Source organism: Haloferula sargassicola, assembly GCF_040362925.1.
GTDB lineage: Bacteria > Verrucomicrobiota > Verrucomicrobiia > Verrucomicrobiales > Akkermansiaceae > Haloferula > Haloferula sargassicola.
This window is the reverse complement of sequence record NZ_BAABRI010000017.1, coordinates 57672-111814: the sequence shown is the minus strand read 5'-3', so window position 1 is coordinate 111814 and position 54143 is coordinate 57672. Positions and strand designations below refer to the sequence as shown.

The following is a 54143-nucleotide window of genomic DNA, read 5'->3' as shown; positions in this document are numbered from 1 at the left end:
CACGCTGTAGCCTTCGCCATGGTCACGGAAAGCGTGGTGCGAACCGCCCGCGAGGCAGACCGCCACGCCCTCCTCCAGCGCGGCGTGGCAGGCCTGGCGGGTGGCCTCGACCTCCGTCACGCTGCGCTGGTAGAGCATCGGCGTGGCCGGCAGACCCAGCCGGATCTGCTCCTTCATATCGAGCTGCCCGCGGTAGATGCGGCCCAAATAGGCCTCATCGTGGACGCGCTTGAGCACGTGCGCCTCGGCCGCGCCGACTTCGACGATTTCCTCCGGCTTCAGGATTCCGCCCTCGAGCAACATGTCCTTGGACACGCGGAATTTCTCCATCGGAAACGGGTGTCCTGAAGGAAGCTGGAGTTCGAGGTTCTGGGAATAAAAGCAGCGCATCGCGGCAGCGCCAAGCAACCACAGCCCCGCGGCCTTGCCCAACGATTTTCCAGCCCTCTCGACTTTGCCTCAAAAGTCGGGCCATCCCGCACCCCGCTCGCCGCGCAGCCACTCACCGATCGCCCCGCAGACCCGGAGGTAGCGATCGCCCGGCACCTCCTTTTCATGGAGAAACGGCGGCCCGGCCGGCGGATCGGGGTCGAACTTGAAGATCGCGGTTCCTTCGTCCATTTCGTCAAACATCGCGACGTACACCGACCGGCAGCCGGCGTTTTTCGCCGCCACCGCCTGCGACCACAGAAAGCGACCGCCGAGCCGCGGGATCTGATCGAACTTCGCATCCGTACCCCGGCTCTTCATGAGGTTGTGCCAGCTGAAACCCGGAAACACGACCGGCAGGTATCCCTGCTTTCTTTCCTGACACCAGGCCAGGTCCTTTTTCACCACCTCCCGCCCCAGCCGGGCCGCATCGTCCGGCGTGCCGAAGCGTCCGACCGCCCACGGGCTGACGACATCGGCCTTGGCGATGACCTCGTGGAGCCGCGGATCCCGGATGCAGTCGCGGTCGAGAGTCCGCCAGTAGTAGGGCACGCCGAGCATCACCGCGAATCCCTGCTCGTGGAGATGATCGATCCATGCCGACCACTCGTCGAGGTCGGTCTCCCGGTCGCCGAAGCCGATTCCCCACGTCGTGAGGAGTGGCTTGCCACGATACTTGCCGTAGTTCGCTGCGGAAACATCGAGCCGCTTGGTTTCCAGCAAGTGCTCAAGATCGTCGCGCAGGGCACCGAGTTCCCCAGGCTTGAGTCCGCTGGCATCGTACATGAGCGACCACTCGCGGCCTTCGGCAGCCGCGGCGGTGCTGACATTTTGCAGCACGGTGTCGAGGGTTTCCCGGAAACGCGGGTCCCGGGTCTCGGTGCCGAAGCGCTGGAGGAAGGCGCCGTCGATGCCGTACTCCCGCATCCAGCGGAAATGGGTGCGAACGGTCTGCTGATCGAGCGAGCTGAACACCTGAGCGGTCGATCCGTCGGCTTTCCTCAACCGGGTGTCGTAGCGTCGGTCGATCTCCGCAACCTCCGGCCAAATGTCGATGCCGGTGTTTTCGTCCGTGGGTCCCTCGGCTCCACCATAATGGCGCCAGCCGACCTCGCCGCCATCGCCCCCGCAGCGGAACCAGCCCTGATAGCCGCAGAAGATTTTGCCATCGAAGTCGTCGGAAAATCCCGCCAGCGAAAGGCCGATCAGCAGAACCAGGGCACGAATCATTCCGTCACTACGGCGGATCCGGCGCGCATGTTGCTCATCACGAAAAAGCCCGACCGCTTCCGGTCGGGCTTTGGAAAAACGGAGGCGGCGGGCCTTCAGACTTCCGCCACCGGAAGGCTGGTCACTTCCTCGCGGACCTTCTCGGCGAGCAGCGTCGAGAGGTAACGCTCGGTCGATGAGCAACCGACGGTGACGATGCGCTTGCCGGCGAACTCGGGACGCTTGGCCACCTGAATGGCGGCCCAGACATTGCCGCCGGTGGAAATGCCAGCCGGCAGGCCTTCTTCCTGGGCCAGGGCTTGAGCCGTGGCGAAGGCGTCCTCGTTGCTGACCTGGATGGTCTCGTCGATGATGTCGACGTTGAGATTGCCCGGGATGAAGCCGGCGCCGATGCCCTGGATCATGTGCGGGCCCGGCGCGCCGCCGGAAATGACCGGGCTGGCGGAGGGCTCGACGGCGAACACCTTCAGGTCGCAGCGCGATTTCAGCACCTCGCCGACACCGGTGATGGTGCCGCCGGTGCCGACGCCGGCGACGAAAGCATCGATCCTGCCATCGGTGTCGCGCCAGATCTCCTCGGCGGTCGTTTCGCGGTGGACCTGCGGGTTGGCCGGGTTGTCGAACTGGCCCGGACCGAAGGAGCCCGGGTTGTCCTCGACGAGTTGCTTGGCCTTGGCGATGGCACCGCCCATGCCCTTGGCACGCGGGGTGAGAACGATCTCGGCGCCGAGCATGCGCAACAGCACGCGGCGTTCGACCGACATGCTTTCGGGCATCGTCAGGATGCAGCGGTAGCCCTTGGCGCGGGCGACGAAAGCGAGCGCGATGCCGGTGTTTCCGGAAGTCGGCTCGATGATGAGGCCGCCCGGCTTGAGCGTGCCGTCCTTTTCCGCGGCCTCGATCATGGCCTTGCCGATCCGGTCCTTCACGCTGAAGAGCGGGTTGAAAAACTCGGCCTTCACGCAAACCTCGGCATCGAGACCGGCGGTCAGTTTGTTCAGGCGGATGAGCGGAGTGTTGCCGACGGTGGCAACCATGTTTTCTGCGATGGGCATGGTAACTTGGGGTTGAGTGGATTTTGAATGAACAACGAAGTGATCGAAAGGGGCGAAAATGGGTCTCGGTCGGACTCTTCAGATTTCGACCATTTCGTCGATTTCGTTGTTAGGTCATCAGTTCAGATCTGGAAGTCGGTTTCGCCGGACTCGAGGTGGAGTCCGCATTCGTATTTCTGTCCATTGAAGCGGGTCGATTCGGCATCGAGGCCGTCGGCGGCGGGCGCGGTGCTGTGCCAGTCGCCCATCGTCACGTAACCTTGAGCCTCCAAGGGATGCCGCGGCAAGCGACGATCGTGCATGTAGGCGGAAACCTGCGCGTCGGCCCAGTCGAGGATCGGATAGACCTTCATCATCCGGTTCTGCTTTTCCGCGAAGGGCCGCTCGGCGCGGGTGCTGGAATGGCTGCGGCGCAGGCCGCTGATCCAGGCGGTGGCACCGAGGTCCCGCAGCGCCCGGTCCATCGGCTCGATCTTGGTCAGCACGCCGTAGCGATCGAGTCCCTCTTTCCCCTGCTCCCAGAGTTTTCCATGAACGGCCTCCATGCGCGCCGAGCTGAGCTTCGGCAGGTAAACGCGGAGGTCGGTGCCGAAGCGCTGCACCAGCTCCTCGGCATACTGGTAGGTCTCGGGAAACAGGTAGCCGGTGTCGATGAAGACGACCGGCAGGGTCGGCGCGTGCTCGGCGATGAGGTCGAGCATGACGGCCGACTGCAGGCCGAAGCTGGTGGACGCGACCAGGCCATCGCCGAACACGTCGACCAGCAGGCGCAAGCGATCCCCCGCGCCGAGCGGGGCCAGCCCGGCGTTGAGTTCCTCGGCGCTGATGGTGTCGGTCTTCATGCGTTGGCGAGCGCCTCGGGCTTGATGTTGGCGTGGAAATCCGAGCCCTGCCGGGTGGCCACAACGTAGCCGGTGCGGATCACGAAATCGCCGAACTTCTCCCCTTCCCCCCGCTCCTTGGCGTAACGCTCGAGGATGGGCGAAAGGGTGTCGATGATCTCGTCGGCCGGCAGGTCCTGGCGGTAGAGCTTGTTGAGCCGGTCGCCGGCGTGGCCGCCGCCGAGGTAGAGGTTGTAGCGGTTCGGACCGCGACCGATGAAGGCGATCTCGCCAACGTACGGGCGGCCGCAGCCGTTCGGGCAGCCGGTCATGCGGATGGTGATCGCGTCGTGCCGCAGGCCGAAGCTTTCGAGCTTTTCCTCGAGCAGCGTGATCACGTCCGGCAGGTAGCGCTCGGCTTCCGCCAGGGCCAGGCCGCAGGTCGGCAGGGCGACGCAGGCGATCGAGGCCAGGCGCAGCGCGCTGCGCTCGTGGCTACGGTGCATGCCGTACTTTTCGAGCATCGCCTCGATCTCCGGACGCCGCTCGTCGGTGACGTTGGCGATCATCAGGTTCTGGTTGGCGGTGAGGCGGAAGTCGCCCTGGTGGACCTTGGCGATTTCCCGCAGGCCGGTGCGCATCGGGTAGCCGTGGTCATCGACCACGCGGCCGCCCTGCACGAAGAGCGTGAAGTGGTGCACGCCGCGCTCGTCGGTGGTCCAGCCGTAGCGGTCGCCGTTGTCGGTGAACTCGTAGGGGCGCACTTCCCCGAGGTCATAGCCGAGATACTTGTTGAGCTCGGCCTTGAACCAGTCCACGCCGCGGTCCTCGATGGTGTACTTCAGCCGCGCGTGCTTGCGGTCGGTGCGGTCGCCGAAGTCGCGCTGGACCAGCACGACCTTTTCCGCGACGTCCACGACCTGGTCCGGCGTGCAGAAACCGATCACGTCGGCCAGCCGCGGGAAGGTCGCCTCATTGCCGTGGGTCATGCCGAAACCGCCGCCAACGGCCACGTTGTAGCCGACGAGCCCGCCGTTTTCGACGATGGCGATGAAGGACAGGTCGTTGGCGAAGATGTCGACGTCGTTCGACGGCGGCACCGCGATGGTGATCTTGAACTTCCGCGGCAGGTAGGTCTTGCCGTAGATCGGCTCGACCTCTTCCTCGGAGCTGGCGAGCTTTTCGCCATCCAGCCAGATCTCGTGGTAGGCGCGGGTCTGCGGCGTGAGGTGGTCGGAAATCGCCTGCGCCGCCCGCTGGACCTCCTCGTGGACCGAGCTGAGGTGCGGGTTCGGGTTGCACATCACGTTGCGGTTCACGTCGCCGCAGGCCGCGATGGTGTCCATGGCCGCCTCGTTGATCTCGGCGATGGTGCGCTTGAGATTGGTCTTGATGATGCCGTGGAGCTGGAAGGCCTGGCGGGTGGTGAGCTTGATCGTGCCGTTGGCGAACTGGTCGGCCATGCGGTCGGTTTCGAGCCACTGCTTCGGCGTCGCGAGGCCGCCGGGCAGGCGGATGCGCAGCATGAAGGAGTAGGCCTTGTCGAGCTTGTGGCTGCGGCGGTCGGCGCGCAGGTCGCGGTCGTCCTGCAGATAGGTGCCGTGGAACTTGAGAAGCTGGTTGCTCTCCTCGCTCACCGCGCCGGTGGAAAGGTCGGCCAGTTCCTCGACGATGGTGCCGCGGAGGTAGTTCGAGGCGGTTTTGAGGCCTTCGTTGACGGAAAGTTTCTTCTCGCTCATCGGATTGAAGATTGTCGATTGAAGATTGGAGATGGGGTTCAGTAGACGTCGCGTTGGTAGCGCTTGGATTTCTTGAGGTCCTCGATGTAGGCCTCGGCTTCGTCGCGCTTGCGGCCGCCGGCCGAAACGACGGCTTCGATCAGGGCTTCATGGACGTCGTGGGCCATGCGCGAGGCATCGCCGCAGACGTAGAAATGGGCGCCCTGCTCGAGCCAGGCGAAGAGTTCGCTGGCGCGCTCGCGGATGCGGTCCTGGACGTAGACCTTTTCCGGCTGGTCGCGGGAGAAGGCGACGTCGAGCTTGTGCAGGGTGCCGTTCTTGAGATGGTCCTGCCACTCGAGCTGATAGAGGAAGTCGTAGGTGAAACGCTGGTCGCCGAAGAACAGCCAGTTTTTCCCGGTCGCTCCGGTCGCCGCGCGATGCTCGATGAAGGACCGGAATGGCGCGATGCCGGTGCCGGGGCCGACCATGATGATCGGCGTATCGGCCGACTCGGGCAGGCGGAAGTTCTTGTTCGTCTGGGTGAAGACCGGAACGGTATCGCCCTTCTTGATGAGGTCCGCGAGGTAGGTGGAGGCCACCCCTTTCCGCGAACTACCATGAGCATCGTAGCGGACCGAGGCGATGGTGAGGTGGACCTCGTCCGGGTGCTCCAGCGGGCTGGAGGCGATCGAGTAAAGGCGCGGCGGCAGCTTGCGCATGATGCCGGCAAGCGCTTCGACCGACAGGCCGTCGGGCGCGAACTCGGCGATGGCGTCGGCGATCCAGCGGCCCCAGAGGTATTCGCGCAGGTCTTCCTTGCCTTCATCCGAGATCAGCGCCCCGAGCTTTTTCGACGGGGAAACCTCGTGCAGCTTTTTGAGCACCGCCTTCGAGAGCGTGGTGATCTCGAAATCCTCGCGCAGCGCGTCGGCGAGGACCTTCTTTTCGCCGCCTTTCAGCTCGACCGTTTCCGAGCCGTTGAGGCGCGCGGCCTTGAGCAGTCCCTCGACCATGTCCGGCGCGTTGACCGGCAGCACGGCGAGCGCGTCGCCAGGCTCGTAGACGAGGCCGGAGCCTTCAAGCGAGAGTTCGTAGTGCCAGGTTTCCTTGGCCGTGCCCTTGCCATTGAGGAGGACCTTGTCGAGCAGCTCGGCGGGGAACGGGTTTTTCTTTCCGAACTGCGAGCCGATCGCGGTCGGCACCGGAGCCACGGAAACGGTGGCCGCTTGGGCGGGCGCGAGCGTCGAGAGCGCGGCGTCGGCCCACTCGGTGTAGAGATCCTCGTAGTCGACATCGCAATCGCGGCGGTCGGCGATCCGCTTGGCGCCGAGTTCGGCGAGGCGGGCATCGACATCCCTGCCGGTCTTGCAGAACTGTTCGTAGGAGGTGTCGCCGAGCGCGCAGACCGAGTAGGAAACCTTTGACAGGTCGACCGCTTCGCTCATCAGGCTCTTGTAGAAAGAAACCGCGGTTTCCGGCGGTTCGCCATCGCCCCAAGTGCTCACGATCACCAGCAGACGCTCGGATTTTGCCAGGTCGGCGGGGGCGAGGTCGGCCATGTTCTTCACGGTTGGCTTGAAGCCCTTGCCTTTGGCGGCCTTGGCCGTGCGGGCGGCGAGTTCCTCGGAATTCCCGGACTCCGTGCCGTAGAGAATCGTCAGCGGCACCGATGCCGTCGGCGCGGCAGCCACGGCAGGCGCGCCGACGGTGCGGGCGGTCAGCCATCCACCCAGCCACGACTGCTGGTCCGGAGAAAGTTCGATCAACAGCGCGTCAAAGCGACCGCGCTGGTCGGGGGTCAAAGGAGCGTTGGGCGGAAGCATACCTTAGTGTTTTGCTTTGTTTTGTAATCTTTTGTGTGACGGGACTGTGCATTCCCTGCGGAACCGTGCAAGCGAAAAGCCGTGAAGAGGTTTTTGAACCACGGATTTATGGATTTCGGGATTTGGGCTGAGATGCGCCGAATGCGTCTGCACCCGTTTTTCAAAATCCCCAAATCCTTTAATCCGTGGTCCAAAACCATGGATCTCAAACCACGGATTTACGGATTTTGGGAGTGGGTATGAAGAGCGCTGGAAAGCGGCTCCTCGGGTGCTGCATCCCCAAATCCCCTCGATCCATGGTTCACCCCACCCATTTCCAATCGAGCGCCACCTCGATGTCCGGATGAATGCTGTGGAAAACCGGGCAACCCTTGGCGGCGGCTTCGAGCATTGCGCGCTCCGGGTGATCGGCGGCAAGCGGAATTTCCATATCGACCTCCAGCCGGCTGATCCGGCGCGGGGTGTCGGCGGACATGTGTTTGCGCACCTCGACCTTCGCGCCCTCCATCGGCAGCTCCTTGCGCTGGGCGACGATGCCCATGATCGTGAGCATGCACGAGCCGAGGGCGGTGGCGACGAGGTCGGTCGGCGAGAAGGACTCGCCGCGGCCGTTGTTGTCGACGGGCGCGTCGGTTTCGAGGGTGGACTTCGAGGGTCCGTGGACCGCGGCGCAGTGCAGGCCGCCCTGGTATTCGAGTTGAATGCTAACCATCTTGGAGCGGACCTTCCTGCGTTCGGGCGGGCGGCACAACGCGTTTCGCGAGTACGACGCGGAAACCGTAGGTCGAGTCCTTGGCCGTGGGCGGCTGGGGATTCCGCGCGCCGATGTAGAGGTCCTTTTCCAGATAGCTGCGCCAGCCGCCGCCCCGCAGCAGGCCGATCTCCATGGCCAGGGTGGTGGAGCTGTAGGAATCGGACACCCATTCCTGCACGTTGCCGACGAGGTCGAAGATACCGTGGTCCACCGTGGGCGCGAATGAACCCACCGGCGCGGTGTAGACGAAACCGTCGTCGTAGCCGGGGATCATGCGGTTGCTGGGCAGACCGGCACCCATGCCGGCGAGGTTCCCCACCACCCCGGGCGGCGGCCAGTTGGGTCCCCACAGGAAAATGCGGGCCTTCATCTGGTCGCGGCGGGCCGGCGAGGCGCCTGCGGGCTCGTCGACCCCGGCCAGCTGGCTCCATTCGAAGTCGGTCGGCAGTCGATACTCCAGATCCGGCCCGAGCCGGTCCTCACCCCACTCCTTCAGGGTCAGCCAGGCGCAGAAGCCCTGGCACTCGTCGCGCGAGACGAGGATCACCGGGTGGCGGTCCAGCGAATCGCCTTCGGGCAGCTCGTCGGCCCACTCCGGGCGCGGCGGCATCGGCGCGCGGGTCGCCTCGCAGTAGGCCCGGAAGTCGGACCAGCGGGTTTCCCAGACGGAGGCCATCCAGTCTTTCCCGGCCGGCACCAGCTGCATGCCCAGGGAGTTCTCCCAAGGCCGGGTCAGCACGGCGCTCATGTTCGGCTTGAGCGTCAGGGAAACCATTTCCGTTTCCTGCGCCTCCAGCTGGATCACCTGGGTTTCGGGCTTGTGGCCCTCCAGCGTGGCGCGGACTTCCACCTCGCCGGGCTTGACGCGATCGACCACCAACGGGTCCTCGGCCTCGCCCTCGCTGGCGCCGTTGACGTAAATGACGGCGCCGGGGGGGATGGTCCGGACGATCAGGCGGCCGTAGGGAATCGGCCGCACCAGCAGGCGAAAGGGCTTCCAGTCCTTGCCGCGGTTGTTTTCCGAAAGAATCGAATCGTCGAAATATCCGACCGGCCGTGGGACCGCCTCGTGCTCGGTGGTCAGGTAGCCGGCCTTGATTCCGGTGGCGACATACCACTGGCAGAAGGCGCGGGCCGCCTGCGGCGAAACGGCCACCGTTTCCGGCAATTCCCCCACCCCCGACAAGACCTCGCCCTGGTCGCGAAACTCGTCGTTGGCCCTTGCGAAGCGTCGCCACGCGGCCGGCTCCACCGGCAGCAGGCTTTCGTGGCCCTCACCCAGCGGGCGGAACTCCTCGTCGAGGTGATCCTTCCACGGCATGTCCTTCACCGGCGGCGAGAAGATGCTGAGCAAGGCCGTGATGGTGAGCGGCTCGTTTTCCGCCGAGCGCGGCACCTGGGCCTCCAGCGGATAGGCACGGTAGCCGTCCTTGAGCATGCGCAGCGAGAGCTGCTTGCCGACGCGGGTCTCGATCAGCTCGGTCGGGGTGCGACCGAGGAAAACCGCCTTGCCGGAGTCATCGATCTCGAACACGTCCGCGCCCTCCGGCGTGCTGCTGACCTTCACGAAGGCCGGTTTTGCCGGCTCCGGCGGCGGCGGGGGCGACACAAAACCGAGGCGCTCGCCGATGTCCGTACGGTGCCAGATTTCCCAGCCGCCCCACATCAGACCGGCGCCTGCCAGCAGGAAAAAAAGGAACGCGCCGACCGGGCGCCGCCTCCTTCGCCGCTTGCCCGCCCGCAGGTCGGACAGCGCCTTGGCCAGATCTCCGGCCGAAGTGATCGTACGGCGCGAAATGTGGGGGTCGCAGATGCCGCAGATGATGCGGTTCAGCTCCAGCCACTCCTTGCGCTCCGGACCGTGCGGCAGCTCATCGGGCAGCTCGGGAAACTCGAGCCGGTCCTTTCCCGTCGCCATCTCGTAGAGCACCTTGCCCAGCGAATAAACGTCCGCCTGGGCCGATCCCGGCCCCTCCGGCGGCACAAAGCCCTCGGTGCCCACAAAGGTCCGCTGGCCGCGGGCGGCGACCAGTCCGATGTCCGCCAGCTTGGCGCGATTGTTGACGAAAATGACATTCGCCGGCTTCACGTCGCGGTGGGCCAGCCCGCTCTCGTGAAGGTGCTGCAGCGCCTCGGCAAGACGCTGGCCGACATCAATGCAGAACGCCGTTTCCAAGCGCTTGCGGCCGGCGTTCTTGATGTCGCTGCGCAGCGTGCGGGCCTCGTATTCGATCGGATTGATGTCGGACCCGGCCACGATGTCGTCGCCCAGCTCCATGACGTAGTAGTAAAACGGCGGCTCGCCCGGCCCGCGCCCGACGTGCAGGACATTCACCAGCCCCGGGTGGTCGCGGGAGACGGGCTCGTATTTCAGGATGCCCTCGAACTCGCGCTCGAAGCCCCGATCGTCCTCGAAGTCCTCCCGCCACAGGACCTTGACGGCCCGCAACGCTCCGGTGACCCCGCGCGCCAGCCACACCTCACCGTAAGCACCCCCGCCGATCCGGCGGAGCACTTCGTGGTCGGGGATGACCGGATCAGGCCGGAGTCTCGTCGTCGGCATTCTCCTCCAAGCGGGCTAGCTCCTTTTTCAATACCGCCCCGACCCGGTGCTTGGCGAGGTAGACTTGGGCCATGCTCACGCCCAGGTGATCCTGGACCTTTTTGGCGTCCCACTGCCTGACCACGTAGTAGTCGAAGATCTGGTACTGTTTTGGAGAAACCTTCGCTTTCACTCGGGCGAGAGCGGCATCGGCGACGTTTTTTTTCCATTCCACATCCCACAGGCGCTCCAGCAAGTCGCCCTTCGGGTCCTCGAAACGGTCGATCACGGCCGTCTTCCGATCGTCATCCCAGTCGCCGCCGGCCATCGCCGTGTCCTTCTTGCGCTTGCGGAACTGGTCGTTGATCCGCCAGCGCGTCATGTTCATCAGCCAGGTTTTGAACGAGCCCTGCTCGGGGTCGTAGAGCTTCTTCTTGCTCTGCTTGGCGATGGATAAAATCGTTTCCTGTACGCAGTCGTGGGCCTCCTCCGGCCGCAGTCCGGCCTTGATTCCCACCGCGTAAATGAGACGCCAGTAGGTCTGGTAAAACTCGTCCCAGGTGCGCTGGTCCTCCCAGTTGTCGAGCCGGGCAATGAGGCTCTTGCGGGTCCGCTCATAAGCTTCCTGCAACACCTTCGCGCGTTCCTTGTCCTCCTGCTCGTCGTCCGCCATGCGCGCGACACTACCACGCCGAACCCCGGCTGTCTTTCACCGGCTCGTCATTCGCCGCGTTTCGAAAAAGTTTTTTTCGGCTTTCCTGACCATCCTGTGAAACGAAGCGCGAATCTTGAGCTTTCACGACTCTACGGGATCGCGTAATCCTTTGGTGTTCACCCCCCACCGTGCGCATCACCCATGCCACAATCACCCCCCGAATCTTCCCCCACTCGTCAGGTCGAGCGGATTCGTGAAATCCTCGTCGGCCGCCAGCTCAACCAGGTTGAGCAGCGCTTGGCGCGCCTTGAAGGCACGCTGCGGCCGATGCCCCTCGGCAGTGGCGCGCCCGCTCCCGGCGGCCTGGATTTCAACGACTCGCTGACCACGCTGCGCGACGAGATCGATGCTGAAAAGCTCCGCCAGATGGAGGAGACGCGTCGCCTCGCGCACCAGATCCAAACCATCTCCCGGCAGCGGCGCGAGGTGGCCGACGAAGCCCGCCAGGCCGTGGTCGCCGAGCTCAAGCCCGGCTTCGACCGCTGGCAGGAGGGCTTCATGAGCTACCTGGCGATCCGCGAAAACAAGCTCCGCTACGACGTCGAGCAGGCTATCGGTGAGCTGCGCGAGCGGGTGCCGGAACAACGGTTCCCGTTCGAAGAAAAGGTTCGCGGTGCCCTGGCGAAATTCGCCGGCGCGGCGCACGAGCTGTGCGAGGCCCTCAACCCCGACGAGGACGCATGACCACGGCCGACCTTTCGCCCCTGCCCCTCGGAACCTTCGCCGCGCCCGCCGCAGCGAGGCCACCCCTGCCCGCGATGCCGGATGCGCACGGCGGCAGCACCTTCGCCCCTCCGGCAGCGGCGATTCCGATGTCGGATCTCGACTCACCACGCGCCGCCGCCCCGCCCGCTGCGCCGCTTCCCGCAAACCCGCCGGCCCCCGGCCCCGCAGCAGACCCGCCGGCTCCGGACGAGGATTTCACCGATGCCGACCTGCTCGATGCGCTCGCGCCTCTGGTCCGCACCGTCGCCCCGCAGGTGCCCGCGGCGGAATTCGCTGGCGATTTCGAAGCCCTCCTCCGCACCTCCCTTCGGCGCACGCTGGCCGAGCACACCCGCGGCCCCTTCGAGGAGCCGGATCTCCTCCAGCGGCTGCGCTGGCGGTTCGATGCACTGGTTTCCAGCCGCAGCTACGAGGAGGTGGTCGAACATCGCAGCCATCGCTTCCACGTGGAAGAAGTCTACCTGCTCGATGACCTGAATTTCAGCCTCATCTCCTACGCCAGTGCCAACCTCTCGCGTCACCTCCAGCCCCGCCGGGTGATGTCCACCGTGGACAGCCTGTCGAGCCAGCTGCGCACGCTCGATCCCGCCGGCCCGAAGGAATTTCAGTTCGAGGACAACTACCGCTGTGTCCTGCTGCCGGCCGATGACGCCTGGCTGGTGGCCTTTTTCCGCGGCCGGCCGGACTCGGATGCGATCGTCGATCTCGACTGCATCCTGCGCCGGATCCAGTCGCGTTTCGGGGCCCAACTCGCCCGCACCGAGCCGCTGTTGGAGGAATTGCAACCCCTGCTCGAAGAGTGCCTTCTGATCCACTCCCCCCTGGCCCCTGTCGCAAGATAGGCCCAGAGCGCCCTTGACCGCCCCATCCCACGCCAGTACGCACGCCGCCTATGGGTTTTGACACTCTCGGACTTTCCGATGCCGTTCTCCAAGCCGTCCGTGAGTCCGGCTACGAAAAACCGACGCCGATCCAGGCGAAGGCGATCCCGCTGATCCTCGAAGGAAGGGACGTCATCGGCGCCTCCCAGACCGGTACCGGCAAGACCGCCGCCTTCGCGCTCCCCGCGCTTTCGAAGATCCAGCCGCTCGGCAAGCCGCAGATCCTGGTCCTCGAGCCGACCCGCGAGCTGGCCCACCAGGTCGCCGAGCAATTCGAGAAATACGGCGCGCAAACCGGCTGCAAGGTCGCCCTGCTCTACGGCGGCGTCGGCTACGGCGAGCAAAACAAGCAGCTCGAAGGGGCCGACATCGTCGTCGCCACCCCCGGCCGCCTCGTCGACCATTTCTACCGCGCCACCATGCGCTTCGGGGAGCTGAAGATCCTCATCCTCGACGAGGTCGACCGCATGCTCGACATGGGTTTCCTGCCGCAGGTGCGGAAAATCGTGAACCTTTGTCCGTGGGACGGCCGCCAGACGCTGTTCTTTTCCGCCACCATGCCGCCGGCCATCCAGACCTTCGCCCAGTGGTGCCTGGTTGATCCGGTGGAGGTGGAAATCGCCCGCCGCGCCGTGGCCTCCACCGTCAAGCACGCCTTTTACCCGGTTTCGATGGACCAGCGCGACGAGCTGCTCATCGCCCTGCTCGACCAGACCGACTATCACTCGGTGATGATTTTCACCCGCACCCGCAAGGAGGCCGACCAGGTCTGCCGGATGCTGGCGCAAAAGGGCCACCCGAAGGTCATCGCCATGCACTCGGACATCAACCAGACCGACCGCATGAAGGCGCTCGCCGGTTTCAAGTCCGGCGAATACGAGGTGCTCGTCGCCACCGACGTCGCCGCCCGCGGCATCGACATTTCCGGCGTGTCCCACGTCATCAACTATCGCGTTCCCGAGAACGCCGAAGACTACGTCCACCGCATCGGCCGCACCGGCCGCGCCGAGGCCGAGGGCGATGCCTTCACCCTGCTCACCGCCGACGAGCTCGACTTCGCCAAGTCCGTCGAGGTCTTCATCGACAAGTCCATCCCACGCCGCAAGCTCGACAACTTCGACTACATCTACACCGCGCTCCTCGACGAGGACCGCAAGCCGCTGCGCAAGAAAAAGCGCCCCGGCAAGAAGCGCAGGCGTTGACGCGATGTTCCACAGGTCGCCCACCCGAGCCACACCTCTCGGATGCACCGTCATCCTGCTCGGGCTCCTGATTCCCTTCGCCGCTACCTGCGTGCTCGCCTACGGGCTGTGGAAATGGTTGGGAATCGAGGCCTCGAAACGTCCGGACGGATTGCTGGGCATGCTGGTCGGAGGGCTCGGCATCAGCCTCCTCCTGACCGCCGGCAGCATCTGGGGTGGAGTGAAAATTCTTCGCAACACCGATTGGAAAAGCTTCGATCCCGATGATCCCAGCTCGCTGATGTAAGGCATGCGCGTTCTTTCCATCGACCCGGCCATTCGAAATACGGGATACGCCGTACTAGAGGGGGATCACCGGAACGCGCGCGTGCTCGCCTACGAGGTGGTCTCCATTCCCTCGAAGATCCCGCAGTCGGCCGCCCTCGCCGCGGTGCGCACGCACCTCTCGAACGTCATCAAGACGCACGAGCCGGACGAGGTCGCCGTCGAGGGCATCATCTACGTCCAGAGCCACCGCACCGCGATCACCATGGGTGCCGCGCGCGCCGCGACCCTGATCGCCGCGGCCGAGGCCGGACTGCCCATTTACGAATACGCGCCGAGCAAGGTGAAGCAGGCCGTCGTCGGCAACGGCCGCGCCGACAAGGCGCAGGTCGCCTTCATGATCCGCGCCCTCCTCGGCCTTTCGGAAACCCCGCCCCACGATGCCGCCGACGCCCTCGCCATCGGCCTGGCCCACCTCCAGGCCAATGACCCGCTCAAGGCGAAACTCCTCGACCGCAAACCGATCTAGCCGGCCCGCCGCCGGCTGCACGTTGTTTCCCCTTCAGGGGGCCGCACCATGAGAGTCTCCCGCCTCCCCGACCCCGTCCCCTACGCCGACGGCCTCGCCCTCCAGGAAAAGACCGCCGCCGCCATCCTCGACGGCTCCGGCCCCGAGACGCTGTTCCTTCTCGAGCACCAACCGGTGTACACCATCGGCCGTCGCCGCGACCAATCCTCGCTTCAGAACCGCGCCGCCCTGCCGGCCCCCGTTTTCGAAATCAACCGCGGTGGCCAGGCCACCTATCACGGCCCCGGCCAACTCGTCGGCTATCCGATCCTCGACCTTCGCGAGCGAGGAAAGGACCTCCATCACCACCTGCGCCTGCTCGAGGAGTCCCTCCTCCTCACCTGTCGCGACTTCGGCATCCCGGCCGGCCGCCGCGACGGCATGACCGGCGTCTGGATCGAAAACCGCAAGCTCGCTTCGATCGGCGTCGGCGTCACCAAGTGGATCTCGATGCACGGCTTCGCCATCAACATCACCCGCGACTGCCTGCTTCCCTTCTTTGCGATCACCCCCTGCGGCATCGACGGCGTTGTGATGACCTGCGTCGAAAACGAAGCCGGCCGCCCGGTGGGCGTGGCCGAATTCTCGGAAGCCTACCTTGCGCGTTTTCGGGAGTGTTTTCTCGGCGGGTGACGCGGGCCGGATTTTCTCTGAGACACAGAGAAAAGGCAGGAGGTCACAGGGTTGAATGGGGGGCCTGCCCCCAACCTCCGGCATCCCGTTCACCTGCGGTTGGCCCTTTGAAAACCGCTTGCCATATCGGGTATGGCACCATACCGTGTATGGCATGAAAATGACGATGCACATTGACGAGGCCTTGTTGGCGCGCGTCATGGAAACCTACGACTTGGAAACCAAAACGGACGCCGTCCATTTCGCCCTGAACGAGCTGGACCGGAAGGCCCGCTTGCGCGCCATGTTGAAGGAGGGCTTGGGCCTGACGCCGGAGGAGTTGAAGGAAGGTGTCGACCCGAACTACGATCCGATGCGCATGCGCGTCGCCGAAGACATCACGCCTTATGGAAGCGAACGTCCTCATTGACTCGAACGTCTACATCGACGCCCTGCGGGAAGGCCGCGACCCCTTCAAACGGATCTCGGAACGCTTCGATCTGGTCGATCTCGTCTGCTGCGGCGTGGTGAAGGCGGAGGTGCTCAGAGGCGTCGTGCAGCCGAAGCTGCGCGATGGCCTGCTGCGCTACATTGACGTCATGCAGATGGTCCCGACCACGGCCAGCCTCTGGGACGAAGCCTGGCACCTGGCCTGGCAGCTCGACCGAAGAGGCCGCGTCCTGCCGCTCCAGGACATCGTCATCGCTTGCTGCGCGCGTCGCGCCGGGGCCGCGGTGATGACGAACGACAAGCATTTCCGGGAAATCCCTGACTTGCAGGTGATCGAGCCGTGAGACCGGCCGTCGGCTTCACCCGATATTCGTGAACACCACCTGCACGTCGTCGTCGTCCTCGATCTTTTCCAGCAGCGACTCGACTTCCTCCATCTGCTCGTCGGTCAGCTCGACGGGCTGGGTGGGGATCCGCTCCAGGCCCGCTTTCTTCGGGGAAATGCCGAGCTTTTCCACGCCGGCCGTGAGGTTGGCGAACTCGGCGTAGTCAGCGATCGCCCGCGCGATCCCGTCCTCGACTTCCAGCTCCTCGAGGCCGTGATCGATCAGCTCCAGCTCCACCTCTTCGAGCTCCAGGCCGGCCGCATCGAACTCGACCACCGCCTTGCGCGTGAACATGAAGTCCAGCTGCCCGCTGTTGACCATCTGGCCGCCGTTCTTGTTGAAGATCGTCTTCAGGTTGCCGACCGTCCGGTTGGAGTTGTCGGTGGCGCATTCGATGTAGAACAGCGAACCGTGCGGGCCTTTGCCCTCGTAGTTCACCTCCACGATGTTCGCCGCGTCCGCGCCCGAAGCGCGCTTGATGGCCGCATCGATCTTGTCCTTCGGCAGGTTCTCCGACTTCGCGGTGGCGATCGCCAACCGCAGCGCCGGGTTCAGATCCGGGTCCGGCCCGCCATTTTTGGCGGCCAGTGTGATCGACTTCGACAGCTTCGGAAACACCTTCGACATCTTGTCCCAGCGCGCTTCCTTCGCCCGACGGCGGCATTCGAATGCTCTTCCCATAACTCGTTCGTGTTCGCCGCCGAATTCACCTCATCCGCCGCACTTCCGCAACCGCGGAAAATCGGGTCGGAGCGCTGGCTTCAGCGGGCGCGTGGCATTCCCCCGGCACCGACCGGCAAGCAACCCATGCCTGGCTTTTGTGGGAACGACCCGCGCGCCGGTTGAAGCCAGCGCGCCGAGGAACCATCCGTCCAGATGCATCACTCCGGGCTTCCCCTCGGCGAAGCGACGGTGCATCTCTCAGCACGATGAGCGAAAGTTTCGACCGCCCCGAAATCCCCGCCGCCGGCATCATGGCCGGACTCGACGCCGAAGACCGCCAACTTCTCGGCGACTACGGCGAATTCCTCCCCGTCCACCCCGATCAGCTCCTGATCACCGAAGGCAAGGGGCAGGACTCGCTTTATTTCGTCATTTCCGGCGTGCTCCACGTCCACACCGACACCAAGGAAAAGCGCACGCTGGTCGCCCGGATCGGCGCCGGCGAGACCATCGGCGAGGTCAACCTTTTCGACCCGGACACGGCCAGCGCCTCCGTCACCGCGCGCGAGTTCGCCCAGGTCTGGAAGGCCAACAAGGCCGATCTCGAAGCGTTCATGAGCTCCTACCCCACCGCCGCCGCGAAGCTGCTGTCCGGCATTCTCGCCGGGATGAGCGCCCGTCTCCGGCGGATGAATGAAAAGCTCGCCACCCGGGAGGCCGAGGCCGCTTTCCAAAGCTTCTGGTCGTGATTCCCCCGCCCCAATGCCTGGGCGAGGCCGCGGCGATGTTCTTCGCACTCATTGTCGGGCACGCCATCGCCGACTTCGCGCTGCAGGGCGAGTTCCTCTCGATCGCCAAGAACCGACATGCCAGCCTGGACCGCTTTTTCGGGAAATCCCCGGCTCCGAAGGGCGTGTGGGTGCATGCCCTGACGGCCCACGCCCTCATCCACGTGGCACCGGTCTGGCTGATCACGGGCTCGGTGGCGCTGGGCGTGGTCGAGCTGGTGCTCCACTGGCTGATCGACTTCGCCAAGTGCGAGGGCTGGACCAGCTTCACCGTCGATCAGCTGCTGCACCTCGTCTGCAAGGCGCTCTACGTCGGCCTGCTGCTGGGCGGGATGTCGTTGCCCTGAAGGATCACTTCGAGCGCATCGTGCGCATCCCGTCGGCCTCGACGGGCAGCTTCGCGAGCGCAGCCTGAATGTGGGCCGGATCGCCTTCGGCGAAAAGGCGGACTCCTTCCTGCCGACCCTTCACCCGGATGAGGCCGAGGTCGATCCACGGGACGTCCGATGCCGCCTCAGCCACCGGCTCGGAGACTACCAGGCCGCAGTCGAAGGTTTTGCACAGCCCTTCCAGCCGCGAGGCGAGGTTCACGGCATCGCCGAGCACGCCGAACTCCGTCCGCTGCTCGGAACCGATCTCGCCCGCCGTCACTTCGCCGACATGCAGGCCGATCCCGATCGTCATCGGCTCGAGACCCTCGTCCCGCCAGCGCGTGTTGAGTTTTTCCAGCTCCCCCTGCATGTCGCGCGCCATCGCGACCACGGCGCGGGCGAAGTCGGCGGGGTCCCCGTCCTCGAGCGCGCCGCAGTGGGCCATGACCGCATCCCCGATGAACTTGTCGAGCGTGCCGCCGTGGCGGAAAACGATGGTCACCATGGCGGTCAGATACTCGTTGAGCTGGCGCACCAACAAGGCCGGTTCGGTGCCCTCGCAGCGGGTGGTGAAACCGCGGACATCGGAGAACAGGACCGCCACCGTGCGTTGGCGGCCGGCCGCGATCAACCGCCAGCGCTCCGGGTCCGCGACCAGCTGGTCGGCCACGTCGCGCGAGACGAAACGCCGGAACTGCCCCATGAGCCGCCGTTTATCCAGCTGCTCGCGGGCAAAGCGCCAGCCCAGCCCGGTGGCCCCCGCCGCCGCCGAGGCGGCCAGCCCGCCGGTCACGGCGACCGCCACCGATTCCCTGGCAAAGACGAGCCACGCCACGCCCGACAAGGCCAGGGCCGCCGCCCCGAGGAGCGCCACCGCCGCCATCGGCCTGCGAACGAAGCCCGCGATCGCCGCGCCGAGGGCTCCCATGCCCAGCAGCACGGCCGTCGGCGAACCGACGGGAGTGATCCAGGCTGAGGCCAGCCCGCAGGCCACCGCCTGCAGGTGGAGTTGCGGGCCGGAAAGCGGCCCGACCGGGCTGGGCTTGATGTCCTGAAAGCGCGGCGCGACCGGTCCGATCATCACCACTTTTCCGGCCAAACTCCGACCTTCATCGTAGTTCGCCCGCCACAGGCGATCGACGAAGATCTCGTAAAGGCTGCGCGGAGCGTAAACCTCCATCGCCCCGCTGTGTTCCCGCACCGCGAAACGCAGGCCGTGCTCGCCGGCGGGAACCTCGCCTCCCATCGCGTCGATGATTTCCGCCGCCAGCGAGCGGAACTCCGGCTCGCCCGGCTGCGGATGGCCGTCCTCCGTGCCGAGCGTGGTCGTGTAGCGGGCCACCCGGCACAGGTTGTCGTCGGGATCGATCGGGAAATTCGCGTAGCCGACCCGCACGTCGTAGCTCTCGCCGAGGAAGAGGTCGTAGGGCTCGGTCAAGGTCACCCCACTCCCTTGTCCGACCATCGAGAAGGCCGAAGTCAGGATCACCCGGTCCTTGTGACGCTCGATCGCCGCCGCCAGGGCGTCGTCGGCCACCGGGTCGGAGCCCTCGCCGAACACGAAATCGAGCACGATGGCCTTCACTCCGGCGTCCGCCAGGCGATCGATCACCGCCGCCCACACGCGGCGGTCCCAGGGGAAGCGCTCGCGCATCATGCCCAGCACCGGCTGCGCCGTAATTTCTTCCTCGCTCAAGCCATCGAGCGACAGCGTGGCCTCATCCAGCCCGAGAAGCACAAGGTCCTGCCGCTCCGGCGGCCCCCCCGAAAAACGCATGAAGGCATCCCAGAGTGCGCGGTCGGACCGGCGGATCCACCGCTCGCCCGGCCCGGCCAGGGTGAGCAGCGCGACGAGGCCCACCGCGGCCAGCGCCGTCAGGGCACCGGAAAAAGCATGTCCTCGCCGTGGGAGAGTCCTTGTCATCCGTCGCCCACAAGTCCTACGCTAAGACCGGTTAGAAACAATCCCGCGCTCATGAAAACGACCGGCCTGGCCCTGCTCGCCCTCGCTGTCGTCGCCCACGGCGACGTCCTCTCGGATTTCTTCCCCTTCCTCGGCTCGCCGGATCCGGCCTACGAGGATCCCGCGAGGAAAAGCGCGGTCCGCGAAAGCGACTCCGGGCTGGCCCCGTTTTCACCCGCCGATTCCGACTTCGGCGTCCAGCAGGTGCTGGGCGATGCCACCATCGCGCCGACCTTCCACCTGCTCGGCAGCATCAGCGCCAACGTGACCGACAATGCTCCGGGCGCGACCCGGGCCCTCGATGACTCCTCCTGGTACGCCAACCTCCTGCTCGGCGCGATCTGGGAACCACGGCTGCCGGCGGGCTGGACGGGCGACGTGGGAGTCACGCAGGAGTTTTATGAATTCGAGCGCGACCAGGCGATCGACTTCCAGAACCTCACCGTCCGCGCCGGGGTGGTGAAGAACCTCGTCGATCTCGGCGACACCATCTTCTACGCCCGCTACGAGTATCAGCGACTGGTCACCGGGAGCTGGTCGGAGGGCGACTACTCGGCCCAGCGGATCCGCACCGGCCTGCGGAAGGTCCTTTTCCTCGGCTCCCACCACCAGCTGCTCGGCGGGGTGAGCGCGGCCCTCGATCTGGACGCCAATCCCGAGCTGCTGGAGCGCAACGAGTTCGCGCTCGACCTCGCCTACACCTGGTGGCTCACCCGCGATCTCGGGGCCACCCTTTCCTGGCGCGGCTCCTACTGGGACTTCGACAACGGAGGTCGCGAGGACTGGAACCACACCGTGGGCCTCCGCTTCGACTGGCAGACGTGCCCCGCCTCCACCCTTTTTGCCCACGTTTACTACTCCAACCACGACTCCAACACGCCGCTCGGCGTGAACGATTCGGAATCCTGGCATTCCGGCATCGGCCTCGGAGTCCAACTCGCATTCTGACCGCCATGAAACCACTCCTTGTCCTCGTCTCGCTGGCCGTGGCCGCCACCGCCGCGCCGCTTTCCTCGGCCAAGATCACCCAGGCCATCAACGACGTCCGCGTGCTGGGCGGCAGCGATGCCCGCGCCGCCTCGGTCGGTGAAACAGTGGGCGGATCCTCCTCCGTCCAGACCGGCCGCAAGTCGCGGGCCGAACTGATGTTTACCGACCAGACCCTCACCCGTCTCGGGCAGAACTCCGTCTTCAGCTTCCGCAACGGCAGCCGCGACGTGGAACTCAAGCAGGGTTCGATCCTGCTCCAGGTCCCGAAAAACGCCGGGGGTGCGACCATCCGCACGGCCACCGTCACGGCCGCCATCACCGGCACCACCTCGATGTTCGAGTACAGTCCGGGCCAGTCGGTGAAACTGCTGACGCTGGAGGGCACGCAGAAGCTCTACATCAATGGCTCGAAGACGCCCGTGCTGGTGCCAGCGGGGCAAATGATCGTGATGCGGCCGGATGGCCGCGTGGTGCCGCAGCCGGTAACCATCGACATCGCCCGGCTGCTCGCCACCTCGCCCTTGGCCGGCAAGGGGACTTTCGGCCCGCTGCCGGCCGCCAGCACCGAGGCGATCCAGAACACCGTGGCCCAGCAAAAAGCCGCCAAGCGCTCCGGGGCGCTGAAGCCGACGCTCTCGGTCGTCCGCGGACCCCGGACACGGCTGCTGGACGACATCCGCACCTTCCTACCGACCCACGATCCCTACATCGACTACGAGCGTCCCGACGTGCCCGGCCAATGAGGCTTCGCGAGCTTTCCGCTTTCCCCGGCCCGCAATCCGCGGTTTGCTCCGCGTGCACGCCTCATGGAACTGGACCTGATCGACGTCAATTTCGACCTCAAGCACATCAAGCCTCGCGAAATCGAGGAGGCGCTTGAAGACCCCTTCGCCCTGCGTTTCCTGCCCGACGACGATCGCCACGACGGCGAGTCCCGCTACTACGCGCTGGGCAAGACCGTCGGCGAGCGGCCGTTGTTCCTGTGTTTCTGGACCAACGGCAAGACCGCCCGGATCATCTGCGCCCGCGAAATGGCCGAGGGCGAGCTGCGCTTTTACGAGCGCAAGTATGCGGAATTCAAATAAGCCCATCCACGATGAACACGATTTCCAACTGGAACCAGATCCCGGACTTCGAGGACGAGGAAGAAGAGGCCACCTTCTGGCTTGAAAACGAGCTCGACGGCCGCCTGATGGCCGGCTCGATCCACCAGCCCGATTCGCGCGAGTCCACGACCATCACGCTGCGCTTCGATCCCCGCATGCTCTCCCGCATCAAGCGCATCGCCCGCTCCCGTTTCCTCAACTATCAATCCATGATGAAACAGTGGCTGGCGGAGCGGCTGGAAGAGGAGATCCGCAAGCAGTGATCCGCCACCGAAGCTTCTGGTACGGGGCCTTCGTGGCCTGGATCGGGACGCTGTGGTGGTTGTCCTCGGGCATCCGTCACCTGCCGCAGCCGGACGGCTGGGTCGGCGTCGATAAGCTCTATCACTTCGGCTACTTCTTCGGTGGTGCCGGCCTGCTGGCTGCCGCCGTTTCCCTCACCTTACCCGGCGGGTTCTGGAAGCGCTTTGCGGTGGTGGTGGCGGTGGTTTCCCTCGTCGGAATCTCCGATGAGGTCCACCAAAGCTTCGTCCCCGGCCGCAGCGGCAACGATCCCTTCGATTTCAGCGCCGATTTCCTGGGGGCCTGCGCGGGCTTTGTGGTTTTTGAAAGCCTGCGTCGCCGGGTTTTCCCCGATCCCGAGAAGGTCCGGGCCTGATCAGAGCCCCCGGCGACCCTCCAGCGCACGCGCCAGCGTGAGGGCATCGGCATGCTCCAGCCCCCCGCCGGCCGGCAGCCCCTGTGCCAGGCGGGTGACGCGGCATTTCGTCCGCAAGAGGTCGGCCAGATAGTTGGCGGTCGCCTCGCCCTCGACGTCCGAACCGAGCGCGAGGATGACCTCCTCGGTCCCCTCGCTGCCGATCCGCTCGAGCAGCGGCCCGATGCGGAGGTCCTCGGGCGTCACGTTGTCCAGCGGGGAAAGCCGGCCGCCGAGGCAATGGTAGCGGCCACGGAAGGCGCCCGAGCGCTCCATCGAAATCACGTCGGTCGCCTGCTCGACCACGCACAGCACCGGCTCGCGGCGTGGATGCTGGCACACGGCGCAGCCCTCCGGGGTGGAGAAAAACCCGCACCGCGGGCAGGGCACCACTTTCTCATGAGCCCCCAGCAAGGCCTCGGAAAATGCGACCGGGTGGGCGCGCGGGTGCTGCACCAGCCAGATCGCGATCCGCTCGGCACTGCGCGGGCCCACGCCGGGAAGTTGCTTGAGTTCATTGACCAGGGCGACCACCGCCTGGGGGTATTCGATACGAGCCATGTCCTCAGGAAATCATTTCGGTTCACGGTGCCGCGCGGCGTAGACCAGCGAGCCGCCCAGCGCCCACAGCACGCCCACGGCGGGCGCGCTGAGCATCGGCACCCGGCCGCACAAGGCCATCACCGGGATCCAGGCGAGGCTGACGACGGCCATCGAAACGGCCAGCACCCAGCGCCGCCAACCGCCGCGGACATGCAGCAGCACCCACGTGCTCAGGACGATGACGACCGCCGCCCACAACCAACCGATCCAAGCTTCCAGCGGGGCCACGCCGCCTTCCAGGCCGACCGACTTCATGCGCTCCAACAACGCCCGGTCCCAGGCGGACGTCAGGCCGATCAGCTCCAGCACGCCGGCCACCGCCATGGCCATCAGGGAAATGGCCGCAGCGGCCACTCCGGGATGAGGATCGGGCTTTTTCGGCGCAGCGTTCGGCATCGGGCAGGCGGAAAACTAGCCAGCGTCTCCGCCAGCGGCAAGCGGCAGTCCTACTCGGATTTGTCCAGCGTCGCCAGCCACGCCACCAGGTCGCGGATTTCAGCGCGGTTGAGGATCGAACCCATCGGCGGCATCACCGATAGCGGATCGCTGAGCTCCACGACTTCGTCGTGGCTGAAAGTCCGGCGCTCACCGGCCACATCGATCTCCACCGAGGCGTCGTCGTTTTTCATCAGCAGGCCGCCGACGATCTTGCCATCGCGCAGGGTCGCGGTGACCATGCCGAAGCCCGCCGCCACCTTTGCGCCCGGCAGGATCATCGACTCGAGGAAGTAATGGCGGTCGCCGCGGCCGGCGACGCCCTCGAGGTCCGGTCCGGCCTCGCCCACCCCGTGATCTCCCCCGACCCGGTGGCATTTCGCGCACTGCGCGCGGCCATCGGAAAAAAACAGTTCCCTTCCGGAATCCGGGTCACCTCCCACCTCGCACACCAGCCAGCCGGCCAGCGGATCGCCGGCCGTCTTTTCCCGATAGGACTCCAGCGCGCGGGCGACTTGCGGGCTGCCGGATGCCTCCGCCGCCTGCAGCAATTCCAGCCCGGCGGCGTCCTTGCCGTGGGCTTCTCCCAGGCGCTCCAGCCCATCGACCATCAAGCCCGCCATGGCCTCGCCGCCGATTTTTTCCGCGGTCTCCCACGCCACCTTGCGCCGTGCCGGATCGTCGGACATCGAACTCTGCCGGATTCCCTCCTCCGCCGCCTCGGGGGCCAGCTCCGCCAGGCGCCCGAGCGCGGCGAGCGCCAGCGCATCGTCATCGCCCGCCGCGATCTCCGACAGCCGCTGGTCACGCTGCGGGAGCTTGCGGGCGATCCAGCGATCCAGCGCGGCGACCCGCGCGCCCGGCGGCAGGCCGGTATTCTCCACCAGCGCCATCCAGCCCGCCGCCGGCACCGCCGAGTCGTCGAGGCCGAGCGTGCCGATCAAGCGGATGGCCGCTTCCAGCACCTCCGGAGGGGCCTTGACCAGCTCCGGAACCTTGCCCGTGAGCACCGACGCCACCTTGGCCCGGCCGTCCATCACGGGCGGCTGGTGGTTGCCGCTGGCTCCGTCCACCGGCGATGGCTCGTCCCATTGCGCCAGCACGTGCAGGGCTTCCTTTCGCACAGCAAGGGAAAGGTCGTCGTTCAACGGCAGCGACGAGACCCATTCGAGTTCCTCGTTTCCCCCGAGGTGGAGGGCATTGTGGATCAGCCGCCGCCAGGTCATTTCATCGTGCTCCGCGGAAATCCCCTGCTTCGAGCGGCGGAACAAGGCCGGCCGGGCCGCCTCGATGCCGCCATCGTGGATCATCCGGATCACTTCCTCGAACACCCGCGGATCGGCATCGTTCAGAAAGCCGGCGACGCCCTTGTCCTTGAGACGGCCCAGCGCATCGACGGCCGCCAACCGCACGGCCGGGCTCTTTTCGCGACTCAGGGACACGAGCTGCGGGACGCTCGACATTGCCTGCAAGGCCATCGACCCGGCGTGGAGCAGGTAGGGGTCCGTGGCGCCCTTTTCCGCGAGCATCTGCCACACGAACGACAGGCTGCCGATCGCCCGCGCGCGTCCGGCCGCGAGCGTGCCATACATCTGCACGCGCGGATTTTCATCGAGGATCAGCGATGCAAAGTTGGCCCGGTCGGCCACGCCCCCGATCTCGCCCAGCACCTTGGCCGCCTGCGCGCGGATCTCCGGGTCCGGATCTTCGACCAGCTTCACCAGCACCGGCTGCAGGTCGCGCAGTCGCGAGCTGCCCGGGACGTCCATGAACTCATCCGTTTCGACCGTCGGCTTCACCGCGGCACCCCGCCGCAGGTAGACGCCGATGCCCCAGATCGCGTGCAGCCGGGCCAGGCCCTCACCCCGGAGGGCGGTTTGGGAGAGGATGTCCGGCCCATCCGGGCGCCGCGTCAGCTCCAGCTCGGCGCGGATCCGCAGGCGCATGTCCGGGTGGTTCAGCCAGGCGGCGAGCTGCTTGGACTCCACGTCCTCCAGTCCTTCACGCATCGCCTTGACCACCTCATCCGCCGCATCGCCCCGGAAACGATCGGCCGCCGAGACCTCGACCAGCCTGCCCGCGTCGTGCGAGACCCATCCGCCTTCAAAATCCGCCACCATCAGCCGCCCGTCCCACGAGTAGGCCACGTCCGTCGCCGTCAGCCCCCACACCAGCTTGCGGGCGTCGACCAGCTCCATCGACGAGCCTTTTTCCGCCAAGCGGAACGACCACACCCCGGAGGTGGCCGCGCCGCCGCGGTAATCGCACACGGCGAAGCGGCCCTTTTCCGCCTCCAGAAATCCGGTGCCCGGATGATAGGCCAGCCCGGAGGGTCCGCTGGTCAGGTAGGCGACGGGCGGCAGCATGAAGGCCGGCTGCTCGTCATTCTGAAGCTCCCATCGTTTCTCCGCCATCCATGCGGCCGGGGCGTTCTCGCCCGCGCCGATCTGCTTGCCGAAGCTCATCAGCAACTGCTGGCCCATCCGCCAGCCGGAGTCGCCGCCTTCGACGATGTAAACGATCCGCGCGCGGTCGCCCTGGTCGGCGTTGTTGTCGACCGTGATGGGATTCCCATGCGCATCGAAGTCGATTTCCTTGGGGTTGCGCAGGCCGGTGTGAACGACCTGGAAATCGCTGCCATCCGGCTCGAAGCGGAACACCGCGCCGCGGTCCGGAAACTCAAAACGCTTCCCTTCGCGGGTGGTGATGGCGAAACCGCGGTCGCCGATCGTTCCCCAGATCCGTCCGTCCGGCCCGAGCGTGAAGCCGTTCATGTCATGCCCGGAGTAGGAGACCCGCACGCCGAAGCCGTCCTGCAGCACCGCCCGCTGGTCCGCCTTCAGGTCGCCATCGCGATCCGCCAGGGTGGTGATCTTTGGGATGCAGGCGAAAAACACCACGTCATCGTAGGCGAAGATCCCGGCCGCAGTGCCGTCGAGTTCGCCGTTGAATCCCTCCGCGTAGACCTCCGACTTCGTGAAAACTCCCTCTTCGCCCGGGTTGGCCAGCGCCCGGATGCGCTCGGATTTTTCCGTGAAATAACCGGCCGGGAACTTGTCCTTCCACTTCTGATACATCGCCGAGCGGTCGGCGGTGGTCGAGGCGGTGGCGTCATCCATCAGCCAGTAGTCGTGATCCCGGTTGTCCTCTACGCCGGAACGGAAGCGGACCGTTTCCGCCACAAACCAGCGGCCTTGCTCGTCCTCGGTGAGAGCCGTCGGGGAGGTCACGCCCTGATGTTCGTGGTCCGCCACCACCCGGGCAACGGTGCCGGCAGGAATTTCCAGGCCCGGGACCTGCTCGCTGGCCATAAGATCCTCCTCCGCGCCCTGGAGCACGGCCACCAGCCCGGCAAGCAACACGCATTTCATCATCACGCCGGCACCATAGGGACTCGTCCGCCGCTGGCAACGTCCCTGCTCGGAATCCCCGCATGCTTCGTGAAACCCTTGCCCGCGCGGCCCTCCGATCCTAGAAACCCGCCGCCATGGCAGGATTTCTCCGCTCGCTCTACCACAAGCTCTCGAACACCGCCGAGGTGGATTGGGACGAACTCGAAGCGGGGCTGGTCGCCGCCGACCTGGGCCCGCGCCTCGCCATGCAGCTGGTCGACGAACTGAAGGACCTGGGGCGCGAGGTGACGGCCGATGACGTGCTCGAGGTCACCCGCCGTCATGTCGCCGACCGCCTGCCCCCGGACCAACCGCCGCCGCTGCCACCGAGTTCCGACAAGCCCTTCGTATTCCTCATCGTCGGCGTCAACGGCGTCGGCAAGACCACCACCTGCGCCAAGCTCGCCCACTGGCTGCAGCGCCGCGGTTCCCCGACCTACCTGGCCGCGGCCGATACTTTCCGCGCCGCCGCCACCGAGCAGCTCCAGCGCTGGGGCGAACGACTCAACATCCCGGTCGTCACCGGCCCGGCGAAGTCCGACCCCTCCTCGGTCTGCTACAACGCCCACCAGCAGGCGATCCGCGAGGGCGCCCGCTATCTGATCTGCGACACCGCCGGCCGCCTGCACAACCGCCACAACCTGATGGAGGAGCTGTCGAAGATCCGCCGCACGCTGGCCAAGCAGGACCCGGCCGCGCCTCACCTCACCTTGCTCGTGGTCGATGCCAACACCGGCGCGAACGCCCTCCAACAGGCCAAGGAATTCCACAAGGCCTCGCCGCTCGACGGCTTCATCCTCACCAAAATGGACGGCTCCGGAAAGGGCGGCGTCGCGGTCTCCATCTTCGACCAGATCGGGGTCCCGCCGCGCTTCCTCGGCACCGGCGAGGAGCCGGAGGACTTCGCCCTCTTCCAGCGCGGCCGTTTCCTGGAGGAAATGATCTGATGGCCGCGGCCCTCTCCATCGCCGGCTCGGCCTGCCTGACCTGCCTGGGCGACGATCGCCACGCCCAGCTGGCCGCCATTTTCGCGGGAAAACCCACCCTTCGCCCCCTGTCCGAACTCGAAGGGGCGCCTTCCGGCTACGAGGACCTGACCGCTGGCTGGATCGAGCCTCGCAGCCTGCTTTCCCATCGGCTGTGGGCGCCGCTGTCGATGGCGGCCCTGCACGTCGCCCGCCGCGCCGTGGCCGAGGCCGCCTGGGATTCCCTCGAGGACGTTCCGGTCTTCTTCGCCACCAGCCGCGGCCCCGTAGCCGGCGTGCGCGAGCCCTGGCCCGGACGCCGGCCGACCGGGCTGATGGCCGCCAGCAATTCCCTGCCCGCCGAGCCCGCCGCGGCGATCAGCTCGGAGTTCGGGATCAGCGCGCCGTGGCAGGTGCTCTCCAGCGGCTGCTGCGCCGGGCTCGATGCGCTCCAGATGGCGGCCGTGTGGTTGCGCGCCGGCGAGGCCTCCCGCGCGCTGGTGGTGGCTGCCGATCTGCCGCTGGTCGCCGCGGTGCTGGAAGACTACGATCGCAGCGGCATCCTCGCCCACGGCGATCTCCCCGGCATGCACCCGTCCGAGGGCGCGGCCGCTGTCTGCCTCGAAGCAAAACCGGGGCTCCTTGAAATCGTCGAAACCCTGTCGCTCTCCGAGCCCGAAGCCCGCTTCGGCGGCAACCGTCCGCTGCCGCGCCTCGCGGCCGCCCTCACCGGAATGCGCCAGCGCCATGGCGACCCCTCGCTGCTCATTCCCCATGCCAGCGGCACCGCGCGGCACCGCCTGCACGAACAGCAGGCACTGGAGGAAGCCCTCGGAAACCCCGAGCACCTGGCGATGAAACCTTTCACCGGCCACTGCGTCGGAGCCTCCGCCCTGATCGAACTGGTGCTCGGCATGGACCAGCTCCGGAGGCTGCCGGCAGGATCATCCATGCTGAAAATCGCGTCCGCCCTGGGAGGCAAACACGCCTGCGCATGGCTCCGGAAGTCATGAACTCACCCGAACTTCGCATCGAAGTCTCGATCGACCGCCAGACGCTCGCCCTTTACCGCGGCGACAGCCTGCTCCGCACCTGGGCGGTCTCCACCGGGGCGCGTGGAAACGGCAGCCTGCCAGGCAGCTTCCGCACGCCGACCGGCCGGTTCCGGATTTCCGAAAAGATCGGCCACGGCGCGCCACTCCGCACCGCCTTCCGCAGCCGCCGGGCGGTCGGCTTGTGGCGGGACGAGGATCGCGGCGACGGCATCCTCAGTCGCATCCTGTGGCTCGACGGGCTCGATCCGGAAAATGCCAACACCCACTCACGCTACATCTACATCCACGGCACCCATCAGGAACACCGGCTCGGCCAGCCCGCCAGTCATGGCTGCATCCGCATGGCCAACGCCGATGTGATCGAACTCTTCAACCTGGTCCCCGAAGGCACTCCGGTGACCATCCATGCCCCCACCATCATGCAACGCAAACTCATCTTCTTCGACTGTGACTCCACCCTGTCCACCATCGAGGGCATCGATGAACTCGCCCGCGCCCAGGGCGATGCCGTCTTCCGCGAAGTCGAGGCCCTGACCAACGCCGCCATGAATGGCGAGATCCCTCTCGCCGAGGTATTTCCCCGCCGCATGGCCATCATCCGCCCGAGCAAAGCCGTCGCGGACCAAATCGCGCAACTTTACGTAGAAACCCTTAGTCCCGGAATTGAGGGCGTGATCACCCGGTTGCAGGCCGAAAATTGGACCGTCGTCATCCTCTCCGGAGGCTTCAAACCGCTCATCGAACCCTTGGCGAAAAGGCTCGCCATCGAGCATGTCGAAGCCGTGCCTCTCCACTTTGATGATGAAGGAAATTATGCGGGATATGATGCCGACTATCCCACCACCCGGAATGGTGGAAAGCCCGATATCATCAGGGATTGGCGGGCTTCCACCCATGCCGCCAAGGTGGTCATGGTGGGCGATGGCATCTCGGACCTGGAGAGCCGCGAAGCGTGCGACTTCTTCATCGGCTACGGTGGCGTGGTGGAGCGAAAAGCGGTCCGCGAAGGAGCCGATCACTACATTCGGAAGATGTCGGATTTCCCCTTCGATAAGCTCTGAAATCAGAGTATTTGGCGAATCCTGACTTAACCCTCTAGCTAACAAAGGCTCTTGCCGTCAGGCATGTTAGCTCCTAGGATTGCCCCCGCAATGAGCACCAAAACCGCTAAGAATGCCAAAGGCCGCCGATACACCGATGCTGAAAAGCAAGAGGTGATCGACTTCGTGAACCAGGTCAACGCGACCAAGGGACGCGGAGGTCAGTCGGCTGCCTCCAAGAAGTTCAAAATCTCACCTCTGACTATCTCCGGATGGCTCAAGAAGACCGATGCCGTCCCCAGCGGCAAGTCGGCCGCGGTGGGAGGTTCCATCTCCAAGAAGCTGGCCAGGCTTCAGGACCTCCACGGTGAGATCGCGAACAAGGAAAAGGAACTCGCGAAGCTTCGCTCCCAGTTCGAAGCCCTCAAGGGTTCCCTCTGACCTGATACCCTGTCTTCACAGTCTTCCCCCGACTCTTTAGACACACGACACTCCTCACCCCGCCGCCGCTCCCCACGGCCGCGGGGTGTTGGATTTCATGGGGTCAGCCCTGCTGGATCAAACGCCCCTACTCCCCCTCCGGCCACTCGACATCGGTGACGAGTTGGTTCCACGACACATCATCCCCGGTGAACGCAAAACGTCCCAGGAAGGTGCGTCCCTCCAGCATCACCGGCAACCAGTAGCGGTCATCGCTCCACATCCGGTGGTAGGGAATGTCGGCGGTGGCGAACCACAGGGGAACGGCCTCGTCGGTCTCCGTCGGCACACCATCGAAGTCTCCGGCCCGGTAAACATGGCACAGGATGTCCGGCACGTCGGACATGGCAAAGTGCAGTTCTCCCAACTTCACCGGATCCTTCACCCGGATCAGCAGTTCCTCCTCGGTCTCCCTCATCGCGCATTCACGCGGCGTCTCCCCGGGGTCGATCTTGCCGCCCGGACCATTGATCTTGCCCGCTCCCAGGCCGCGCTTCTTCTCGATCAGAAGGATCCGCCCCTCCCTCACCACGAACATCAGCGTGGCGTGCACCGGCGCACTCCAGGTCGACCAGTCGATGGGAGACGGCCTGATCACGAGCCCGCGGCGGCGTAGGATTCGACGCTGTCGCAGGTGCAGACAAGGTTGCGGTCGCCCGCCACGTTGTCGATCCTCCCCACGGCCGGCCAGAACTTGTGCTGGTGCTGCCAAGCCATGGGGAAGGCCGCCGCCTCGCGGGGATAAGCGTGGGACCAGTCGTCCGCACACACATCCTCCGCCGGATGCGGGGCGTTCTTGAGCACGTTGTCCCGGGCATCGGCCTCGCCGTTGGCCACGGCCATGATTTCCCCGTGGATGGAAATGAGGGAATCGCAGAAACGGTCCAACTCCGCCTTCGATTCGGACTCGGTCGGCTCGATCATCAGGGTCCCGGCCACCGGCCAGCTCATGGTCGGGGCATGATAGCCGTAGTCCATCAGGCGCTTCGCCACATCTTCGACCGTGATCCCGGATTTCGCCGACAGCGGCCGGACATCGATGATGCACTCGTGCGCCACCAGTCCGTCCTGTCCGGTGTAAAGGATGGGGAAATGATGCTTCAGGCGGCTGGCCACATAGTTGGCGTTGAGGATGGCCACTTTCGAGGCCTCGGTCAGCCCATCGCCGCCCATCATGGCGATGTACATCCAGGAAATGGTGTTGATCGACGCGCTGCCCCAGGGTGCCGAGCAAACGGCACCCGCGCCGTCCCCGAGTGTTTCGTGGCCTGGAAGATAGGGCACGAGGTGGGCGGCCACGCCAATGGGACCCACGCCCGGGCCACCGCCGCCGTGAGGGATGCAGAAGGTCTTGTGGAGGTTGAGGTGGCAGACATCGGCACCGATCCGGCCGGGGCTGGTGAGGCCGACCTGGGCATTCATGTTCGCTCCGTCCATGTAAACCTGGCCGCCCGCCGCGTGGACCCGCTCGCAGATGTCGATGATGGTGTCCTCGAACACGCCGTGGGTGGACGGATAGGTCACCATCAGGGCCGCGATCTTGTCGGCGTGCTGATCGAGCCGCGCCTGGAGATCTCCGACATCGATGTTCCCCTGCTCATCGCACTTCACCCCGACCACTTTCATCCCGGCCATCACCGCGGAGGCGGGATTCGTGCCATGGGCCGACAGCGGAATCAGACACACCTCGCGATCCGCATCCCCGCGGTCCAGATGATATCTCCGGATTGCCAGCAAGCCGGCATATTCCCCCTGCGAGCCGGCATTGGGCTGCAGGGAAACGGCGGCGAAGCCGGTGATCTCCGCCAGCCATGATTCCAGCAGGCACAGCATTTCCCGATACCCCTCGCTCTGGTCGGCGGGGACGAAAGGATGCAGCGAAGCCACTTCCGTCCAGCTTAACGGCATCATCTCGGAGGTCGCATTGAGCTTCATGGTGCAGGAACCCAGCGGAATCATGGATTCGTTCAACGCCAGGTCCTTCGTTTCCAACCGCCGGATGTAACGCAACATCTCGGTTTCGGTGTGATAGGAGTTGAAGACCTTCTGGGTGAGGAAATCCGAGGTGCGGGTGAGCCGGGAGGGCCACGAGGGGACCGTGGCCTGCTCCACGAGCTCCGCTCCGAAGACCGCACACAGCTCCTCCAGATCCTGGTCGGTCACCGTTTCATCAAGACTGACCGCGACCCGGGCCTCATCGATCCGGCGCAGGTTGATTCCTCGATCAACCGCGGCCCTCAGGGTGGCCGGCCCATCGCATGCAATGACCAGCGTATCGAAGTAACTGTCGTTGGAGATCTCCAGCCCGATCGATTCCAACGACGCCTTCAAGCGGGCCGTGCGGTGGTTTACTTCTCCGGCGATGTGTCGCAGCCCTTCCGGCCCGTGATAGACCGCATACATCGAGGCCATCACCGCCAGCAGCACCTGGGCGGTGCAGATGTTCGAGGTCGCCTTGTCGCGGCGGATGTGCTGTTCGCGGGTCTGCAGCGAGAGACGGAAGCCCGGCCGACCCTTGGAGTCGGTGGAAACCCCGATGATCCGACCGGGAAGCTTCCGTTTCAGGGCATCCGAGCAGGCCATGAAACCGGCATGCGGTCCGCCGAAGCCCATCGGCACGCCGAAACGCTGGCTACTGCCAATGCAGACATCCGCCCCGAACTCGCCCGGCGGCTTGAGCAAGGTGAGCGCCAACAGATCGGCGGCGACCACCGCCACGCCTTTCGCGGCGTGAACCTTGGAGAAGAACTCCTCGAAATCATCGGCCCGCCCGAAGGTGTCTGGATATTGCACCAGCGCGGCGAAGAATCCATCGCAAGAGCTTGGATCGAAGCCACGCCAATCGCCGGTCTGGATCGTGATCCCCAAGGGCTCGGCGCGGGTGCGGACCACATCGAGCGTCTGCGGATGGCAGGCATCGGAAACGAACATCACCTTGCCCTTCGGCATGCCCGCCAAGGCCAGGCTCATGGCTTCGGCCGCGGCGGTGCCCTCGTCGAGCAACGAGGCATTGGCCACCGGCAGCGCGGTCAGCCCGCTGATCATGGTTTGAAAATTCAGCAAGGCCTCCAGGCGCCCCTGTGCGATCTCCGCCTGATAGGGGGTGTAGGCCGTGTACCAGCCGGGATTTTCCAGGATGGTCCGCTGGATCACCCCGGGCACGTGGGTGCCATGGTAGCCTTGCCCGATGTAACTGCGAAGCACCCGGTTTTTTCCCATGATGCCATGGAGCCACGACAGCGCCGCAGGCTCCGACAAGGGTGCCGGCAGGTCGAGAGGCCGGGTGGAACGGATGCCGGCCGGGACGGCGCGGTCGATCAACTCATCAAGACTCTCGTAGCCCGTGGTTTCGAGGAGGGCGGCACGCTCCGATCCGATGGACCCGAGGTGGCGGCTGGCGAAGTCGTCGTGCAGTGACATGTCAGTGGGGAAAGAAAAACGCCGCCACCCCGGGCATGCGGGGTCGCGGCGGAAAGGCAAGGCGAGCCATCACCCGATGAGTTCGCGATATCCGGCGGCGTCGAGGAGGGCGTCGAGCTGCGACGCATCCTTCACCTTCAGTTTGAAAATCCAGCCCTGGCCGTAGGGATCGGAATTGACCAGCGAAGGATCGGCTTCCACCGCATCGTTCACCTCGACCACCTCGCCGGAGATCGGCGAGTAGATGTCGCTGGCGGCCTTCACCGACTCGACCACCGCCGTCGGATCCCCGGCATCGACGGCCCGGCCGACCTCGGGCAACTCGACGAAGACCACATCGGTCAGCTCCTCCTGGGCGTGATCGGAGATTCCGATGGTGGCAAGGTCGCCTTCGAGGCGGACCCATTCGTGCGAATTGTTGAAGCGAAGGTCGTCTGGTACGTTCATGGCACGGCCCGGCTTATGCCGAGGCGGGGGTTGGTTTGTAAAACGGTTTCTTCACGACCCGCGCCGGGAAATGCCGGCCGCGGACGTCGATCAGGAGCGGGGTTCCCGGCTTGGCCGATGCCACCGGCAGGTAGGCCATGCCGATGCCCTTTCCGAGCGATGGCGAAAGCACGCCGCTGGCCAATTCGCCCAAGGGATTTCCTTCTTCGTCGAGAACCGGATAATGCGCCCGCGGAGGGGCGCCCTTGTCGAGGTATTCGATCGCCGCCAGCCGCTCCTCAAGGCCCTCCTTTTTCTGCCGGGCGAGTACGTCGCGACCGATGAAGTCCCCTTTTTCCAGCGCCACGAAAAACCCGAGCCCGGCCTCCAAGGGCGTGCGCTCAGGAGACAGATCGCTGCCGTTCAGGGGGTAGCACATTTCCAGCCGCAGGCTGTCGCGGGCGCCCAATCCGCAGGGCTTGGCGCCCGCATCAATGAACTTGCGGAACCACGCCTCGCCATCGGCCGCCGGGCAGAAAAACTCGAAGCCGTCCTCGCCGGTGTAGCCGGTCCGGCAAAAGACCACGCCGTCCTTGCGCCCGATGCCGTTGCGCGGCGGCAGCGGGACACCGGGAAATACCTTCCCGAACACCGCAGACGACTCCGGACCTTGGATCGCCATGCCCGCCCAGGCCGCGCTCTGATCGGAAAAATCGACCCCTTCGGCGAGGTGGCGCTTCAACCAGGCGGCGTCCTCGTCGATCTTCGAGGCGTTCACCACCAGGAAAAAACCGTCGGCCGACTCGCGGTAGACGATCAGATCGTCGATCACGCCACCCTGTTCGTTGAGCAGGAAACTGTACTGACCCTCGCCGCAGGAGAGCTTCGCGAGGTCGTTCGCCAGCATCCGGTTGAGCCAGGCCTCCGCCCCGCCGCCGGTCACCACGAACTGACCCATGTGCGAGATGTCGAAGATGCCCGCGGCAGTCCGCACCGCATGGTGCTCGTCGAGGATCGAGCCATACATCACCGGCATGTTCCAGCCGGCGAAGGGCACCAAGCGGCCCCCGAGCTCGCGATGAAGCGCTTCAAGCGGAGAATGCTGCAATTCGTCGGACACGCGCCGGACGTTGCGAGGCCCTCCGCCAAATGTCAAACGTGGCTCTAACGAAGATCGTCGCGTCGATCAGACGAAACGTTTCACTAGCAGCGAGGCATTGTGGCCGCCGAAGCCGAAGCTGTTGCTGAGCGCCACGTTCACCGGCATTTCGATCGCGGTGTTCGGCACGCAGTCGAGGTCGCACTCCGGATCCTGGTTCTCGACGTTGATCGTCGGCGGCACCACGCCGTCGCGGATCGCCATCAGGCAGGCCAGCAGCTCGGCACCGCCGGCCGCGCCGAGCATGTGGCCGGTCATCGACTTGGTGGAGCTGACCTTGAGCCCGTTCTTCACGTGCTCGCCGAAGGCCCGCTTGATCGCCTTTACCTCGGCGATGTCGCCGAGCCCGGTGGAGGTCGCGTGGGCGTTCAAATAATCGACCTCCCCGGCATTCACGCCCGCATGCCGCAGCGCCATTTCCATGGCCCGCGCCGGACCCGACCCGTCCGGGGACGGCGCGCTGAGGTGGTAGGCATCGGCACTGGCTCCGTAGCCGGCCAGCTCGGCGATGATGTTCGCCCCGCGGGCCTTGGCATGTTCCAGTTCCTCGAGCACCACGACGCCGGCGCCCTCGCCCATCACGAAGCCGTCCCGGTCCTTGTCGAACGGCCGCGAGGCACGTTCGGGGTCGTCGTTGCGCGTGCTGAGCGCCTTCATGCTGCCAAAGCCGGCCAGGCCGCAGGGCAGGATGCTGGCCTCGGCGCCACCCGCCACCATCGCATCGGCATCGCCGAACTTGATGATCCGCCAGGCTTCGCCGATCGAGTTGTTCGAGGTCGCGCAGGCCGTCACGATCGCCATGTTCGGACCCCCGAGGCCGAACTCCATGGAGAACACGCCGCTGGCGATGTTGGCGATCATCATCGGAATCAGGAACGGCGACACCTTCGCGCCCTCCTTGTGGGCCAGCTTGGTGTGCTCGTTTTCCAGCGTCCCCAGCCCGCCGATGCCGCTGCTGACAATCGCGCCGACGCGGGTGCGGTCGAGGTTTTCCACCGCATCCAGACCGGAGTGGTCGAGGGCCATGCGGGCGGCGGCGACGGCGAGCTGCACGTAGCGGTCGGCCCGGCGGGCATCCTTCGGGTTCTTGAAAAAAGCCTCGGCGTTGAAATCCTTCACCTCACCGGCGATCTGGCAGCCGTAGGGCGATGGATCGAGGTGGGTGATGCGAGCGATGCCACTCCGTCCCTCCTTCATGCCGGACCAGGTCGATTCGGCATCATGTCCCAGCGGGCTCACGCAGCCCACCCCGGTGATCACTACTCGTCGTTCGCTCATCTTGCTCGCTGCCCTCTATGGGTCCGCCGTCCTTAGAGGCTGCCATGGGCAGTGGCAAGTCTCATCCCAAAGGTGTGGGGCCATCCGGCCCGGTGGAGGCATGGCAATGCGGGCAGCGATGCTCCTCGAAGCGCGAGTCCACCTCGAAGACCGCCAGGCACAGCCGGCACACGGCCTTGTGACGCAGCGCCTTGCGCTCGTTTTTGGCGTGCTTCGCCGCCGAGATCCAGGTGAACAGGCCGATGGCCACCATGGCGCCGCCCAGCACCCAGCCCACCAGTTCTTCCAAGCCGATCGCAATCATCGTCCCTGCACGCATTCGACCACCATCCAGCGGCCGCGCCCTTCCTTCACCCGGGCCCGCCGGAGCCAGGCTTCGACTCCCGCGGCCTGCTCGCCGGGAGCCAGCGGGACCACGTCGATGGCCCTGCCGGCGGGCCCGATTTCCACCATGAAGCGGCGACCCAGCCACTGCTCCGCCTCCGCGACCGGCACCCGGCGGGACGGAGTCTCCAGCTCCGGCTGGAGGGGATCGCCGACCGCCGCCAGGGCCAGTGAAACCTCGCGCTTTTCCGGCACCGCCGACGCTGCGACCGGCTCGGGCAGGGGCGGGAAAACCTGGAGTTCGCGACCGAGCACCCGATCGCTGTCCACGCTGCTGATTTCCACGCTCGAGAGTTCGGGCTGATAGGGCGGATCCGCCACCGACAAGGGCGTCGGCGTCTCTTCGTCCCCCCCACCATCGCCCGCGATCAGGTGCCGGAATGGAAACGGGCCCGCCGCCACCGCCGTGCGCCAGAGGGAGTCGCCGATGGGTCCGGAGGGAACCAGGGTCACCAAAGCCCGCTGTTCGCCGACCACGCGGTCTTTCCCGATCCTCACCGTGACCCCCAGAGCCAGCAGGGCGGCAGCCGCGCCGACCACCAGAAAGGCCACCAGAAACGAGCCGATGCTGGAAACCGGAACCCGCCAGTTGAAAGCCAGCCCCGAGTCCCGGTCGCGACGTTGGAGGGTGGATCGGCGGCGAAACATCAGCGTTCCCCTTCCTTGGGCCGGCCCAGCAGATACACTCGAAAATCCGAGCCCAGCACCAGCTCGGCGATCCGCCGTTCCTCGCCGGCCGGGATGGCCTGATCGCTCCGCAGGTAGGCGATGGGGATGGTCGTGGAACCTTCCCGCTCTTCCTTCAGCCGGCTTACCAACTCATCCTCGCTCACCCGGTCGCGGCCGAGCCAGATCACCACCGGATCCCCCGCGGTGAGGGTGATCACCCGCGCATCGGCGGTGCGGGCGAGCTGGTAGCGGGAGACCGGCATCTCGACCTGGATGCCGGATTGGTTGAGAAACGAGGGCCCCAGCAGCAGGGCGATCAGCAACAGGGCGAGGAGGTCCAGCACCGGCACCACATGCAGGAAGCCGACCCGATCGGGCAGCGTGGACACCAGCTTCATGAGGAAGGACGCTGGCGGCGCTCGCGGGATTCGATTTCATCGCGGATCGAAACGATCCCGGTCTCGGCGCGGGCGTCGCAGATGATGTTCACCATTTCGATGCCGGTCCGCTCGATGCGGTGGAACAGCCGCTTGGCCCGGCCGACGAAGTAGAGGTAGAACAGGTAGGCCGGGATGGCGATCATCAGCCCCACGGCCGTGGTCACGAGCGCCTGGAACACGCCCTTTGCCAGCTCGCTGGCCGGCATGGCCTGGTCGCCGGCACCGAGTTCGTTGAACATTTCCAGAATCCCCAGCACGGTGCCAAGCATCCCGGCCAGCGGCGCCAGCAGGGCCACCGCCAGGATGCCGCGCAGGTTTTTTTCAATGCGCGGCACCTCCAGCTGGCCGGCCTCCTGGGCGACATCGCGCAGGTCGGTCCGCGGAAGATGATGGCGGAGCAGCACGGCGTGCGCCACGCGGGCCACCGGTCCGGGAGCCCGCGCCGCCTCGTGCAAGGCCTCCGCATAAGCCTTGCGGCGGGCGTGGTTGGAGAGCCCGACGAGCAGGTCCCCCACGCTGATCCGCGCACGGTGGAAGAAGAACATCCGCTCGACCACGAACACCGCGCCGAAGAACGCCAGCGCGAACTGAAGATAGACGATCGGTCCACCGCTGCTGATCAGCGTCTGGGCGTCGATGAGGTCTTTCGGCATGCGGGCGAGGCTAGGAAGTCGGGCGGCGCTTGGCCAGCTTCACGGTGAAGGAGTTCGGAAACTTCGGGATCATTCCCACAGATAGGACCGGCGGCTGGCGATCTCCCGGCCGCCGCGGAAAAGCTTGCACTGCCAGGCGAGCACGCGGCCGCCTTTGAGGTAGTCGTCACCGATCACCTCAAACTCCGCGCGGCCCTCGGTCTGATCGGCGGCGAAGGTGGCGGTCTTTTCATGAATCCGGCTGCCTGTGCCTCCCTGCTGGTAGCGGAACACCACCTTCACCGGTCCGTCCGTCGATCCATCGTGCCACAGGGCCGTATAATACTGCCCCAGCGCCTGCTCCTGCTCGCGGACACCGATCGCGCCATGCAGCAGGCGCCGCTGCTCGGCCCGGATCATCGGCTCGTCCTGGGGATCGGTCAGCTCGAGGCTCCGCAGGTGGGTGGTGCGCACCTCCAGCGGCGGCCGGGTCCCGCAGGAGGCCAGCATCCACCCCATCGCCATCACGATCCACGCTTGCTTCATGGCGGCCATTCAAGCCGGCCCCGCCCGATTGCCAATCCGGAAAGCTCGCCCGGCTCCGCGATACGAACAGGGAAATGCCTTTCGTCCCATGTCCATCAAAGCATAGACTCGTCTTCATGGACCAAGGCGCCGCCGCCAAGCTCGACAGTTTCATCCGCAAAAAAGGCCTGCGCCGCACGCCGCAGCGCGATGCCATCGTCCGGCTCGCCTTTTCCGAGGACGACCATTTCACCGCCGAGGAACTCTTCGAGCGAGTCCGCAAGCATAACATCAATGCCTCCCGTGCGACCGTCTACCGCACCATCGCGCTGCTGGTGGAGGCCAAGCTGCTGCGCGAGATCGACCTCGGCCACGACACCACCACCTACGATCCGAACTTTCTCGACAAGCCCTCGCACAACCACCTGGTCTGCATCGACTGCGGCAAGGTGCTGGAGTTCGAGGACTCCCACGTCGACCTGCTCAACGAGTGCCTGACCCGTCGCATGGGATTCAGGCCGGTTTCCCAGACGATCAAGATCGAGGCCTGCTGCGAGCAGCTCCGCACCAAAGGGACCTGCCCGAACCTGATCCAGGCCCGCATTTCCAAAAAGCGGCTGCCCGCACGCAAACGCTGAGCGTTGCCGGCTCAAGTTTTCAGTTCCCACCGGTCCCGGGTCGCCCCATCGTCCGGCCGCCCCGTTTCGAACTGAATTCTTATCATCATGTGGAAAGGCCGCTTCGCCCAGGAAACCGCCGAACTCGTCCAGCAGATCGGTGAATCCGTCAGCTACGACTGGCGGCTCTACAAGCACGACATCGCCGGCTCGATCGCCCACGCCCGGGCCCAGGAAAAAGCCGGCCTGCTGACCGCCGACGAGTTTTCGCAGATCGAGTCCGGCTTGAAGGCCATCGAGGCCGATATCGACGCCGGCAAATTCGAGTTCCGCACCTCGCTGGAGGACATTCACATGAACGTCGAGTCGGAGCTGACCCGGCGCATCGGACCCGCCGGAGCCAAGCTCCACACCGCCCGCTCGCGCAACGATCAGGTGGCCACCGACACCCGCCTCTACTGCCGCGCGGAAATCGACGTCCTCACCGCTGGCGTGCGCGACCTCCAGCAGGCCCTGCTCGGCCGCGCGGAAAAATACGCCGCCACCGTGGTCCCCGCCTACACCCACCTCCAGCGCGGCCAGCCGGTCACCGTCGGCCACCATTTCCTCGCCTACGTCGAGATGCTCGAGCGGGACCTCGGCCGCCTCGCCGATTGCCGCGCACGGCTCAACGTTTCCCCGCTCGGCTCCGGGGCGCTTGCCGGCTCGACCATCAACCTCGACCGCCAGGCGATCGCCGACGAGCTCGGCTTCGACCGCGTTTCCACCAACTCGATGGATGCCGTGGCCGACCGCGACTACATCGCCGAGCTGATCTTCGCCATCAGCCTCTGCGGCGTGCACCTGTCCCGCCTGTCCGAGGACCTCATCCTGTGGACCTCGGCCGAGTTCGGCTTCGCCGTGCTTTCCGATGCCCACACCACCGGTTCTTCGCTGATGCCGCAGAAGAAAAACCCGGACGTCTGCGAGCTGACCCGCGGCAAGACCGGCCGCCTGCTCGGCAATCTCGTCAGCATCCTTACCGCCATCAAGGGCCTGCCGCTGACCTACAACCGCGACCTGCAGGAGGACAAGGAGCCGCTTTTCGACTCGATCGACACCCTCAAGCTCACGCTCGCCGTGAACGCCGAAATGATCGACGCCATGGAAGTCCGCGAGGAGCGCTGCCGCGCCGCCGCTTCCGATCCCATGCTGCTCGCCACCGACCTCGCCGACTGGCTGGTCCGCCAGGGAGTGCCCTTCCGCCACGCGCACGAACTCGTCGGAAAAGCCGTGGCCGAATCCGTGGCCACCGGCATCCCGCTCGACCAGCTCGACCTGCCGGCCATCGACCCCGCCTTCACCCCGGACGCCAAGTCGGTTTTCTCTCTGGAAACCGCGCTCGCCGCCCGCACCAATCCCGGCGCGCCCTCGATCGACAACGTCCGCTCCGAGATCGCCCGCTGGCGGGAACCGAGGTAAATCCGGCACCGATATTTTCTTTATCTCGCGGATCTCCGTTAGTATGAGCTACGGACATGCAAAAGTGGATTACCGCGATCGGGTTCGGAATGCTCGTGCCCGTCCTCGGCGAGCCCTTGGAGGTGACCGACACCAAGGGGCGCACCGTTTCCATCGAGCTGCTCGCCCTGGAGGGCGAAAAGGCCATCTTCACGGTTCCCGGGAAGGGTGACAGCGAATACCAGCTTCCCTTGTCCCAGTTTGACGAGGGCTCGCAGAAAAAGATCAAGGATGCCGGAGCCTCCCTGCCGGCGCGCGTGCCGAAGGTCGAAATCGATGCCTCGATCAGCAAACGGCGGAAAAAGATCAGCTACTACATGGTCAGGCAGACCGTGAGTGCCAAGATCACGGTTCAAAACCCCAGCCGCGACCTCCGTTTCCCCGGCGGCAAGGCGAAGGTCATCTTCATCGGCCGCAACAGCCGTGACAATTCGGTCTACTCCGTGCTCCGCACCCAGGACTTCGAGGTGCCGAAGATCGAAAGTTCCCGCGAGTTCACGTTCGAAACCAAGTCCTTCTCGACCGAGTACGACAGCGACAACGACGGCTACGGAAACGTGGGCGGATTCCAGTACGACTCCTACATCGTCGGCATCCTCGGCGAACAAGGCCGCCTGCTTGGGTTCAAAACCTCCGATCCCAGCATCCGCTCGGCCATCGGGGATTCCGCCGACCTGATCAAGCGAGTGCTCGAATTCAACAAGGGCCAGCGTTTCGACAAGAACCTGGAGCCCTTGGACGGACGCAATTAGTTCGTCCGCTCCAGCATCCCACCTCGATCCTCACCAGCCAGCACGGCCGATGCGCGGGCAAGGCCTAACACGACGTCTGCCCGTCATGTTCACCCCTGCCGATGGTTTTTTAGAAACTGACCGTCAGTCCGATATGACTGCGTTGCTCGTCATCATCCAGCCGCCAGCCATGGTCGAAGCGAAGATCCACGTGATCGAAAATCCTCGCCCTCAATCCCACCCCGACGCTGCCGAGAGAGACGGAGCTGCCGCCATCATCATGCAGGGATGCCTGGTCGGTGAAAGCCAGCAGGCGAAAATCGCATCGGGGAATGAAGGTCAACACCGGTGATTGAAGTTCGAGGGAACCGATGATGCCGTTGTCCATCGAATACATGCGCTCGTCCACCCCGCGCACGGTCTGGTAGCCGCCGGCACCGAGCTGTTCGGGCGGCAGCAACCGGGAATCGGTGGCCTGCACATTGATGCGGCCGACCAGCCGCCAGTCATCGACCGGCTGCCACCAGGCATCGAGGTCGAGGTTGCCGATGACATAGGTGGCATCCGCAGCCGGATCGTATTTGCGGAAGGCGGCATCGCCATTCCGCCCGCCGAGGTTTCCGGGGGAAACCTTCAACGTCGAGGTGATCTCCACGCCCGCTTTTTCCCAGTCGCGCTCCAGATGATGGACGAGGCGGGCATCGATCATCATCACCTCGCCAGGGGCCGCCGCCGCCAAGCCCCCGTATAGCAGGAACTGGTCCGTGCCCTTGATATCGACGCCAGCCGACAAGGTCTGCTCCCAGCCATGGACCTTGGGCAGGATCCAACGGTCCATCACCGCCAGCGACCAGGAGGTGCCCTCCGTTTCCAGCACGCGGCCCCGGAAGGGATAGCTCGTCGAAACCTCGGCGTAGGCGGCATCGATCTGGATCACCTGATGGCTGCGTTGCAGCGGGACCTCCCAGCGAACCGCATTCGCCGTCAGGGACGAGGCGGGGAATCCCACCACGCCCCGCCAGGCGAGCAAATGCTCGTTGGGCAGCATGCCTGCCGCGCCGAAGACCAGGCGCTCCCGGCCGATCAGATCCGGCCCGCTGTTTTCAAAACCCACCGAAGCCTGCCATGGGCGCCGCTCCTCGATCCCGATCAGGATGTCCGCCGTCGCCGGCTCCACTCCAGGGGAAACAAACAGCCGTGGACGGCGGAAACCCGTGCGACCGTACCAAGCGAGCTGCTCCTCCAGGTCCGCTCGCTCCAGCAGCTGCCCTTGGCGCAGCTTCAGGCCGTTGCGGACCGCCTCGGGGTTGCCATACTTCGGCCGCCCGACGCCGACCCGCCCCGTGCGCCCGATTTCCACATCGATGAGCAGCCACCCGTCCGAAAAATCCTGCTCCGGCGCGCTGACCAGCACCACCGGGTAGCCCTCGAGGTCATAGTGGACCAAAATCTCGTCCCCCATGCCGACCAGATCCTGATCAGTAAGCGGACGGCCAAGATAGGGCTGCAGCCTGGCGGCCAAGGTGGCGGGAGACGGAATCGTCATGCCCGCACTCGCCACCACACCCTCGCCGATCGCCTTCCAGTCGCCGCTCCCACCGTCCCGAAGGCGGATTCCCTGCAGCGGATCGACCAACACCGTCGCGGGCGCGTCGGAAGCCGCTCCCTGCGCCTCCACGCGGGGCAGCGACTCCACCTCGGTGGGTTCCGGCACGACCGGCAGGATGCCCGGCAAAGGATCGGCTTGCGCCGCCCCGAGCATCAACATGGGCCAGAGATACTTCATCGGACGGTTCTTCGGCGACCGCACTCGGACCACCGGCCACGCGATGAATCCGTTAACAAATCCAAACAATCAACGCAACCCAAACGCCGGTGCGAGTTCCTGGCGTCAGCGCTTCGCCTCCAGCTGGGGCTGGGGATTCGACAGGTTGCCGCCGCGACCGCCCCGCATGCCCCAGAACGAGCTGCGGACCATCAAGGCTTTCTTTTCCGGTTCCGCGCGACGTTTCCCGGTCTGGCTGACTGAGGACGAGGCGCTGACCGCAGTCGAAGTGCGCACTTCCTTGGCGGCGGCAATCCGCGTGCCGTCCGGGCGCCTCAGAGTCGGCACCTTGAGGGTCGAGTCACTGACCACGGAGGGGGCGTCGAAATCGTCCAGCTTTACCTCCGGAGCGGCTTCGAATCCGTGCAACGCGGAATCCGAGACCACGATCGCACCGGACGACTCCCGGAGCACGCCGTCACTGCCGACTTCCACGAAAATCTGTCCGGCACCAGCGTCCAGGGTGCCCCCGTTGTGGATCTCGCTCGAGGCTTTCAGTTCGATGCGCGCGGCGTTGGTCGAGCCCAGATGGAGCACGAAACCTTCATTCCCCAGCCCGGAAACCCGTTCAGGCCCGGATGCTCCCATCACGGCATGGTCGCTTCCCACCCACCGCGCCGCGCCGCTGGCGGTGATGCTGGAGTTGCGGGAGGCCACCACCTGACGACCGGCCACCAGGACGTCGCCATTCGTCGCGTGGACACCGCCGTTGATCATCACCAGTCCCCCATCGCCGGAGCCTCCGAGTTCGAAGCCGTTCCCGTCGAGCAGGTCGGCCGCGTCGATATCGAGGGTGGAAAGAGTCACCGCTTCGGCGGTGATTTGGCCATCGACGAAAAGATTGGCGTCGGGCGCAATGAAGCTGACCGAACCATTCGAGGTGACGGTCCCATCAAGGTGGTAGGAGCCCCCGCCGAGCAGGTAATTCAGCACCTGGTTGCCGCCGATGAAGTCGAACACCATCTCGCTCCCGTCGCTGAGATCCAGCTCACCCCACTCGAAGATCGTGTCGTCGGTGATGGTGAAGACGGTGCGGGAACCGGTGTCGGTCGTGATGGTTTCCCACGTGGCCGTCCCGGGGGTGGTCAGGATCGGATCGGCCAAACAGAGGGCAGGGGCACAGAGTGCGAGCGCCGCCCGGAGGGGTGAGGGGTGGATGCGCATGGGAGGGTGATTATTTGGATGTCCATGATATATGGGCAAACGGGCAATCAAATAAATACAAAAAACCCACGCAATTAATAGCTTGACTCCGCATACGATCCGCATCCCCGGATTTTCCGGGTGAGCCCTGCAGCAGCGCGAAATCGATTTCCGCCTCGGCGCTTGCGAAAGATCTCCGCTTGCCGCAAGTATCCGCCCCCAACCGATGTTTTTGCTCAAGAAGGTCTTCCAGCTCCGGGACAAAACGAATCCCGAAATGGAAAAGCCCTTCCTCGAACACCTCGAGGATCTGCGGGTGATGATCATGCGGGTCATTATCACCCTCGTGATTTCCATGCTGCTCTGCTTCTCGTTGCAGGGGCACCTGATGAACGTCCTCCGGGCACCCGTCCAGAACGTCTGGAAAGAGCACACCCGGGGGCTCCTGCCGAGCCAAGTGGACGTCAACCGCTGGGAACAGGCCAAGGACCTTCTCGACCGCTCCAGCGATCTTTCCTCCACCCAGAAGGAAGCCTTTTTCGGTCATTTCGACGGTGAAGTCCGGCGCTACGTCGATGCCGTGCGGCTCCTGCGGGCGGCCAAGGCCCTGCCCAAGGCCGAGCGCCTTCCTTTTCTGCACCAGCAGGCGGGCGGCGACGTGGACCTGACCGGGCTCCTCGATGCCATCAGCGACTCCAAAGCCGACCCCGACTCCCAGACCGGGGCCAACCTGATGATGATGTCGGCGCTAAAGCCGACGGAGACCTTCATGCTCTCCATGAAGCTGGCCTTCTTCGCGGGCGTGGTGGTTTCGTTTCCCTTCCTGCTGTATTTCGTGCTGCAGTTCATCCTTCCCGGTCTCCACCTTCACGAGCGCAAGATCCTTTGGCCCTCAATGCTGGTCGGCTTCGGCCTGTTCCTGATCGGCGTGTGCTTCGCCTACTTCCTGGTCCTGCCGAAGACGCTCGTCTTTTTCTTCGAATGGAGCCTCGACATGGGGGTTACCAACGACTGGCGGATCGGCGAATACATCTCCTTCGCCACCCAATTCACCCTGCTTTTCGGCCTCTCCTTCGAGTTGCCGGTCGTGATCATGGCTCTGGTGAAGCTCGGGCTGCTGACCTACGACATGATGAAGCGCACCCGCTCGTATGCGGTGGTCGCGATCGTGGTGGCCGCGGCCATGATCACGCCGACCTCCGACGTGCTCACGCTTTCCCTGATGGCGGTGCCCATGTATGTGCTCTACGAAGCCTGCATCTGGCTGGCCTGGTGGGACAATCGGAAGCGGCGGCAGGCCGAGGCGGCGGAGGCCGCAGGCGACCTCGAGCGGCTTGGGCTGGAGACCGAGGAGGGTGAGCAGGAAGATCGCGGCGAGGTCATGAATGGCGACGACGACCCGCCATCCCACGCTGACTGACATTCTCGCGAGTCATCCGCCGCTTTCGCCTTGGACCTGCCGGGGAGCGGAACTCTATTCTCCGCCATGCATTCGATGACAGGATTCGGCCGGGGCTCGGCCACCACCGACCACGGCACCGCCACCGTGGAAATCGCCGGCGTGAACCGCAAGCAGGTGGAGGTGGTCCTTCTCGGCATCCGGGACCTGCCCGAGCTGGAAAACCTGATCCGGCGCGCGGTCCTGACCCGCGTGTCCCGCGGCCGGCTCCAGATTTCGATCGATTTCCAGCCGGCCGCCGAGGACCGCGCCGGCGTTCAGGTGGACAAGGAAGCCGCCGCCGACCTCGAACGGGCGTTCCGGGTCCTGTCCCAACACCTCAAGCGGGAAATCTCCCCGTCTGCCGGCGATTTCCTCCGGGCACCCGGCATCGTCACCTTCGATGATCGCGCCATCAACCCGGACTTCGCCTGGACCGCCATCGAGCCCGCGCTGGAGGTCGCCCTCGAGCAGCTGCTCGAGATGCGGGGAAACGAGGGCCGCCACCTCGCCGACGATCTCTCGGCCCGCCTCGCCACGCTGCAGGAGCTGCGGGCCGCCATTGCGGAGCTCGCCCCGGCACGCCCCGCCCGCTATCGCGAGCAGCTCGCCAAGCGCATGGCGGAAGCGGGCCTCGAACTCGATCCGGCCGACGACCGCGTCCTGCGCGAGCTGGTGCTCTTCACCGACCGCGTCGACATCACCGAGGAGCTGACGCGCCTCGACTCGCACTTCCGCAAGTTCCTGGAGTACCTCGCCGCCGGAGAGCCGGCCGGGCGCCACCTGGATTTCCTCTGTCAGGAACTCCACCGGGAGTTCAACACCATCGGCTCGAAGGCGTCCGACGCCCGAATCGCCCAGCAGGTGGTGACCGCCAAGGCGGAGCTCGAAAAAATCCGCGAACAGGTCCAGAACGTGGAGTGATCTACTCCCGCAGCCAGCCTGCGGCCCGCTTCGCGTAGTACGTCAGAATCATGTCCGCGCCAGCGCGCTTGATGCCGGTCAGCGACTCCAAGGCTGCAGCCTTGCCATCGATCCAGCCCGCCGCGGCCGCGCTCTCGATCATCAGGTACTCCCCACTCACCTGGTAGGCGGCGACTGGAAGCACCGTGGTTTCCCGCACCCGGGCGATGATGTCGAGGTAGGGCCCCGCGGGCTTCACCATCACCATGTCGGCCCCCTCCCCCTCGTCGAGGCCTACCTCGCGGATCGCCTCGCGGGCATTGCCGGGGTCCATCTGATAGGTCTTCTTGTCCCCTGCCTTGGGAGCTGAATCCAGCGCCCCTCGGAATGGCCCGTAGTAGGCGGAGGCAAATTTCGCCGAGTAGCTCAGGATGGCGACTTCCTCGAAGCCTTCCTCATCGAGCACCTGCCGGATGGCACCCACCCGACCGTCCATCATGTCGCTCGGGGAAACGATGTCCGCCCCGGCCCGGGCGTGGCTGAGGGCCTGTTCGCACAGAGCCCCGACGGTTTCGTCGTTGAGGATCCGCAGCTCTCCGCGCGCGTTTTTTTCCACCAGACCGTCGTGGCCGTCGGAGTTGTAGGGATCGAGCGCCACGTCGGTGATCACGCACAGTTCCGGCAGCGCTTCTTTCAGCGCCTGGATCGCCCGCGGCACCAGGCCTTCCGGATTCCAGGCCTCCTCAGCGCCGGGGGTCTTGAGCGTTTCGGCGATCGCCGGAAACAACACCACCGCCGGCACGCCGGCATCGAAGACCTCGCGGGCCTCGGCCACCAAACCCGCCAGCGACCAGCGCGTGCAGCCGGGCATCGAGCCGATCGGCACGTCCTCCGTGCCCTCATGCACGAAGAGCGGCTGGATGAAATCGGCCGGACTCAATGAAGTCTCCCTGACCAGCGCGCGGATCGCGGCACTGCGGCGGTTGCGGCGGGGGCGGATGTGCATAGGATCAAGCGGGTTCGAGTTGGTAGCCCTCGCGGCCATCCTTCACCAGCCAGCCACGCGCCGCAAGATCGTCGCGCAAGGCGTCGGACTTCGCCCAGTCCTTGGCCGAGCGCGCCGCCCAGCGTTCGTCGGCCAAGGCTTGGATGTCGGCGGGGATCTCCGCGTCCGGCTCGGGTTCGGGCAGTTCGAGACCGAGGGCCCGCAAAAGTCGGTTGAAGGCCGCGAGGGCTTCCGCAGCGGCTTGGCCCTCGAGCGAGGAGGCCTCGCGTAGCCCCGTGAACAGCCCGCCGAGCGCAGCGGGCGTGTTGAGGTCGTCGTTCAGCGCCTCCCAAGCCGCCTGAAACGGCCCGAAACCGACCGCATTGAGCACATGGTCGCCACCCGCCCGCGCCGCCAGCGCACGGGCACCTTTGGCCAGCTTGGCCAGGGCCTCGCGCGCTCCCGCGAGGGAATCGAGAGTGAAATTCAGTGGCTTCCGGTAATGCGCGCCGATCAGGACGTAGCGCACCTCCATCGGGCCATGACCCCGCTCCGCGAGGTCGCCGAGGGTGTAGAGATTGCCCAGAGACTTCGACATCTTGCCCCCGTCCACCAGCAGATGGGTGATGTGGAACCAATGCGCCGCGAAGTTGCCACCGCAGGCACAGCGGCTCTGGGCGATTTCGTTCTCATGGTGGGGAAACACCAGATCGACCCCCCCTGAGTGGAGGTCGAAGGACTCGCCGAGGTATTCCCGGATCATGGCCGAGCATTCGAGGTGCCACCCGGGACGGCCCTCGCCCCACGGCGAGGACCAGAAATTGTCGCCGTCCTCGGGCCGGCGGGCTTTCCACAGGACGAAATCGGCGATGCTGTCCTTTTCATACTCGTCGGCATTCGCGCGGGTCTCCTGGGTTTTTCCGAGCACCAACTCGCGGCGGTCGAGGTGGCTCAGCTCGCCATACCGGTCGAAGGACGCGATGCGGAAATACACCGAGCCGTCCGGCGCCGCGTAAGCGTGGTCCTTCTCGACCAGCGCCTCGATCATGGCGACTTGCTGGGGGATGTGATCGACCGCACCCGGCTCGATGTGCGGAGGCAGGCAGCCGAGCGCCTCACAATCGGTGTGGAACTTGGCCTTCCAACCCGCCGTAAACTCCGCGAGAGGCTGCCCGGCGGCCTGCGAGCCACGGATCGTCTTGTCATCGACATCGGTGATGTTTCGCACATGGAGCGTGCGGGTTCCTCCGGTTTCCAAAACCCGGCGGAACACATCCTGCAGCACGAAAGTCCGGAAGTTCCCGATGTGGGCGGGACCGTAGACCGTGGGACCGCAGCAGTAGAAGCGGTAGCTGGAACCGTCGATGGGCCGGAGTTCCCGCACTTCACGGGACAGGGTGTCGAACAGACGCATGCCGCCTGTTAGCGGCAGCAGGAGCCTATTTCAACCGCGGCTCAGAGAAAATCCCGTTCATTCCTGAATCGGTACCTGCTTGAACTGCGACTGGCCGCCGGCATCGATGATCTCCACCGGAAGCGAGGCAGGAACGCGCACCACCGGGGAAGAAACCGGTTCCGCCTGCTCTCCGGACAGCAGGCGGTTGGTCATCAAAACCAGGAAGCCTAAAAGAAACAGCAGGGTGACGGGGCGAAGAAGGGGCACGGGCGCACGGGATCAGATTTTCTAAAAATAATCAATAATTTTAAAATATCCGCTGAGCAACCCACGATTGCACGCCCGCCCGGCAGGGATCATATTGCGGGGCCCATGACCGATCGATCCACCAAGTCGAGCCGACTGAAGCAAATCCTGATCGGAGGTGCCGTGATTGGGGTGGCCGGGCTGGTGTTGATGCTCATTTCACTCGGCCGGTTCATTCCGGGACCCGTGGGAGAATGGTTCGGCTTGCTCTCCGGCATCATCAGCACGCCTTTCCTGATGGAAACCTCGCTGGCCGGCCTGGGGCTGCTCACCGTGCTGATCGTCAACCACATCCGTGAGCGTCTGGAGGGCGATGACTTCGTCTACCTTGATCAGATTGAGGGACCCGGCTCCGAAAAACTTCCGGATCAGGCTCGCTGGGCCAGTTATGCCCGAAAACCTCTGGATCCGGAAACGCCCTCAATGGAGGACCTTTTGGAAGGCGCTGTGGCGGCAGGCGACGTCGATGAGGCCACCGCGATTCTCGCCACCATGCCGGCCGAGCAGCTGGCGGCGCGGCCGGTGATGGAGCTGCGGCTGCGCCTCGCCGAGGCCACGGGCCATCACGATCTGGCCCGCCGGCTCCGGGAACAACTCCAGGCTCACTGATGCCTTGCAGCTTCCTCGAGGAAGAGCTCCGCAAGGCGGAAGCTGCGGCGGCTGAGTTCGCGGGCATCGTTGTCACCGATGAGGGCCAGCCCTTCCTCACTGACTTCGGCAAGAAAGATGCGCCAGGCTTTCTTGGCGACCAGATCGTGGTCGAGGTGAGGTCGCTGAACGGGCTTATCATTGCCCGGCCCCTCTTCGCCGGATCCGCCCCGCCGGCGGCGGCGGCGGCGGCGTTTGCCCGAGCCTCCCTCGGGGCCCGGTGGCTCCTGCATCACCGGCACCTGGTCATCGGAATCGGTGTGATCCGAGTGGTCGGAACGGGACTCTTGCGGCCGGGGCGCGGACTCCTTCACCGGCTCCGCCGGCGTGGACTCGGCGGGAGCCTTTGAGGGCGCTTCGGGCGCTGCAGCCACCTCGTCACCGCCCGCCTTCGGGGCCTTCTTGGCGGCCCGCTTGCGAGCGGTCTTGCGGGCGGCTTTCTTGGCCGGCTTGGCTTGCGGTTCAGCGTTCTCAGAAGCGGCAGCGTGTGCCTCGGGGGTCTCGTCACTCATCGCAGCCGAGCAAGAGCACTGGGCCCCGAAACGTCGAGAGGATTCCCGAGTTGCGGAAAGATTCCCGCCCCCGCTTCCGGAGCCTCAACGGCCCGACCCAATGTCATCGAGATTTGCAGGATCCTGGCGATCGAGATTTCCAGCACTGCCGGGCCGGGTGGAATGATCCGGACCGGAGGACCAGAGGTCGAAACCCGGATTCGAAGCGATCGGCTGGTCCGGATTCGAAGGGTCCTGGGTGCGATAGATGAACTCGCCGCCCCAGGGATCGAAGATTGAAAGCCCTTGGCGACCCGTTTGCCCGTTCAACCATCCCTGCGTATCGTTGTCCGGAGCAAGTTCGGCGAGATAAACCGGGGATCCTTCCCGGGCCGGTTCGGCGAAAAGGGCATCGAAGATTTCAGCCGTGCCCCCTTTTGCCGTGGGCTCCGGATAAAGCGGGTACTCGCCGCCATGGTCGGCGGCGTAGTCCTCCAAGGCAGACTCAAGAAGGCCGAGCTGCACCCTTGCTTGTGAGCGGCGCTGATTCTCCCCAACCACTCTCCAACCTTGGATACCCAAGGCTGCCAGCACGACGATGATCGAAATCACCACCAGCAGTTCCATCAGCGTGAAACCGCGAGGACCGGATTTTGAGGCGAATTTCACGCCTCTCCTTAGCAGGGAACGGGAGAGGCCACAAGCTCTCCCGTGCCTGCCGGGGCATCAATCCCAGCCGCGGATATCGTCCAGATTGTCCGGATTGTCGCGATCGTAGCCACCGGCCGCGCCGGGCTCGGTCTTGCCGTCGGGCCCCGCCGACCAGAGGTCGAAATCGGGGTTGGCGGCGATGGTCTGGTCCGGATTCTCAGGATCGTTGGTGCGATAGTAATACTCGTTGCCCCATGGGTCGTAGATCGCGAGGTTTTCCAAACCCTTCTTGCCGGCCAGCCAGTCCTGGGTGTCATTCTCGGGATCCAGCTCGGAGAGATAGACCTTGGTGTCTTCCTTGATCGGATCGCCAAAAAGCGCGTTGAAGATCTCGTCGGTTCCGTTTTTGGCGTTCTGCTGGGGATATGAGGGATACTCGCCGCCGTGATCGGTGGCGTAATCCTCCATCGCCATCTGCAGCAAGCCGATCTGGACCCTGGCCTGCGAGCGGCGCTGCTTTTCCTTCACCACCTTGAATCCACCCGCCGTGAGCGCGGCCAGAACCACGATGATCGAGATCACGACCAGCAGCTCCATCAGGGTGAAACCGCGGCCCTTGCGTTTGAAGTCGGTTCTCATGCCTCGTTGTAGCAGGGATTGAGTCAACTTCAACTTATTGGCCGACGGTCTGGATGACCTTGATCAGCGGCAGGAACAACGCGAACACCACCGACCCGACGACCAGCGCCAGGATGACGATCATGATCGGCTCCAGAATCGAGGTCAGCGCGGTGACGGCGTTGTCGACCTCGTCGTCGTAAACGTCCGCAACCTTCAGCAGCATCTCCGGGAGCTGGCCGGTCTCCTCACCGACATCGACCATGGAGATCACCATGCCTGGGAACACACCGGAAGCCTGGAGGGGCGTCACGATCGATTCCCCTTCCTTGACCGCCGCGTGAACCTTGTCGATGGCACCGGAGATCACCACGTTGCCCGCGGTGTCGCGGGTGATGTTCAGAGCCTGAAGAATCGGAACCCCGGAGGTGACCAGCGTGCCGAGGGTCCGCGAGAAGCGGGCCACGGCGCTCTTGCGCTGGATGTCGCCGATGATCGGCGCCTTGAGCTTGAGCGTGTCGATCGTCTTCCGGCCGCCCTTGGTTTTACCCCAGGAGTTGAAGGCGATGAAGATCAGCACCACGGCGAGGAAGAACCAGACCACGTTCGGGATCGGCCCGACGCTGGCGCTGAGGAAGAAGCGGGACGTGCCGAACACGATCTGCGAGATCATCGGCAGTTCCGCGCCCTCCATTTCCGCGAACATCGCCTCGAACTTCGGCACGATGACCAGCATGAGGAAGATGAGGATGGCGACCGCGATGAACATGACGATCACCGGGTAGACCATGGCCGAGACGATCTTGTTCTTCAGCTTCTGGGCCTTTTCCTGGTACTCGGCGAGGCGGACGAGAACGACCTCGAGCACACCGCCCAGCTCACCGGCCTTGACCATGTTGACATAGAGCTTGTTGAAGATCTTCGGGTGCTGGGAAAGCGCCTCGGAGAATGTGGAGCCGGATTGCACCGCATCGGCCAGGGCCTCGATGGTGGCCTTGAGGACCGGGTTGGGCTCCTGCTTCGCCAGCACGGTGAGACCCCGCAGCAGCGGCAGACCGGAATCGATCAGCGTCGCCAGCTGGCGGGTGAAGATCATCAGGGTCTTGGGCTTGATGCGGCCCCCGGTCTTCGCCTTGGCGGCCTTGCCCTTCTTGCCCTTGGGAGCAGCCTTGCCCTTTTTGGCCTTGGCGCCTTTTTTCTTGGCGGTGGCGAGCTGACCCTTGCCCGCTTC

At 65.3% G+C, this 54143-nt stretch carries 58 protein-coding genes (2 of these 58 cut by a window edge); 25 read left to right on the top strand and 33 right to left on the bottom strand.

Annotation, left to right across the window (positions count from 1 at the left end):
• The 9 genes from ABXH26_RS15015 to ABXH26_RS14975 form a co-directional block, all read right to left on the bottom strand.
• Window positions 1-390, bottom strand: partial view of a histone deacetylase family protein gene (locus tag ABXH26_RS15015; RefSeq protein ID WP_353567907.1) — the 5' portion only. 525 nt of this gene lie to the left of the window's left edge; only the first 390 of its 915 coding nucleotides appear in the window; it begins with the start codon at window positions 388-390; the stop codon falls past the left edge of the window.
• 69 nt (window positions 391-459) lie between these two features.
• Window positions 460-1659 (bottom strand): glycoside hydrolase family 99 protein, encoded by a 1200-nt coding sequence (locus ABXH26_RS15010; RefSeq protein WP_353567906.1) that lies wholly within the window; start codon window positions 1657-1659, stop codon window positions 460-462.
• Between the two features lie 95 nt (window positions 1660-1754).
• Window positions 1755-2714 carry a cysteine synthase A gene (cysK, locus tag ABXH26_RS15005; RefSeq protein WP_353567905.1) on the bottom strand — a complete coding sequence of 320 codons (960 nt, stop codon included), beginning with the start codon at window positions 2712-2714 and terminating at the stop codon, window positions 1755-1757.
• 122 nt (window positions 2715-2836) lie between these two features.
• Complete coding sequence (locus tag ABXH26_RS15000; RefSeq protein ID WP_353567904.1) at window positions 2837-3556, bottom strand: phosphoadenylyl-sulfate reductase; 720 nt, start codon at window positions 3554-3556, stop codon at window positions 2837-2839.
• Window positions 3553-5274: an NADPH-dependent assimilatory sulfite reductase hemoprotein subunit gene (locus tag ABXH26_RS14995; RefSeq protein WP_353567903.1), complete on the bottom strand. Its 1722-nt coding sequence runs from the start codon at window positions 5272-5274 to the stop codon at window positions 3553-3555. The genes ABXH26_RS15000 and ABXH26_RS14995 overlap by 4 nt, the downstream gene beginning before the upstream one ends.
• 38 nt (window positions 5275-5312) lie before the next feature.
• Window positions 5313-7079, bottom strand: a complete 1767-nt coding sequence (locus tag ABXH26_RS14990; protein ID WP_353567902.1) for an assimilatory sulfite reductase (NADPH) flavoprotein subunit — start codon at window positions 7077-7079, stop codon at window positions 5313-5315.
• A 301-nt stretch (window positions 7080-7380) separates the two neighbouring features.
• Window positions 7381-7791, bottom strand: a complete 411-nt coding sequence (locus ABXH26_RS14985) for an OsmC family protein (protein WP_353567901.1) — start codon at window positions 7789-7791, stop codon at window positions 7381-7383.
• Window positions 7784-10396, bottom strand: a complete 2613-nt coding sequence (locus tag ABXH26_RS14980; RefSeq protein ID WP_353567900.1) for an SUMF1/EgtB/PvdO family nonheme iron enzyme — start codon at window positions 10394-10396, stop codon at window positions 7784-7786. The genes ABXH26_RS14985 and ABXH26_RS14980 overlap by 8 nt, the downstream gene beginning before the upstream one ends.
• Window positions 10371-11048, bottom strand: a complete 678-nt coding sequence (locus tag ABXH26_RS14975) for a sigma-70 family RNA polymerase sigma factor (protein ID WP_353567899.1) — start codon at window positions 11046-11048, stop codon at window positions 10371-10373. Before ABXH26_RS14975 ends, ABXH26_RS14980 begins: the two co-directional genes overlap by 26 nt.
• Before the next feature lie 183 nt (window positions 11049-11231).
• On the opposite strand from ABXH26_RS14975, the gene ABXH26_RS14970 reads away from it, so the two are divergent.
• The 8 genes from ABXH26_RS14970 to ABXH26_RS14935 all read left to right on the top strand — a co-directional run bounded on the left by ABXH26_RS14970 (window position 11232) and on the right by ABXH26_RS14935 (window position 16137).
• On the top strand, window positions 11232-11774 hold the full coding sequence (locus ABXH26_RS14970; RefSeq protein WP_353567898.1) for a hypothetical protein: 543 nt from the start codon (window positions 11232-11234) through the stop codon (window positions 11772-11774).
• Window positions 11771-12658 carry a hypothetical protein gene (locus ABXH26_RS14965; RefSeq protein WP_353567897.1) on the top strand — a complete coding sequence of 296 codons (888 nt, stop codon included), beginning with the start codon at window positions 11771-11773 and terminating at the stop codon, window positions 12656-12658. Before ABXH26_RS14970 ends, ABXH26_RS14965 begins: the two co-directional genes overlap by 4 nt.
• Window positions 12659-12708: 50 nt before the next feature.
• Window positions 12709-13899 carry a DEAD/DEAH box helicase gene (locus ABXH26_RS14960; RefSeq protein WP_353567896.1) on the top strand — a complete coding sequence of 397 codons (1191 nt, stop codon included), beginning with the start codon at window positions 12709-12711 and terminating at the stop codon, window positions 13897-13899.
• A gap of 4 nt (window positions 13900-13903) precedes the next feature.
• Window positions 13904-14185 (top strand): hypothetical protein, encoded by a 282-nt coding sequence (locus ABXH26_RS14955; RefSeq protein ID WP_353567895.1) that lies wholly within the window; start codon window positions 13904-13906, stop codon window positions 14183-14185.
• A 3-nt stretch (window positions 14186-14188) separates the two neighbouring features.
• Window positions 14189-14692 carry a crossover junction endodeoxyribonuclease RuvC gene (gene ruvC / locus ABXH26_RS14950; protein ID WP_353567894.1) on the top strand — a complete coding sequence of 168 codons (504 nt, stop codon included), beginning with the start codon at window positions 14189-14191 and terminating at the stop codon, window positions 14690-14692.
• Window positions 14693-14740: 48 nt separating this feature from the next.
• Window positions 14741-15364, top strand: coding sequence for a lipoyl(octanoyl) transferase LipB (lipB, locus tag ABXH26_RS14945; RefSeq protein WP_353567893.1), 624 nt, complete (start codon window positions 14741-14743; stop codon window positions 15362-15364).
• Window positions 15365-15518: 154 nt separating this feature from the next.
• Window positions 15519-15773, top strand: a complete 255-nt coding sequence (locus ABXH26_RS14940) for a type II toxin-antitoxin system VapB family antitoxin (RefSeq protein ID WP_353567892.1) — start codon at window positions 15519-15521, stop codon at window positions 15771-15773.
• On the top strand, window positions 15751-16137 hold the full coding sequence (locus ABXH26_RS14935) for a PIN domain-containing protein (RefSeq protein WP_353567891.1): 387 nt from the start codon (window positions 15751-15753) through the stop codon (window positions 16135-16137). The genes ABXH26_RS14940 and ABXH26_RS14935 overlap by 23 nt, the downstream gene beginning before the upstream one ends.
• Before the next feature lie 15 nt (window positions 16138-16152).
• Here the strand turns inward: ABXH26_RS14935 and ABXH26_RS14930 are convergent, their stop codons facing one another.
• The gene (locus ABXH26_RS14930) at window positions 16153-16860 is read right to left on the bottom strand and encodes a YebC/PmpR family DNA-binding transcriptional regulator (protein WP_353567890.1); all 708 of its coding nucleotides are present in this window, start codon (window positions 16858-16860) and stop codon (window positions 16153-16155) included.
• A gap of 248 nt (window positions 16861-17108) precedes the next feature.
• Between ABXH26_RS14930 and ABXH26_RS14925 the strand changes: the two genes are divergently transcribed.
• Both ABXH26_RS14925 and ABXH26_RS14920 read left to right on the top strand, forming a co-directional pair.
• Window positions 17109-17591 carry a Crp/Fnr family transcriptional regulator gene (locus ABXH26_RS14925; protein WP_353567889.1) on the top strand — a complete coding sequence of 161 codons (483 nt, stop codon included), beginning with the start codon at window positions 17109-17111 and terminating at the stop codon, window positions 17589-17591.
• Window positions 17588-17977 carry a DUF3307 domain-containing protein gene (locus ABXH26_RS14920; RefSeq protein WP_353567888.1) on the top strand — a complete coding sequence of 130 codons (390 nt, stop codon included), beginning with the start codon at window positions 17588-17590 and terminating at the stop codon, window positions 17975-17977. Before ABXH26_RS14925 ends, ABXH26_RS14920 begins: the two co-directional genes overlap by 4 nt.
• Before the next feature lie 4 nt (window positions 17978-17981).
• Here the strand turns inward: ABXH26_RS14920 and ABXH26_RS14915 are convergent, their stop codons facing one another.
• A complete protein-coding gene (locus ABXH26_RS14915) occupies window positions 17982-19925 on the bottom strand; it encodes a CHASE2 domain-containing protein (RefSeq protein WP_353567887.1) in 1944 nt (647 codons plus the stop codon).
• Between the two features lie 51 nt (window positions 19926-19976).
• Here ABXH26_RS14915 and ABXH26_RS14910 point away from each other — a divergent pair, with 51 nt between their 5' ends.
• From ABXH26_RS14910 to ABXH26_RS14890, 5 genes are all read left to right on the top strand, one after another.
• On the top strand, window positions 19977-20912 hold the full coding sequence (locus tag ABXH26_RS14910) for a hypothetical protein (protein ID WP_353567886.1): 936 nt from the start codon (window positions 19977-19979) through the stop codon (window positions 20910-20912).
• A gap of 5 nt (window positions 20913-20917) precedes the next feature.
• Window positions 20918-21697 (top strand): FecR domain-containing protein, encoded by a 780-nt coding sequence (locus ABXH26_RS14905; RefSeq protein WP_353567885.1) that lies wholly within the window; start codon window positions 20918-20920, stop codon window positions 21695-21697.
• A gap of 63 nt (window positions 21698-21760) precedes the next feature.
• Complete coding sequence (locus ABXH26_RS14900; protein ID WP_353567884.1) at window positions 21761-22039, top strand: BrnT family toxin; 279 nt, start codon at window positions 21761-21763, stop codon at window positions 22037-22039.
• Between the two features lie 11 nt (window positions 22040-22050).
• Window positions 22051-22323, top strand: coding sequence for a CopG family antitoxin (locus tag ABXH26_RS14895; protein WP_353567883.1), 273 nt, complete (start codon window positions 22051-22053; stop codon window positions 22321-22323).
• Complete coding sequence (locus ABXH26_RS14890) at window positions 22320-22718, top strand: VanZ family protein (RefSeq protein ID WP_353567882.1); 399 nt, start codon at window positions 22320-22322, stop codon at window positions 22716-22718. The genes ABXH26_RS14895 and ABXH26_RS14890 overlap by 4 nt, the downstream gene beginning before the upstream one ends.
• Here the strand turns inward: ABXH26_RS14890 and recR are convergent, their stop codons facing one another.
• The 3 genes from recR to ABXH26_RS14875 are packed head-to-tail and all read right to left on the bottom strand — an operon-like array spanning window position 22719 to window position 27169.
• Complete coding sequence (gene recR / locus ABXH26_RS14885; RefSeq protein ID WP_353567881.1) at window positions 22719-23318, bottom strand: recombination mediator RecR; 600 nt, start codon at window positions 23316-23318, stop codon at window positions 22719-22721.
• Between the two features lie 12 nt (window positions 23319-23330).
• Window positions 23331-23756, bottom strand: coding sequence for a hypothetical protein (locus ABXH26_RS14880; RefSeq protein ID WP_353567880.1), 426 nt, complete (start codon window positions 23754-23756; stop codon window positions 23331-23333).
• 50 nt (window positions 23757-23806) lie between these two features.
• Window positions 23807-27169, bottom strand: a complete 3363-nt coding sequence (locus ABXH26_RS14875; RefSeq protein WP_353567924.1) for a DUF7133 domain-containing protein — start codon at window positions 27167-27169, stop codon at window positions 23807-23809.
• Window positions 27170-27282: 113 nt separating this feature from the next.
• Between ABXH26_RS14875 and ftsY the strand changes: the two genes are divergently transcribed.
• The 4 genes from ftsY to ABXH26_RS14855 all read left to right on the top strand — a co-directional run bounded on the left by ftsY (window position 27283) and on the right by ABXH26_RS14855 (window position 30688).
• On the top strand, window positions 27283-28134 hold the full coding sequence (gene ftsY / locus ABXH26_RS14870) for a signal recognition particle-docking protein FtsY (RefSeq protein WP_353567879.1): 852 nt from the start codon (window positions 27283-27285) through the stop codon (window positions 28132-28134).
• Window positions 28134-29165, top strand: a complete 1032-nt coding sequence (locus tag ABXH26_RS14865; protein ID WP_353567878.1) for a beta-ketoacyl synthase N-terminal-like domain-containing protein — start codon at window positions 28134-28136, stop codon at window positions 29163-29165. The genes ftsY and ABXH26_RS14865 overlap by 1 nt, the downstream gene beginning before the upstream one ends.
• Window positions 29162-30268 (top strand): HAD-IB family phosphatase, encoded by a 1107-nt coding sequence (locus tag ABXH26_RS14860; protein ID WP_353567877.1) that lies wholly within the window; start codon window positions 29162-29164, stop codon window positions 30266-30268. Before ABXH26_RS14865 ends, ABXH26_RS14860 begins: the two co-directional genes overlap by 4 nt.
• A gap of 90 nt (window positions 30269-30358) precedes the next feature.
• Window positions 30359-30688: a hypothetical protein gene (locus ABXH26_RS14855; RefSeq protein ID WP_353567876.1), complete on the top strand. Its 330-nt coding sequence runs from the start codon at window positions 30359-30361 to the stop codon at window positions 30686-30688.
• Window positions 30689-30815: 127 nt separating this feature from the next.
• Here ABXH26_RS14855 and ABXH26_RS14850 read toward each other — a convergent pair whose 3' ends face one another.
• The 10 genes from ABXH26_RS14850 to ABXH26_RS14805 all read right to left on the bottom strand — a co-directional run bounded on the left by ABXH26_RS14850 (window position 30816) and on the right by ABXH26_RS14805 (window position 39681).
• Entirely contained in the window at window positions 30816-31325 is a 510-nt protein-coding gene (locus ABXH26_RS14850) for an 8-oxo-dGTP diphosphatase (RefSeq protein WP_353567875.1), read from the bottom strand.
• Window positions 31322-34147, bottom strand: coding sequence for an aminomethyl-transferring glycine dehydrogenase (gene gcvP / locus ABXH26_RS14845; RefSeq protein ID WP_353567874.1), 2826 nt, complete (start codon window positions 34145-34147; stop codon window positions 31322-31324). Before gcvP ends, ABXH26_RS14850 begins: the two co-directional genes overlap by 4 nt.
• A gap of 69 nt (window positions 34148-34216) precedes the next feature.
• The gene (gene gcvH / locus ABXH26_RS14840) at window positions 34217-34594 is read right to left on the bottom strand and encodes a glycine cleavage system protein GcvH (protein WP_353567873.1); all 378 of its coding nucleotides are present in this window, start codon (window positions 34592-34594) and stop codon (window positions 34217-34219) included.
• 13 nt (window positions 34595-34607) lie between these two features.
• Complete coding sequence (gcvT, locus tag ABXH26_RS14835; RefSeq protein ID WP_353567872.1) at window positions 34608-35693, bottom strand: glycine cleavage system aminomethyltransferase GcvT; 1086 nt, start codon at window positions 35691-35693, stop codon at window positions 34608-34610.
• Between the two features lie 66 nt (window positions 35694-35759).
• Window positions 35760-37010 carry a beta-ketoacyl-ACP synthase II gene (fabF, locus tag ABXH26_RS14830; RefSeq protein ID WP_353567871.1) on the bottom strand — a complete coding sequence of 417 codons (1251 nt, stop codon included), beginning with the start codon at window positions 37008-37010 and terminating at the stop codon, window positions 35760-35762.
• A 61-nt stretch (window positions 37011-37071) separates the two neighbouring features.
• Window positions 37072-37314, bottom strand: a complete 243-nt coding sequence (locus tag ABXH26_RS14825; protein ID WP_353567870.1) for a hypothetical protein — start codon at window positions 37312-37314, stop codon at window positions 37072-37074.
• Window positions 37311-38042, bottom strand: a complete 732-nt coding sequence (locus tag ABXH26_RS14820; RefSeq protein ID WP_353567869.1) for a hypothetical protein — start codon at window positions 38040-38042, stop codon at window positions 37311-37313. The genes ABXH26_RS14825 and ABXH26_RS14820 overlap by 4 nt, the downstream gene beginning before the upstream one ends.
• Window positions 38042-38461 (bottom strand): ExbD/TolR family protein, encoded by a 420-nt coding sequence (locus ABXH26_RS14815; RefSeq protein WP_353567868.1) that lies wholly within the window; start codon window positions 38459-38461, stop codon window positions 38042-38044. The genes ABXH26_RS14820 and ABXH26_RS14815 overlap by 1 nt, the downstream gene beginning before the upstream one ends.
• Window positions 38458-39156: a MotA/TolQ/ExbB proton channel family protein gene (locus ABXH26_RS14810; protein WP_353567867.1), complete on the bottom strand. Its 699-nt coding sequence runs from the start codon at window positions 39154-39156 to the stop codon at window positions 38458-38460. Before ABXH26_RS14810 ends, ABXH26_RS14815 begins: the two co-directional genes overlap by 4 nt.
• 69 nt (window positions 39157-39225) lie before the next feature.
• Entirely contained in the window at window positions 39226-39681 is a 456-nt protein-coding gene (locus tag ABXH26_RS14805) for a hypothetical protein (RefSeq protein ID WP_353567866.1), read from the bottom strand.
• A 116-nt stretch (window positions 39682-39797) separates the two neighbouring features.
• Here ABXH26_RS14805 and ABXH26_RS14800 point away from each other — a divergent pair, with 116 nt between their 5' ends.
• From ABXH26_RS14800 to ABXH26_RS14790, 3 genes are all read left to right on the top strand, one after another.
• Window positions 39798-40298 carry a Fur family transcriptional regulator gene (locus ABXH26_RS14800; protein WP_353567865.1) on the top strand — a complete coding sequence of 167 codons (501 nt, stop codon included), beginning with the start codon at window positions 39798-39800 and terminating at the stop codon, window positions 40296-40298.
• Window positions 40299-40385: 87 nt separating this feature from the next.
• A complete protein-coding gene (gene argH, locus ABXH26_RS14795) occupies window positions 40386-41738 on the top strand; it encodes an argininosuccinate lyase (protein WP_353567864.1) in 1353 nt (450 codons plus the stop codon).
• Between the two features lie 56 nt (window positions 41739-41794).
• Entirely contained in the window at window positions 41795-42529 is a 735-nt protein-coding gene (locus tag ABXH26_RS14790) for a hypothetical protein (protein ID WP_353567863.1), read from the top strand.
• A 109-nt stretch (window positions 42530-42638) separates the two neighbouring features.
• Here ABXH26_RS14790 and ABXH26_RS14785 read toward each other — a convergent pair whose 3' ends face one another.
• Both ABXH26_RS14785 and ABXH26_RS14780 read right to left on the bottom strand, forming a co-directional pair.
• Window positions 42639-44294, bottom strand: coding sequence for a ShlB/FhaC/HecB family hemolysin secretion/activation protein (locus ABXH26_RS14785; RefSeq protein WP_353567862.1), 1656 nt, complete (start codon window positions 44292-44294; stop codon window positions 42639-42641).
• A gap of 105 nt (window positions 44295-44399) precedes the next feature.
• Window positions 44400-45497: a hypothetical protein gene (locus tag ABXH26_RS14780; RefSeq protein WP_353567861.1), complete on the bottom strand. Its 1098-nt coding sequence runs from the start codon at window positions 45495-45497 to the stop codon at window positions 44400-44402.
• Between the two features lie 205 nt (window positions 45498-45702).
• On the opposite strand from ABXH26_RS14780, the gene tatC reads away from it, so the two are divergent.
• Both tatC and ABXH26_RS14770 read left to right on the top strand, forming a co-directional pair.
• Window positions 45703-46896, top strand: a complete 1194-nt coding sequence (tatC, locus tag ABXH26_RS14775) for a twin-arginine translocase subunit TatC (protein ID WP_353567860.1) — start codon at window positions 45703-45705, stop codon at window positions 46894-46896.
• Window positions 46897-46962: 66 nt separating this feature from the next.
• On the top strand, window positions 46963-47838 hold the full coding sequence (locus tag ABXH26_RS14770) for a YicC/YloC family endoribonuclease (protein WP_353567859.1): 876 nt from the start codon (window positions 46963-46965) through the stop codon (window positions 47836-47838).
• 1 nt (window position 47839) lies between these two features.
• Here ABXH26_RS14770 and hemB read toward each other — a convergent pair whose 3' ends face one another.
• Genes hemB through ABXH26_RS14755 form a run of 3 tightly spaced genes read right to left on the bottom strand, consistent with a single transcriptional unit; the run spans window position 47840 to window position 50465 of the window.
• Window positions 47840-48823, bottom strand: coding sequence for a porphobilinogen synthase (hemB, locus tag ABXH26_RS14765; protein WP_353567858.1), 984 nt, complete (start codon window positions 48821-48823; stop codon window positions 47840-47842).
• 4 nt (window positions 48824-48827) lie between these two features.
• Window positions 48828-50216 carry a cysteine--tRNA ligase gene (cysS, locus tag ABXH26_RS14760; protein WP_353567857.1) on the bottom strand — a complete coding sequence of 463 codons (1389 nt, stop codon included), beginning with the start codon at window positions 50214-50216 and terminating at the stop codon, window positions 48828-48830.
• A 57-nt stretch (window positions 50217-50273) separates the two neighbouring features.
• Complete coding sequence (locus ABXH26_RS14755; RefSeq protein WP_353567856.1) at window positions 50274-50465, bottom strand: hypothetical protein; 192 nt, start codon at window positions 50463-50465, stop codon at window positions 50274-50276.
• Window positions 50466-50570: 105 nt separating this feature from the next.
• Here ABXH26_RS14755 and ABXH26_RS14750 point away from each other — a divergent pair, with 105 nt between their 5' ends.
• On the top strand, window positions 50571-51113 hold the full coding sequence (locus ABXH26_RS14750; RefSeq protein ID WP_353567855.1) for a hypothetical protein: 543 nt from the start codon (window positions 50571-50573) through the stop codon (window positions 51111-51113).
• Here ABXH26_RS14750 and ABXH26_RS14745 read toward each other — a convergent pair.
• The 4 genes from ABXH26_RS14745 to ABXH26_RS14730 all read right to left on the bottom strand — a co-directional run.
• Window positions 51107-51664: a hypothetical protein gene (locus tag ABXH26_RS14745; protein WP_353567854.1), complete on the bottom strand. Its 558-nt coding sequence runs from the start codon at window positions 51662-51664 to the stop codon at window positions 51107-51109. The two genes, ABXH26_RS14750 and ABXH26_RS14745, sit on opposite strands and share 7 nt — an antisense overlap.
• 84 nt (window positions 51665-51748) lie before the next feature.
• The gene (locus ABXH26_RS14740) at window positions 51749-52312 is read right to left on the bottom strand and encodes a type IV pilin protein (protein ID WP_353567853.1); all 564 of its coding nucleotides are present in this window, start codon (window positions 52310-52312) and stop codon (window positions 51749-51751) included.
• Between the two features lie 57 nt (window positions 52313-52369).
• Window positions 52370-52933, bottom strand: a complete 564-nt coding sequence (locus tag ABXH26_RS14735) for a prepilin-type N-terminal cleavage/methylation domain-containing protein (RefSeq protein WP_353567852.1) — start codon at window positions 52931-52933, stop codon at window positions 52370-52372.
• Between the two features lie 34 nt (window positions 52934-52967).
• A protein-coding gene (locus tag ABXH26_RS14730) for a type II secretion system F family protein (RefSeq protein ID WP_353567851.1) crosses the window boundary here: on the bottom strand, window positions 52968-54143 show its 3' portion. It continues 129 nt past the right edge of the window; 1176 of the gene's 1305 nt are visible here — the last part of the coding sequence; the start codon falls outside the window, past its right edge — the gene reads right to left on this strand; it ends in the stop codon at window positions 52968-52970.

Excerpts from the sequence above, each read along its gene's own strand:
- ABXH26_RS14750 (WP_353567855.1), top strand. The coding sequence starts at position 50,571 with ATGACCGATCGATCCACCAAGTCGAGCCGACTGAAGCAAATCCTGATC.
- ABXH26_RS15000 (WP_353567904.1), bottom strand. The coding sequence starts at position 3,556 with ATGAAGACCGACACCATCAGCGCCGAGGAACTCAACGCCGGGCTGGCC.
- ABXH26_RS14810 (WP_353567867.1), bottom strand. The coding sequence starts at position 39,156 with ATGCCGAAAGACCTCATCGACGCCCAGACGCTGATCAGCAGCGGTGGA.
- ABXH26_RS14785 (WP_353567862.1), bottom strand. The coding sequence starts at position 44,294 with ATGAAGTATCTCTGGCCCATGTTGATGCTCGGGGCGGCGCAAGCCGAT.
- ABXH26_RS14800 (WP_353567865.1), top strand. The coding sequence starts at position 39,798 with ATGGACCAAGGCGCCGCCGCCAAGCTCGACAGTTTCATCCGCAAAAAA.
- ABXH26_RS15010 (WP_353567906.1), bottom strand. The coding sequence starts at position 1,659 with ATGATTCGTGCCCTGGTTCTGCTGATCGGCCTTTCGCTGGCGGGATTT.
- tatC (WP_353567860.1), top strand. The coding sequence starts at position 45,703 with ATGTTTTTGCTCAAGAAGGTCTTCCAGCTCCGGGACAAAACGAATCCC.
- ftsY (WP_353567879.1), top strand. The coding sequence starts at position 27,283 with ATGGCAGGATTTCTCCGCTCGCTCTACCACAAGCTCTCGAACACCGCC.
- ABXH26_RS14925 (WP_353567889.1), top strand. The coding sequence starts at position 17,109 with ATGAGCGAAAGTTTCGACCGCCCCGAAATCCCCGCCGCCGGCATCATG.
- ABXH26_RS14880 (WP_353567880.1), bottom strand. The coding sequence starts at position 23,756 with ATGCCGAACGCTGCGCCGAAAAAGCCCGATCCTCATCCCGGAGTGGCC.
- ABXH26_RS14965 (WP_353567897.1), top strand. The coding sequence starts at position 11,771 with ATGACCACGGCCGACCTTTCGCCCCTGCCCCTCGGAACCTTCGCCGCG.
- ABXH26_RS14935 (WP_353567891.1), top strand. The coding sequence starts at position 15,751 with ATGGAAGCGAACGTCCTCATTGACTCGAACGTCTACATCGACGCCCTG.
- ABXH26_RS14955 (WP_353567895.1), top strand. The coding sequence starts at position 13,904 with ATGTTCCACAGGTCGCCCACCCGAGCCACACCTCTCGGATGCACCGTC.
- recR (WP_353567881.1), bottom strand. The coding sequence starts at position 23,318 with ATGGCTCGTATCGAATACCCCCAGGCGGTGGTCGCCCTGGTCAATGAA.
- ABXH26_RS14865 (WP_353567878.1), top strand. The coding sequence starts at position 28,134 with ATGGCCGCGGCCCTCTCCATCGCCGGCTCGGCCTGCCTGACCTGCCTG.
- ABXH26_RS14900 (WP_353567884.1), top strand. The coding sequence starts at position 21,761 with ATGGAACTGGACCTGATCGACGTCAATTTCGACCTCAAGCACATCAAG.
- ABXH26_RS14780 (WP_353567861.1), bottom strand. The coding sequence starts at position 45,497 with ATGCGCATCCACCCCTCACCCCTCCGGGCGGCGCTCGCACTCTGTGCC.
- ABXH26_RS14980 (WP_353567900.1), bottom strand. The coding sequence starts at position 10,396 with ATGCCGACGACGAGACTCCGGCCTGATCCGGTCATCCCCGACCACGAA.
- ABXH26_RS14970 (WP_353567898.1), top strand. The coding sequence starts at position 11,232 with ATGCCACAATCACCCCCCGAATCTTCCCCCACTCGTCAGGTCGAGCGG.
- ABXH26_RS14790 (WP_353567863.1), top strand. The coding sequence starts at position 41,795 with ATGCAAAAGTGGATTACCGCGATCGGGTTCGGAATGCTCGTGCCCGTC.
- ABXH26_RS14975 (WP_353567899.1), bottom strand. The coding sequence starts at position 11,048 with ATGGCGGACGACGAGCAGGAGGACAAGGAACGCGCGAAGGTGTTGCAG.
- fabF (WP_353567871.1), bottom strand. The coding sequence starts at position 37,010 with ATGAGCGAACGACGAGTAGTGATCACCGGGGTGGGCTGCGTGAGCCCG.
- ABXH26_RS14815 (WP_353567868.1), bottom strand. The coding sequence starts at position 38,461 with ATGAAGCTGGTGTCCACGCTGCCCGATCGGGTCGGCTTCCTGCATGTG.
- ABXH26_RS14855 (WP_353567876.1), top strand. The coding sequence starts at position 30,359 with ATGAGCACCAAAACCGCTAAGAATGCCAAAGGCCGCCGATACACCGAT.
- hemB (WP_353567858.1), bottom strand. The coding sequence starts at position 48,823 with ATGCACATCCGCCCCCGCCGCAACCGCCGCAGTGCCGCGATCCGCGCG.
- gcvH (WP_353567873.1), bottom strand. The coding sequence starts at position 34,594 with ATGAACGTACCAGACGACCTTCGCTTCAACAATTCGCACGAATGGGTC.
- cysK (WP_353567905.1), bottom strand. The coding sequence starts at position 2,714 with ATGCCCATCGCAGAAAACATGGTTGCCACCGTCGGCAACACTCCGCTC.
- ABXH26_RS14940 (WP_353567892.1), top strand. The coding sequence starts at position 15,519 with ATGAAAATGACGATGCACATTGACGAGGCCTTGTTGGCGCGCGTCATG.
- ABXH26_RS14930 (WP_353567890.1), bottom strand. The coding sequence starts at position 16,860 with ATGGGAAGAGCATTCGAATGCCGCCGTCGGGCGAAGGAAGCGCGCTGG.
- ruvC (WP_353567894.1), top strand. The coding sequence starts at position 14,189 with ATGCGCGTTCTTTCCATCGACCCGGCCATTCGAAATACGGGATACGCC.
- ABXH26_RS14875 (WP_353567924.1), bottom strand. The coding sequence starts at position 27,169 with ATGATGAAATGCGTGTTGCTTGCCGGGCTGGTGGCCGTGCTCCAGGGC.
- ABXH26_RS14860 (WP_353567877.1), top strand. The coding sequence starts at position 29,162 with ATGAACTCACCCGAACTTCGCATCGAAGTCTCGATCGACCGCCAGACG.
- ABXH26_RS14820 (WP_353567869.1), bottom strand. The coding sequence starts at position 38,042 with ATGTTTCGCCGCCGATCCACCCTCCAACGTCGCGACCGGGACTCGGGG.
- ABXH26_RS14990 (WP_353567902.1), bottom strand. The coding sequence starts at position 7,079 with ATGCTTCCGCCCAACGCTCCTTTGACCCCCGACCAGCGCGGTCGCTTT.
- lipB (WP_353567893.1), top strand. The coding sequence starts at position 14,741 with ATGAGAGTCTCCCGCCTCCCCGACCCCGTCCCCTACGCCGACGGCCTC.
- ABXH26_RS14770 (WP_353567859.1), top strand. The coding sequence starts at position 46,963 with ATGCATTCGATGACAGGATTCGGCCGGGGCTCGGCCACCACCGACCAC.
- ABXH26_RS14915 (WP_353567887.1), bottom strand. The coding sequence starts at position 19,925 with ATGACAAGGACTCTCCCACGGCGAGGACATGCTTTTTCCGGTGCCCTG.
- ABXH26_RS14735 (WP_353567852.1), bottom strand. The coding sequence starts at position 52,933 with ATGAGAACCGACTTCAAACGCAAGGGCCGCGGTTTCACCCTGATGGAG.
- argH (WP_353567864.1), top strand. The coding sequence starts at position 40,386 with ATGTGGAAAGGCCGCTTCGCCCAGGAAACCGCCGAACTCGTCCAGCAG.
- ABXH26_RS14995 (WP_353567903.1), bottom strand. The coding sequence starts at position 5,274 with ATGAGCGAGAAGAAACTTTCCGTCAACGAAGGCCTCAAAACCGCCTCG.
- ABXH26_RS14905 (WP_353567885.1), top strand. The coding sequence starts at position 20,918 with ATGAAACCACTCCTTGTCCTCGTCTCGCTGGCCGTGGCCGCCACCGCC.
- ABXH26_RS14960 (WP_353567896.1), top strand. The coding sequence starts at position 12,709 with ATGGGTTTTGACACTCTCGGACTTTCCGATGCCGTTCTCCAAGCCGTC.
- ABXH26_RS14910 (WP_353567886.1), top strand. The coding sequence starts at position 19,977 with ATGAAAACGACCGGCCTGGCCCTGCTCGCCCTCGCTGTCGTCGCCCAC.
- gcvP (WP_353567874.1), bottom strand. The coding sequence starts at position 34,147 with ATGTCACTGCACGACGACTTCGCCAGCCGCCACCTCGGGTCCATCGGA.
- ABXH26_RS14745 (WP_353567854.1), bottom strand. The coding sequence starts at position 51,664 with ATGAGTGACGAGACCCCCGAGGCACACGCTGCCGCTTCTGAGAACGCT.
- ABXH26_RS14895 (WP_353567883.1), top strand. The coding sequence starts at position 22,051 with ATGAACACGATTTCCAACTGGAACCAGATCCCGGACTTCGAGGACGAG.
- cysS (WP_353567857.1), bottom strand. The coding sequence starts at position 50,216 with ATGCGTCTGTTCGACACCCTGTCCCGTGAAGTGCGGGAACTCCGGCCC.
- ABXH26_RS14825 (WP_353567870.1), bottom strand. The coding sequence starts at position 37,314 with ATGATTGCGATCGGCTTGGAAGAACTGGTGGGCTGGGTGCTGGGCGGC.
- ABXH26_RS14805 (WP_353567866.1), bottom strand. The coding sequence starts at position 39,681 with ATGAAGCAAGCGTGGATCGTGATGGCGATGGGGTGGATGCTGGCCTCC.
- ABXH26_RS14985 (WP_353567901.1), bottom strand. The coding sequence starts at position 7,791 with ATGGTTAGCATTCAACTCGAATACCAGGGCGGCCTGCACTGCGCCGCG.